This is a genomic window from Streptomyces syringium (assembly GCF_017876625.1).
GTDB lineage: Bacteria > Actinomycetota > Actinomycetes > Streptomycetales > Streptomycetaceae > Streptomyces > Streptomyces syringius.
This window is the reverse complement of record NZ_JAGIOH010000001.1, coordinates 1,026,389-1,083,061: the sequence shown is the minus strand read 5'-3', so window position 1 is coordinate 1,083,061 and position 56,673 is coordinate 1,026,389. Positions and strand designations below refer to the sequence as shown.

Sequence of the window (56,673 nt, the reverse complement as noted above, 5' to 3'; positions counted from 1 at the left end):
CACCTGCCCGTGCGCGTACTCTCCGGTGGCGAACGCCTGCGCGCCACGCTCGCCTGTGTCCTGTGTGCCGAACCGGCCCCGCAGCTCCTGCTGTTGGACGAGCCGACGAACAACCTCGATCTGGTCGGCGCGGGCCAGCTGGAGAGCGCCCTCGCGTGCTATCGCGGCGCGATCGTGGTGGTCAGCCACGACGAGCGCTTCCTGACCCGGATCGGCATCGACCGGTGGCTGCGGGTCGCCGACGGCGAGCTGACGGAGACGGGGGCACCGCACGCCTAGCCGCACGTGCCGCCCATGCCGACGCCGAGGCGCCGCACCCGGCGGGCCCGGAACGGCGCGACGCGGCGAGAAGTGCTGGCCGCCGTCGCCCGGCATGCGGTGGAGCTGCTGAGCGGCCCGGACGTCCCCCTGCTCATCAGACCTCGGGAAGGGAGGAGTGGGGCGTCCAGGGAGAGGGTGCGGTGATGGACCAGCGTTCGTGGTCGCGCCAGGCCCCGTCGATATAGAGATAGGCGGGCGACAGGCCTTCGTAACGAAAGCCCAGGCGCTGGATCAAGGCCAAGGACGCCTTGTTCGCCGGCTGGATGTTCGCCTCCAGCCGGTGGAGCCGCAGGTCGTCGAAGGCGTGCCGCAGGGTGACGGTGAGCCCTTCGGCCATGTATCCCCGCCCGGCAGAGGGGGCGAAAGCCGCATAGCCGAGGGACGCGCCCTGGTAGCGGCCCCGGATGATCGAGTTGATGTTGACCATGCCGGCAGCCGCACCGGTCTCCTGAACGCGGATCACGAAGCCCTGGCTGGTCCCGTCGTCAAAGCGGCGCATCCACTCCTGGAACTCCGCCGCGGTCGCGGGCAGTTGCATCCACGGTGCATGGAGCTCGGCACTGGCCCTCACGAGCGAGCAGAACTCTTCCTGGTCGGCGAGGGTGAGCGGGCACAGCTCGACCCGTGATGGCATGTTGGGCATGGGCCAATGGTAGAGCGCTCCCCTTCGGTGGTGCCGTCCGGAGTGCTGTGGAAAATGCGTCCATGCAGATCAGACCCGCAAGCCTGGACGAACTGCCCCTTCCGGCTCGTGGACGACAGCAGGGTCACCCCCGGCCTACCGGCGATCCGCGAACGCGAAGCGGCTCATGGCCTGGACCGGTGGCCGCGGGTCTGCATGCGCCGGGCGGCGGTGTGACCATGCCACGTGTTGGCATGTCGCCAAGCCCTGGGGAGGTCGGCATTCCGGTTGCAAAGATCGAGCCTTCGGTGCTTATGGGTGCAGAGCCGCAAAGACCAGGATTTTATATTTATTCTTCGCGCTGCCTTTGGCGGGGGTAGTACTCGATTGAGGGTTCAGCTATTGTTTCATCGACCAATGAATCGGAGTTGAACCAGGGGGGAACGTGCAGGCCTCAACGCGTAACCGAATTGCAGCCACCTTCTCGGCTGCCGCCATGCTGGTCGGCTGTGCTGTGACTCTGGGAGCGGGCAGCGCAGTTGCCGCACCGAGTGCGGAATTCAGTGCGCACCCTATGCAGTCGGACGGGTCCCGGTCCATCTATGTCAAGCGGAACGGCAAGGTTGTCGGTGCGGGAAAGTGGATAGCCAATGGCGACATCCTGAGGGCTGAGGATCAGGAGTCCGATGGTTACTACATTACGGCCGTGCTGAGCACCGGTCGAGACGTGAACACCAAGGGGAAGCCGGCGCCTTCGAAGGCCGATGATGCCGGAAACCTGCCCGAGGACAAGACCTACACGATGTTTGTTTGCATCGGTAATGACAGTACCGGCCTGCATTGCTCGGGAAATTACTCCGTAAGGTCGTGAGTGCAGGGTTCGTACCCTTCGGCCGTGGTTGCCCCGGCCTTGTACGAGACTCCGGAAAGCCGCCGCCGGCCTGAGCGGGCCGGGCGGCGAAGCCATTGCGGTCCGCTGCCGCGGACGCGTGTACCTGTCCCGACTGGACGAACAAGTCCTCGGGTAAGGGAACCGCCAAGGGCGCCACAGCCAAGCTCCGGAGCGGCCCCGGCGAAGACTGCTTCATTCGCTACGAGATCGGTAACGGGAATCTGTCCGACGGCGGTTCCGTCCACCCGGACAACAAGTGCTGACCTGAGAATGCCTCCGTGCCATCGGGCCGTTCGGTCCGGCCCGGCCGTGGGGCGGGAGGTCGAAGCCGACCTCCGCTCCGCCGCCGTCCGCCGTGGTCGCGAAGACGGTTCCGGCGTCGGCGGCGATGATGTCGTGCACGATGGCCAGACCGAGACCGGAGCCGGGCGTCGCCTGGGTCCGGGGGCCACGGTAGAAGCGGTCGAAGACGGCGTGCCGCTCGCCGGGCGCGATGCCCGGGCCCTGGTCCCGTACGGTCAGCCTGCCGCCGCCGATGTGCACGGCGACCGGGGTGCCCTCGGGGCTGAACTTCACCGCGTTGCTCAGCAGGTTGTCGATACACCTCTGGAGGGCGCGCGGCCGGGCGTGCACCGGCACCGGCGGGTTCGTGTCGTCCTCGATGACGAGGACGACGCGCCCGGTCCGCAGGCGGAAGCGCTGCGCGCTGTCCTCCGCGGCGACGGCCAGATCGACGGCCTCGGGCTCCTCTTCCGTATGGCGGTCGGTGGCCAGCTCGACGAGCTCGCGGACCAGATCGTCGAGGGCGGCGGTCTCGGTGACCAGGGTGGTGAGGATCTGCTCCTCGTCCTCGGGGGCGAGCCTGCCGCGCGCCCGCTGGAGCAGCTCGGCGCTCCCGCGCACCGAGGTGAGCGGCGTGCGCAGTTCGTGGCTGGCGTCCTGGACCAGTTGCTGCTGCTGGGCGCGGGAGCGGCGCAGCGCGGCGAGCATGTGCGCGAAGCTGTGGGTCAGCTGGCCGATCTCGTCGGAACCGGCGGGCGGCAGCGGCGTGGTGAGGTCCTGCGTGGTGGTGATGCGCCGGGTGGCGCCGGCCAGCCGGCGGACCGGCCGCAGGATCCGGCCCAGAACGAGCCAGCCGAGGAGTGCCGCGAAGCCGATGGCGGCCGCCGTGGCCCAGGAGATCCGCCACAGGGACTGGTGGTCGACGCGCGCGGCGCCCTCGTAGCTCTGGCCGACCATGACCGCCCCGCCGCCGGGCAACGGCCTGGTCAGGGTGCCGTACTCGGTACCGGAGACGACGATGTCCGCGCGGCTCTCGCCCTTGCCCGTACGGGCCACGCGCAGCGCGCCCGGTGAGACCGGCAGGGCGTCACGGCCGGGCGCCAGCGGCCTGACCGTCCCCTGGGCGGACACGACCTGCTCGGTCATGTCCGGCCGGGCGGGCGGGGTCAGACCGGCGGCGAGGAGGGTGACGACGATGTTCGTACGGTCGTCGAGGCCCCGCTCCAGCTCGTCGGCGACCAGGTCGCTCACGCCCCGGTACGACAGGAAGGCGGCGAGGGAGATGGCGAGCGCCGCGGCCACGGCGACCACGGCGGTGATCTTCGTTCGGAGCATCACACGGGCCGGATCGTGTAGCCGACGTTGCGGACGGTGTGGATCAGCCGGGGCTCGCCGCCCTGCTCGGTCTTCTGGCGCAGATAGCCGATGTAGACGTCGAGGGAACGGGACGTGGTGTCGAAGTCGTAGCCCCAGATGCGCTCGTACATCTGCGACCGGGTGAGGACCACGCCCACGTGGCACAGCAACAGTTCCAGCACGTCGAACTCGGTCTTCGTCAGGTCCAGCCGCCGCTCCCCGCGGAACGCCTGCCGGGACGCGGGGTCCAGGGCGAGGTCCGCGACCGTCAACGCCCCGCTGTCCTCCACCGGCTCGGTGCGCCGCAGCAGTGCGCGGATGCGGGCGAAGAGCTCCTCCGTCGCGAACGGCTTGGCCAGATAGTCGTCGGCACCCGCGTCGAGTCCCGCGACCCGGTCGCCGACCTCGTGCCGGGCGGTCAGCACCAGGACGGGCAGCCGGTCGCCGCGCCTGCGCAGCATCCGGCACAGACCGAGGCCGTCGAGGCCCGGCATGACCACGTCCACCACCGCCAGATCGGGCCGCTCCTGTTCCAGGAGGCCGAGGGCCTCCAGGCCGTCGGAGGCCGGCAGCACCCGGTAGCCCTCGAAGCGCAGCAGCTGGTCCAGGGTGCTGCGCACTCCCGGATCGTCCTCGACGACGAGCACCGTCCGCCGGTGCCCCACTTCTTCAGTCATGTGATCATCTTCGTCGGTGGCGAAAACGGGGTGAAACCGGGGCGGAATCAAGTGCCGTCAGTCACGGACCGGAGAGACGGTGATCGGCGGGAGGGCGCGCAGGCAGGAGGTGTCGCCCGGCGAGCCGGTGCGGAGGAAGTGCGAGGAGACGCCGGTGACGCAGCGGCTCAGCTCCAGCTCGGGCACGTGTCCCATGTTGCGGGCCGAGAGGAACCGGCTGTCGCGGAACTGCTCGGCGGCCTTCTTCCCGCTCGCGTCGGGCGTGTTGGCGTCGAGGTCGCCGGAGAGCACGAGCACCGGGACGTCCGGCAGTTCGGGCCGCGTGGGCTGCGGGTCAGGGGTGTTCTCGCGCGGCCAGCCGATGCACACGTCCCCGGCGTCCGTGGTGCCCTCGGTGAAGCCCTTGGCGCTGAACGCCCCGTGCTCACCGGGGCGTACGGCGGCCAGCGCGGCGTTGTACTGGCGCCACCGCACGGCCGGCGACGCGTCCTTCGACCAGGCCTTGCGGTAGTCGTTGCAGGTGACCGCGATGTACGGCGCCTGGTCCACCGTGCTGCCCGTCCTCCCCTCCTCCTGGACCAGCTTCCGCAGCGGCGCGGCGTCGCCCTCGACGAAGCGGTTGAGGGCATGGGGCAGCCGGCCGAGCGGCGAGGGCTTGTCGGGCTCGAATCCGACCTGGCTGCTGGCTGCCTCGAACATCAGGTTGGCGAGCTTGTCCTCGGTGAACTGCTTCTTGTAGACGCCGTGATCAGTGGTGATCGGCACGGTGAGGGGCCGGTCCCGCAGGCGCGCGGCCGTGGTGGCCAGATCCTTCACGGCCTGCTTGCCGTCACACGCGACGGGGATGCTGCGCTCGCACACCCGGCGCAGGTTCAACGAGACCGCCTGGGCGCTGGGCCGCGCCAGCGGATCGAGCCGGAGCGGGTAGGCGCCGGACAGGACGATGGACCGCACGCGCTCGGGGTGGCGGGAGGCGTACACAGGCATCAGGTACGTCCCGTAGGACAGCCCGTACAGGCTGAGCTTCCGCACGCCGAGACGGCTGCGGATCGCGTCGATGTCGTCGGCGGTGGCCGCCGAGGTGTAACCGGCGGCCTTGGGGCCGAGGTTCTCGGCGCACCGTTCGACGGCGGCCCGCTGCTGGGCCCGTGTGCCGAAGCGGTATGCGGCGTCGGTGACCCCGCAGGGGACCGGCTGCGACTCGCCGGTGCCGCGCGGGTCGACGAGCAGCAGGTCGTGGTCCTTCAGCAGGCTCTCCAGACCCCAGGCGAACGCCTCGGCCTTGTCGATCGAGGTCTCTCCCGGCCCGCCCGGGTTGACGGCGACGGTGCCCTTGGCGGGACCGGGCGCGGTGTGGCGTACGACCGCGTAGCTCACCTCGACCGCGCCGAGGTCCGGCTTCCCCGCGACGAGCGGGCGGTCCAGCCGGCCGCAGTCGACCCGGTGCCCGCCCACGGTCGGACACCAGGCGGGTGCCACCGTGGCCGTGGGACCGCTCACGGGCGCGGAGGCGGTGGCGGTCGCCGTCGGCAGCACCGGGGCCAGCGCCGCCGCCATGCTCACAGCCAGACCCGCGCGCCGCGCCGTGCTCTTGTACGTCATTTGCCTTCTCCTCTGCCATGCGTTCCTCAGGTGCGGGCACCACGTTGCCGGGCGGACTTCGCAGACACGGCAGAGCGACGGCAAAAGCCGGTAAGAAACGGAGCGGTGCGGGAGGCGCCGCCGGCCGGTAGTGGGACGTCAACTGCCGTACGGAATAACGGTGTGCCAGGCTGGCGGTGGAGAACTTGCGGGTGCGTCCACGCATCCGGGACCTGAGAGCGTTGGACCGGGCGGGAGCGATGACGGTGGCGATGCGGGCGGTTCCGCTGGCGGGCGGACCAGTGGAGATACGGGGCGCGCTGGACCTGGAGACGACACAGACGGGGGTCATGCCGCGCCGGTTGCCGGCGTGGACCAAGGAGCAGTACCAGGACCCGTCGGTCCACGGGGTGACCCTGATGCCTTCGGGGGTGCGGCTGGTGTTCCGCACGGACGCGCGTGAGGTGGAGTTCGACGTACTCACCTCCACGGGACAGCTCGACACCGATCCCCGGCCCCGCCCGACCGGGATGCTGGAACTGCTGGTGGACGGTTCCCCGGCCGGGCGTCGCCAAGCGCCGGTGGGCAACGTGGTGCGGATGGCGGGCCCCGGGGCCGTGCAGCGAGTGATCCCGGGCGAGCCGGGGACCGTACGGTTCGCAGGGCTGCCGGCCGGCATGAAGAAGGTCGAGCTGTGGCTGCCGCAGCAGACCCCCACGGAACTGGTGGCGCTGCGGGCTGACGGCGAGGTGCTGGCGCCGTTGCCGGACGGGCGGCGCCGATGGGTGCACCACGGCAGTTCCATCAGCCACTGCCTCGAGGCCGACGGGCCGACCGGCACGTGGCCGGTGGTGGCGGCCGCGCTCGGGGGAGTGGAGGTGATCAACCTCAGTCAGGCGGGTAACGCGGTGCTGGACCCGTATGTCGCCCGGACGATCCGCGACATGCCCGCTGACCTGATCAGCCTCAAGGCGGGCATCAACATCGTGGGCCTGGCCGCCTTCCGGCTGCGGACGTTCGGCCCTGCGGTGCACGGGTTCCTGGATACGATCCGGGACGGGCACCCGGACACCCCGCTGCTGCTGATGTCCCCGGTGAGCTGTCCGGCCCTCGAGGAGGCTCCCGGCCCGACCGCGGTGGGCCCGGACGGGAAGCTCACAGCCCTGGGCGACCCGGCCGATGTGGCCGGTGGGGCGCTGTCGTTGACGGTGGTCCGTGCCGAGCTGACCCGGATCGTGGCGGCCCGGCAGGCCTACGATCCCCACCTCCACTACCTCGATGGACGCGAACTGCTGGGCCCGGACGAGGCGGATGACCTGCCCGACGGCCTTCACCCCACCGCTGCCGCATACCGCCGGATGGGCAAGCGTTTCGCAGCCCGCGCCTTCGCGGACGACGGGCCCTTCTTCGCCGAATGACCAGGGCAGAGGGGCGTTCCTGGAGCGGTCGGTCCGGGCAAGAAGGAGTCGGCCGACCGCTGGCGTGCATTAGCAGTGGTCGACGGGTTCGGCCGCGGTGAGTCCGTACGACGCCCTGGCGTCCAGCAGCAGTGGCACCAGGGACCGCAGGGACTGGCGCAGCGGGACCAGCACGCCGCCCGCGCGTGACGGAGTGGTTTTGACGCCGTGCAGGGCGAGTTCGTCCCGCGTGTCCGCGTACTGCTCGGCGGTGAGCCGGTAGGCGCAGGGCGGGTCGGGCAGGGTCCGGCCGGGGGGTGCGGGGTCGTTGTCGGCGCCGCCGAGGTGGACCGGGCCCCGGTCGGCGAGGCCTTTGACGCGCGCCGCGGCCGTGGCCGCTGTGATGTGCCGGCGTCGTTCGTCCGCGAAGGCGAACATCCCGTCGAGCGCGACGTGATGGGAACGTACCCGACGCCGGTTGTTCAGGGCCGGGTCCGCTTTCTCGGCGTCCGTCCTCGCATCGACGCGGCTCTCGATGAGCAGACCGATCGCGTGCTTGATGCCGGAGGTGTTGCGCAGGATGCGCTCCTGTCCGTCGCCGGCAACCTGTTTGACGGGGTCGCCGGTGGCGGGGTCGGTCCAGATGCCGTAGGTGCCGGTGCTGTGCCCGGCCTCGTAGGCGGTGGGACGCACGTAGTCCGCCGAGAGGGCCTGCGCCTCCCGGTGCACGCGGGGGTCGGTGTTGAGGTTGCGGGGCCAGAGGTCGAACAGGTCCTTGTCGTAGTACGGCGGGGTGGCGCCGTACTCGTGCAGGTCGTAGACGACGTCGGGCCGGTGGTCCCGGATGACGGCGGCCAGGGCGCGGCTCTCGGCGGACTTGAGGGCGATGTGGTCGCGGTTGATGTCGACGCCGTCCGCGTTGGTACGCGTGTGTGCGGCGCGGCCGTCGGGGTTGACCGTGGGGACGACCAGGACGGTGGTACGTGCGAGGAAGCGCAGCGTGGCCTTGTCCCTGGCGTGGGCGAGGTCGCGGATGCGGATGAGGCAGGCTTCCCGGCCGGCGGGTTCGTCGCCGTGCTGGCTGCAGGCGAGAAGGAGGGTTTCGGCGGTGCGGTGGGCGGGGCCGATCCTGACCAGTCGGAGCGGTCGGCCCTGACCGGTGGTGCCGATGCGGCGGACGGCGACGTGTTCGCTCGACCGGTCGAGGGCGGCCAGGAGGCGCTGTTCCTCGGCCTGGGTGGTCCAGCGGGTTCCGTTGCTGAGCTCGAAGCCGGTGCGGTGCGGGGTGCGGGCGGCCTGGGCCGGTGTCGGGACCGTTGTCAGGGCGAGTGCGGCGGTGATGAGGCCGACGGCGAGGGCGCGGACGCGGGCCGTCATCGGCGGGCGCCTTGGGGGCAAGGGTGGCCGCCCGGCCGAAGGGGGCGGCATACGGCCGCTGTGACGAGCGATCTGTACGTCATACGGGTGCTGCGCGCGTATCCCCATGGGGCGGAAGGTACCCCGGCCTACTCCTGCGCAACAGAGCGCCGAACGTGCGGTCCCCATTGCGCTCTTCGTCCGCTCGCGGCAGGGGACGGGGCGGGGTCCCGCACGTGGCTGTGAGCGGCAAGGGCCCGGCGGAGGCCTGTGGTTACGGGGCGTCAGCTGTTGCGCTACGACACGGCAGGGCACAAGGATCAGCCCGGTACATTTCCGCTCTCTCGGGAGTCTTCATGAAAAGACGTATGTTCCTCACCGGCGCCCTGCTGGGTGCCGCCGGGCTCGCCGCTGTGCCGGTCGGCGCTTCGGCTGCCCCGGTGACGGTGAGTTCCCTGGACGGCCTCCAGAAGGCGATCGACCGCGCGATGCCCGGTGATCGCATAGTCGTGGCCGACGGCACGTACACCGTCCCGTCAGGGGGTGCCCTGCGTATCTCGGGGAAGCACGGCACCGGCGACGCGCCGATCAGCATCGTCGCGGAATCCCGCGGAGGTGTGGTGCTGCGGGGCGAGCGCGGTTTCGTCTTCAGCAATGCGAGCCATGTCACGGTCAGCGGTTTCGCCTTCCGGCAGAGCAGCACGCTGGAGATTCCGGGGAACTCGTCGAATATCCGGCTGACGCGCAATGATTTCCGGTTCGCCGAGGTGAGCGGCCTCGACTGGGTCGTCGTGCGGGGCAACGACGTCAAGATCGACCGGAACCATTTCCACGACAGGACCACCGAGGGCATTTTCGTCGTTCTCGACGGCCCCGACGAGAAGACCGTGGCTCAGAACCTGCACCTCTTCAAGAACCACTTCTCCGGTCACAGCTTCAGCGGCGACAACGGCGGAGAGGCGGTCCGGCTCGGCGACAGCGCCCGGGCCCTGCTCAGCGCCGGCGCGATCGTGGAGTACAACCTGTTCGAGAAGTGCGACGGAGACCCCGAGGCCGTCTCGGTGAAGACGTCGGACAACACCGTCCAGTACAACACCGTTCGCAACAGCCGTGGCGGCATCGTGCTCAGGCACGGCAACAGCTCCACCGTGCAGGGCAACTACCTGCTCGGCGGCACGGAAGGCGTGCGGGTCTACGGCAACGACCATCTGGTCGTCAACAATTACCTCGGCGGCCTGTCGGGGCGGGCCCTGGTGATCGGCAGCGGCACCGTCCGCGACCACCACCCCGGCGAGTCGAAGGCCGAGAGGCGGGGCAACGACGCCTGCGACCGTGCGGTGATCGTGCACAACACGCTGGTCGGCAACAAGGGGACGCTCTCGGGCGAGGGCCGTGACCACGCGCCCCAGGATGTGGTCATCGCCGACAACCTCCTGGTCGGCAGCGTCGGCAGCCTGGTCGCGATGGGGAAGAGCACCCGTTTCACCTGGCAGGGCAACATCCTGTGGGGCGCGGCGGCCAACGGCACCATCCCCACCGGCGGATACCGCCGGGTCGACCCGCTGCTCCGGCAGGAACCCGACGGGGTGTTCCGGCTGTCGGCGGGCAGCCCCGCGATCGGAGCGGCGACGCTGAAGAGCACGTCCGTCGCCGAGGACATCGACGGTCACCCGCGCGGCAGCGCCCGTGACGTCGGCGCGGACCAGTACGCGACGTCGGCCCCGGTCCGCCGCCCCCTCGTGGCTGCGGACGTGGGCATGAACGCCTCGTAGCGGGTGGCCGGGCGGCGGGGCGCCGGCCGGCCCTTGCCGCGGGTGACGGTGGTCACAGTGCTTGAGTAGGCCCCCGGGCCATGGGCGTGGGCACGCAATCCCGGCTCATGGCCCGGAGGCCTCGGCTTCCGCACGGCCCGACCGGCCCTCGTGCCGCCCGTGACCGGCGAGGCCCGTGCTACTCGATGGCATGATCGGACTCTGACAAGCGTCCTCATCGCCCATACTTCACCGGAAAGCCACGCCAACCGGTACGAAGAGTTATCTCTCCGGCCAACACCTAACAAATCGGTCAAACAATTGATACCTATAGTAACGCGGGTGTTTTCGCGAATAGACTGCAGAACCAAGCTCGCCGCGTGGCGTCAACCACGGGCGATCCTCTGGGCCACGGTCGGTGTGGTGGCCCTCGGTTTCCTCATCGCGCTGGAGATCGCCGCGCGTCGCTACGGTGGTGTGCCGGGGCCGATGGTCACCCAGGTGCGCGAGGTGATATTCGCCCCCAAGCCGGGGCCGCTGTATGCCGGTATGGCGTTGATGATGGTGGCGCTCACCTGGCGGCAGCGGTTCATCGCGGCCGGTGCCGCGATCGGCATCGACGTCGTCTTCGTGCTGGTGCGGTGGGCGGTCGACGCCAAGACGCCCGACGGTCACTTCTTCGGCAACGGCGCGTTGTGGGTGATGCTGGGCTGTGCCGTCATCGCCGTCACGCGCCGCACCGGCCGGGACCGCGTCCTGCTGCTGAAGGCCGTCGGCCTGGGCCTGCTCCTGGTGGCCGGCCGCAAGACCGGCGACACCTGGCTGCTCATCACGGCGAAGACCCGCCCGGAGGTGCTCGACCCCTACCTGGCGACCGCCGATCACGCGCTGGGCAACCCGTCGTGGCTGGCAGGCCGGATCCTCGAGGCCACCGGCCCGATCGGCACCCATCTCCTCGACCTGGTCTACGCGCAACTCGCGGTGGCCGCGGTCGTCGTCGCGCTGTACCAGCTGCGCAACGTGGCGGCCGAGCGCCGCTTCCCGAGCCATCATCTGGTGCGCACCTTCCTGGTGATCGGCCTCCTCGGCCCGGCCATCTACATGGTCTTCCCGGTGGTCGGACCGATCTTCGCCTACGGCCCGGGCACCTCCGGCACCGGCGGCGTGCAATGGGCAGTGGCCGACCTGTGGCCGCACACGCCGCCGCCGATCACTGCCCCGCACCCGGTGCCCTACGACGGGACCACCCCGCGGAACTGCATGCCGAGCCTGCACACCGCGTGGGCTGTCGCGATCTTCATTCACTCCCGTAAGGGCCCACGCGTGCTGCGCTACGCGGGCACGTTCTGGCTGATCGCCACGCTCGGCGCGACGCTGGGATTCGGCTACCACTACGGCGTGGATCTCGTGGCCGGCGTGGTCTTCGCGCTCACGATCGAAGCAGCGCTGCGCTCGCAGGAACGTGGCTGGGACCGGTCGGGAATCCAGCTGGTCGCCTACGGCGTCACGGTCTTCGGTGCACTTCTGGTGTGCTACCGCTATCTGCCGATGGAGATGGCCACGCATCCGTGGGTGTTCGGACCGCTTCTCGTTCTGGCGTTGGCCTCAGTGATCTACGGCTACGTACGCACCACCAGGCTGTGGGTGCCGAAGGCCGCACCGGTGCGGCAGCCCGAGCCGCAACTCGAACTGGTGTGAGGCAGGTCGCGCACCAAGCGCGCGGACGCGGAGAGGTCGAATGCGATATCCAAAAATGAATGCGCGTCCGTTTCTCTCTGCACTGGCGTGCGAGCCTTTCTTTCTCGCGAGAAGCAGGAAATCACCCTGGTATCACCCGTAGTCGCCGATGATGTTGCTCGGATTTATGGAGAGTCCAATTCCCGACAAGGGTTGCGGTCCTTGTCGGGGGTGTGGCTAGTATGTTCATACGTTCAACGCCCTGGCTCGCGTATCCAATAGCGCGAGTTTCGCCGATTCGGGGCTCGAGTACGTGGTCCCCCAAATCGGTCAGGGTGACGGATTCACCGACTCTGAGGAGACGTCATGAAGAAGGCGTACGAAGCCCCGACGCTCGTCCAGCTCGGCACCTTCCGCAAGAAGACGGGACTCCTGCGGTCCAGCGGTAACGACCGTCTGATCCTCAGCAAGAACTGAGGCGCCGGTAGGCAGATTCGACGCCATGCCACCGTCCTCTGAGACGGGGGGAGTGGGCCCCGGTGACGCGCACTTCGTGGTCCTGCCGGACTGCGCGGACGCGCTCGCCGCGGCCCGCTCCTTCCCCCGAACCGGCTCCCGAACCCTCGATCACGCCTCGGGGCGCCCCTGGCTGATCGGCCGGTGGAGCGACCAGGAGATCGTCACGGCCCGTGCGGGCCGGGCCGCGATCGCGGTCGTGGGCTGCTGCCCGGTCCGGCCCGCCGAGCTGGAGCGACACGCGGCCCGCATGCGCGACCTCACCGAACTCGACACGCTGGCCCGGCGCTTGCCCGGCAGCTTCCACCTCGTGGCCACGCTCGACGGCCGGTTGCGCGTGCAGGGGACGGCGTCCGGTCTGCGCCTGGTCTTCCACGCCGTGGTCGGCGGCGTCCGGACGGCCGCGACCCGGGCCGATGTCCTCGCCGCCGCGATCGGCTCCGGGCTGGACGAGGAACAGCTCGCCGCCCGGCTGATGTGGCCCGTCCCCTACCCGCTGTCCGAGACCTCCCTGTGGCGCGACGTCACCGCCGTCCCCCCGGAGGAAGCGCTGGTCATCGCCCCTGACGGGCGGACGGTCAGGCGGTCGCGCTGGTGGACGCCGCCCGAACCGACACGGTCCCTGGCCGAGGGGGCCCCTCGGGCGCGGCAGGCGCTGTCGGAGGCCGTCCGGGCCCGTACGGACGATGGCGGAGTGGTCAGCTGCGACCTCTCCGGCGGTCTCGACTCGACCTCGGTCTGCTTCCTGGCGGCCGCCTCACCCGCCCGCGTGGTGGCCAGCACCTGGCCGGGCCGCGATCCCGCGGACACCGACCTGTACTGGGCCCGGAAGGCCGCCGGCTTCCTCCCGGACGTCGAGCACGTCGTCTGGGACCCCGACGAAGCCCCGCTGGTCTACACCGACTTGCTCGGCATCGACGACCTCATGGACGAACCGTCCATCGGGGTGATGGACCGGGCACGGGCCCTGCACCATCTTCCCGGGCTCGCCCGGCGCGGCAGCCGGCTGCATCTGACGGGCATCGGCGGTGACCACGTGGCCTGGTGCTCCGAGGCGTACTACCACCGCCTCATACGCACCCGTCCGCTGTTCGCCCTGCGGCAGCTGCGCGGTTTCAGAACCCTGTTCCAATGGCCGCTCCTCGACACCGCACGGGTCCTGACCGACTCCCGCCCGTACGGCCGGTGGCTCGCTTCCTCCGCCAACCGGTTGCGCGACCCGCTGCCGCCCGGAGCCAGTGGAGCCCTGGGCTGGGGAACGCCGCCGCGCCTGTTCGACTGGGTCACCCCCGAGGCGGCACACACGGTGACGCGTGTCCTGCGCGCGGCCGCCCGGGAGGCCGAGCCACTGCACCCCGACCGCGGCATGCACGGTGACCTGGAACAGATCCGGCTCTGCACGCGGATCGTCCGCCAGTGGGACAGGATGGCCGCCCGGGCGGGGGTGCCGATGGCCTCACCGTTCTTCGACGACCGGGTGATCGAGGAATGCCTGGCGGTCGATCCCGCCGAGCGCGTCACTCCCTGGACGTACAAGCCCCTGCTGGCCACCGCCATGCGCGGCGTCGTCCCGGACGTGTGCCTGGAGCGTTCCAACAAGGCACATGCCTCGATGGACGCCTCCAATGGGCTGCGCGAGCACCGGGGCGATCTGATGGCTCTGTGGGAGGACTCGCACCTGGCCCGCAGGGGGCTGGTGGACGCCGCCGCTCTGCGGGCGCTGGCTCAGAGGCCTTCGACGCCGGGGCTCCAGGACGCCATCCTCTATTCCACGATCGCCTGCGAAGTATGGCTGCGGAATCTTCCGCAGCAGAAAGCCCTCGGTTTCTGACGGGACGGAACCTCTCCCCGGTGCCCCGTGGAAACCGTGCCTCGTGGAAACCGTGCCTCGCGGAAAGGGAAACGCTTCATGGCAGTGCGCTTCGCCAAGGATGTCTCCACTGCGAAGACCGATTACGGCACGGTCCTGCTCGATCAGCGCAGCGGCCAGTACTGGGAACTCAACCCCACCGGCACCCTGGTGGTACAGACCCTGATGGACGGGGGTGGCGAGACGGACGCGGTCGACGCGGTCGTCGTGGAATTCGCGGTCGACCGGCCCCGGGCCGCCCAGGACGTCTCCGCCCTGATCGAGCAGTTGCGGCAGGCGGGGCTGGTCGTCCTGTGACCACTCCGAGCGCTTTGCACCGGCCGACCGGTGTTCCTCTCGGACGGCGGCTGGCGGCCCGGCTCGTTCTGCTGGCGGCCTTCGCCCTCTCCCTCCTGCCACCGCGCCGGATCCGGACCGTGCTGTGCCTCGTGCGCCGCGGGGCCGTACCGGCCTCCGCCGCGCGGGCGAGGTCCGCGCGGGAGGCGGTCTGCGCGGTCAGCCTGTTCTGCGCCGGCCCGCGCGGCTGCCTCCCGCGCTCCTTGGCCACCGCCCTGCTCTGCCGCCTGCGGGGCACCTGGCCGACCTGGTGCACCGGAGTGCGCGTGGTGCCCCCCTTCACCGCGCACGCCTGGGTCGAGATCGACGGCCACTTGGTCGACGAGGGCGTACCGGACGACTACTTCAGCCGCCTCATCACCGTGCCGCCCCAGGAACGGGCGGCCCCGTGACGAACCCCGGGAGCGAAGGTGGACAGGAAGACACGGCACGAGGGCGACCGTTCCGCACGGGGCGCCGTCGTCACCATGTTCCGGCTCACCGCCGGCCACCGCTCCTCCATGGCCGTCGCCACCGTGCTCACCCTCGTGGGATCCGTCCTGGGGCTCGCCCAGCCGCTGCTCGCCAAGAAGATCGTGGACGCGACGGGAAGCGGCCGTATCGCCTGGCCGCTGCTGTTCCTGGCCTGCCTCTTCCTCGCCGAGGCGGTGACAGGCGCGGTGGGCCGCTTCGTCCTGGAACGCATGGGGGAGCGGATCGTCCGCGGACTCCGGCGCGGTCTGGTGAGTCATCTGCTGCGCCTGGAGATGCGGGAGTACGACAAGCACCGCACCGGTGACCTCATCTCCCGGGTCACCACCGACACCACCCTGCTGCGCGAGGTCGTCTCCCAGGCGCTGGTCGACCTGGTGACGGGCGCCCTCGTCGCCGTGGGAGCCGTCGCCCTGATGATCTGGATCGACCCCCTGTTGCTGCTCCTGGTGACGCTGACCGTCGTCACGGCAGCAGCGGTCGTCACCTCCCTGCTGGCCGGTATACGCGCCGCCGCCGAGCGCATGCAGCACGCCGTGGGGGAGATCGCCGCCGACCTCGAACGGGCCCTCGGCGCCCTGCCCATGGTGCGGGTCCACCGCGCCGAGGAGCGGGAAGCGGCGCGCATCGGACGATGTGTCGACACGGCCTACGAAGCGGGGGTCCGGACCGCGCGACTGGCATCGGTGATGAGTCCGGCCGTCGAACTCGCCGTGCACGGCTCCTTCCTGCTCGTTCTGGTCATCGGGGGCATGCGGGTCAACGGCCACGCCAACTCCCTCGGCGACCTGGTGGCCTTCCTGCTCTACGCCACCTACCTGGTGGTGCCCCTCTCGTCGGTCTTCCGCGCCATCGGCCTGATCCAACGGGGGATGGGCGCCTTCCAGCGCATCGAGGAAGCACTGGCGCTCCGGACGGAACCCACCGGGCCCGCGCGAGCGGAATCCGCGGACCCCGTGCAGGAGAAGCCGGCGCCGGCACTCGCGCCCCCGGACGGTCACGCCGAGGGCGCGTCCGCACGCCGGGCCACGCACCCGCGGACTCCGTCGAGGAAGGCACCGCCGCGCGACGGCGGCGAGGAACCCGCCCTCGCCCTGGAAGACGTGTGGTTCGGCTACGACCCGGGCCGCCCGGTCCTGCGAGGCGTCTCCCTGAGCGTGCCGCACCGGCAGCAGGTCGCCCTGGTCGGCTGCTCGGGCGCCGGCAAAAGCACGATCTTCGCCCTGGCCGCACGCTTCTACGAAACGGACTCCGGAACACTGCTCTTCGACGGCCGGCCGGCAGCCGAACTGAGCCGCGCGCAATGCCGGGCCCGCATCGCCGTCGTCGACCAGAACACCCACGTCGTCCACGGCTCGCTCCAGGACAACCTCACCTACGCCGCCCCTACGGCGAGCCCGGCCGATGTGCGGCGCGTCATCGAACTCACCAACCTCCACCAAGTGGTCGACCGCCTCCCCGGCGGGCTGTCCGGCATGCTGGGCGAGAGGGGAAACACACTCTCGGCCGGGGAGCGGCAGCGCGTCGCCCTGGCCCGGGCGCTCCTCACCCGGCCCTCGCTGCTCCTGCTGGACGAACCCACCTCACACCTCGACGCCATCAACGAGGCCGCGCTGAGCCGCGTGCTGAAGGACATCACCCAGGAATGCGCGCTCCTGGTGATCGCGCACCGTCTGTCCACTGTCCAGCACGCCGACCGGATCGTCGTCCTCGACGCCGGCCACGTCATCGCCGGCGGCCGGCACGAGGAACTCCTCGCCCGGAGTGCCACCTACCGCGAGCTGGCCGCCGGGCAAGCCCTGCGCACCACCGCCACGGGCTCGGCCGGTCAGCTGCCCGCCCGCTGAGAGGCGCGCCGCGCCGCACGCGCGGATCGAAGCGGATCGCAGCAGGCGTGGCCGGGCACGGCTCGGGTACGCGCCGTGACACGACCGCGAAAGGCAGGTGACGACGATGAGCACGCAGGACGAGACTTCCGAGGCGGTACGGGCGAAGGCTGCCCGCACGACGGGGCAGCTGTCCGGGACTGCCCATACGCTGGGAGAGAGGCTCCAGAACGGTATGCCGGAGCCGGTCCGCGAGAAGGCGTACCAGGTGGCGGAAACCGTACGCGGGAAGCGCGGTCTGCTCACGGTCGCCGGGCTGGGCGCGCTCGCCCTCACGTTGGTAGCCGCCCGCCGCAGGAGGTGCTGATGAAAGCGTCAAAGGTTGCCTACAAGCCGGTCGGCATGCTGCTCGGTGCCGTCAGCGGGGCAGTGGCCGGCGCGGTCTTCAAACAGGTGTGGACGGTCGTCGGGCACGACGCAGACGCCCCTGACGCCACGGACCAGGACCGCGGCTGGCAGGAGATCCTGATCGCCGCCGCCCTTCAGGGCGCGATCTTCGCAGTGGTCAAAGCGGCTGTCGACCGTAGTGGCGCCACCGCTGTGCACCGCCTGACCGGAACCTGGCCGGGCTGACGGCCTCGGCAGGGCGCCGAGCAGCTCACGACGGGCTGAGCGCGTCGGGAAGCCCCGACATCTGTCCGAGGATCCCTGGGTAGGGATGGCGAGCGGGCCCGGCCCACGGCTCGCTCACCCCGAAAGGAGGCTCGGATGACGCAGCGCCCGGGAGGGGATCCGCTCCCGATGCGGCCGGCGGTACAGGAGACGTACGGGCCGGTCGACCTCGGCGCGACACCCCTGTTCGGCGGCGGGTTCATCAACTTCGGCCACTGGGACGGCATTGACCTGGACCGCGTCCCGACCGAGCACGACCGGATCCGCAGCCAGCAGGCCCTCTACCACCGGGTGCTGGCCACGTTGGCGCCCACCGAGGGACTGCGCGCCGTGGAGGTCGGCTGCGGGCTGGGCACGGGGTGCGCCATGGCGCTCCAGGAGTACGGCTTCGCGCAGGTGACCGGGATGGACATCCACCCGCAGCAGCTCGACCGGGCCCGCAGCGCCCATGCGGATCTGCCGGCCGACCAGGCCGGCCGGCTGCGCTTCGTCCAGGGCGCGGCGGAAGGCATGCCGTTCGGCGACGCCGAGTTCGACTGCCTGTACAGCGTCGAAGCCGCTCAGCACTTCCGCGATCCGGAGGCGTTCGCGAAGGAGACCGCTCGGGTCCTGAAGCCCGGCGGCCGCGCCACCGTCGCCAGCTTCTTCGTTCCCGACGCGGATCCGGCCCGGCCCGAGCAGCTGGCCGCCCTGCTCGAAACGTTCGCCACCGGCCTGGACGTCGCCCACAGCATCCCGCAATGGACCGGTGGCCTCGAAGGGGCCGGTCTGACCGACGTCCGTGTCACGTCGATCGGCGCAGCGGTGTGGCATGGCTGGGACCGCTGGTTGTCGACCATGTGGCAGCCGGGCACCTGGCCCCGCAACTTCCTGCGGGCCTACCGTGACGGCATGCTCGACTACTTCCTGATCACCGCGGCCCGGCCCGCGCCGGTGCGGCAGCCGGCATGACGGGAAGATTCCGGGCCGGGCCCCGCCGTTACGCGGCGACCGCCTCGACGATCGACGTGGGGGACGGGGTGGCGACGATCCGGGTGCGGCGCAGGCCGGCTCGGGACAGCAGGGTGTCCAGTTCGTCGATGGTGCGTTCCGCGCTGTCGAACAGCGTCATCATCGCCAGGTCCAGGGCCTTGCCGGGGTGCGGGTCGTTGCCCGGCGGGATGAGGGGGTCGATGACGAGCAGCCGGCTTCCGGGGCCCATGGCGGAGCGGCAGGAGCGCAGGATCCGCAGGCCGTCGGCGTCGTCCCAGTCGTGCAGGATCTGCTTGAGGACGTACAGGTCGCCTCCGGTGGGGACGGCGGCGAAGAAGTCACCGGCCTCGACACGCCAACGGCCCGCCACGGACGGGACGTCCAGGATGTGGTCACCGGCGGTGGCCCCACGGTCGAAGAGCACCCCGTGGAGGCCGGTGTGGCGTTCGAGGATCTCCCGCAGCAGCCCGCCCCGGCCGCCGCCGACATCGACGACGGTGCCGGTGCCGGGGAAGTCGAAGGCCTCCGCCACGAGCACGTCGGCGGGAGCGGAGAAGGCGGCCATCCCGGCGTCGAACACCTCGCGGGCCGCGTCGTCGGACTCCAGGTAGGCGAAGTACGGGGCGCCGTAGAAGCGGGGGAAGGACGGCTCGCCGGTCCGTACCGTCTCCGTGAGCCCGCCCGAGGTCCGCCGGTACATGTCGTCCGTGATCATGACGATGCCGGGGTGCTGGGAGCCGGGCACGCCGGTGCGCAGCTGCGCCGCCGCGGGAGTGAGGTGGAAGGCGCCCCCGTGGTCCTCGCGGAAGACGCCGCGGGAGGCCAGGAACCGCAGGACGCGGCCCAGGTGGGTGCCGCTGGTCCCGGTGCGGCGGGCCAGTTCCTCCGGGTGGAGCGGCCCGTCGGCGAGGTGGTCGGCGATGCGGTGGTCGACGGCGGTGCGCAGGGCCGCCGACGCCAGGTGGCCCAGGGCCAGGTCGACCAGCAGCGCGGCGTCGGCCGCGGTGGTGGTGGCTGTGGTGTCTTCGCGGGGCACGGTTCTCAGCCCTCCAGTCGCAGGTCTGCCAGGTAGGTGGGCCAGGCCGTGGAGTCGTCCCGGTGGACGGAGTGCACGGTCCACGGGGTTTTGCGCGTGACCTCCTCCAGCCGGTCGGGCGGGCAGAACAGGAAGTCGAACCACTCGGTGGCGGCGGTGCGGTGGCGTACCCGCATGCGGACGAACTCCTCGCCGCGGTGGGCACGGGCGGTGTGTACCCCCTGCGGCGCCCGGGGGTCGGCCCCGGCTTCCTCCGCGAAGGCCATGTTGGTGCCCAGCAGCCGGGCGCCGGGGCGGGCGTGCCGGGCCAGGCCCTCCAGGGTGCCGCGGCTGCGCTCCGGGTCGCCGAGCAGTCCCAGGTTGGCGCCGAGCATCAGGAAGGTGTCGAACGTGCCCAGGTCGTCGGGGAGTTCGGTCACGGAGGCCACGTGTGCCTCGACGCCACGCAGCCGTGCCACCTCCACTCCGCCGCGTGAGGTGTCGATGCCGACGACGTCCTTGCCGGACTGGACCAGCACGGAGCCGTGGCGTCCCGGTCCGCAACCGATGTCCAGGATGCGGCCCGTGGCGCGCTCGCAGGCCATCCGGTCGACCGGCAGCCAGGTGTCGGGGCCGTGGAAGTAGTGCACGGCGTCCTCGGCGTAGATGTAGCCGTCCTCCATCTCGTAGATGAGGTGGGCGACGCCGGGCTGGGCGCCGCTTTCGTGGGCGCAGCGGTAGGCGTCGCCGAACGGGTCGTCGGTCGCGGTCATGGTGTTCCTCCGTGGTCGGCTCGCGCCGCGGGGTGACGCGGTGTCGCCGGGCGGTCCAGGTATCCGGTGGACAGGAAGTGGTGCAGGTAGAGGTCGAACAGCCGCGCGTCGACCGGGGGGCACTCCAGCCCGCTGCCGGCCAGGGCGGCCTCGGCGTTCTCCCGGCCGATGACGGGGAAGGTGCCCTCCAGGTACATCTCCTTGACGCTGATGCCGGACCCGTTGGCGCGGTCCACGCACAGGGAGACGAAGGGGGCGGTGGCGGCGGTGGGGTGCCGGGAGACGTGCCGGACGAGCTCGCCCACCCACTGGTCGTAGGGCAGGGTGCGGACGGGGAAACCGGCCGCCCGCATCCGGTCGAGCATGTCCGCCAGCCGGGCCGGACGCGGGTTGGTGAGGTGGAGGACGCGTCCCGTCGCCCGTTGGCGGGTGGCGATGTGCACCACGGCGTCCGCGACATGGTCCACCGGCACGAAGTCCAGGGGGAGTTCGATGCCGGGGGCGACACCGGTCTCGGCGATCGTCTTGAACAGGGAGCAGATCGCCGTCTCGGTGTTGCAGACGCCGCTGTGCCGGTCGCCGGTGACCTCGTACGGGCGGTGGATGGTCATCGGCAGGCCCTGGGCGGCGGCGTCCTGCAGGACGCCTTCGGCCACCCACTTGCTCTCGCCGTATCCCATCGTGATCCGGTCGGCGTGGGCGAGGGGCAGGTCCTCGGGGACGTGCCGTACCCCCGCCGTGCCGAAACCGGCCACGACGGCGATGGTGGAGAGGAAGTGCACCGGGACCCTGCGGGGAGCGGCCAGCGCGATGACCTCGCGGGTGCCCTGGACGTTCGCTGACCGCAGCGCCTCGTAGGGGTAGAGGAAGTTGACCTGGGCACCGTTGTGCACGATCAGGTCGAGGGTGCGGGACAGCTCCTCGGCGTGCGCGGGGGCCAGGCCCAGGGAAGGTTCGGTCAGGTCGCCGGGGAAGCAGGTCACCCGCTGTTCCAGTCCCTCGGTGGACAGGCCGTAGCGCTCCAGCGCGCCCCGGACCCGGCGGTGGGCGTGTGCGGCGTCCCGGGCCCGCACCGGGCAGTGGATGCGGGCCTGTGTGCGGTGCAGCATCCGGTGGAGGAGGAAGGCGCCCACGAAGCCGCTGGCCCCGGTGAGCAGGATGTGCGCGGGTCGCTGCCACCGGGGCGCGGGGCCCTGTGCCGGCGGAAGGGTGAAGCCGAGGCGGGCCTCACGGGCGAAGTCGACGGTGCCGCCCGATGCGGTGGCCCGGCCGGTGCCGCCGGTGTCGCGGATCTCCTGTACCGCCTGGGCGAAGTCGCCCAGCGTCGGGCGGTCGAGCAGACCGCGGACCAGCGAGCTGCCGTGTTCGGCGGCGATGCCGAACACAGCGAGGGTGCGGGTGACCACGTGGGCGGCCAGCAGGGAGTCGCCGCCCAGGCCGAAGAAGCTGTCGTCCGCCGCAGGCCGTGTGCGCAACGCCAGTTCCCAGATCCCGGCCACGGCCTCCAGCGGACCGCCCGCCGCGGCGGGCGCGGGGGACTCGTGCGGCCGGACGAGCCCGCGGCGGTCCACCTTGCCGGTGACGGCGACCGGCAGCCGGTCGTACTCCAGCAGCCGCGCGGGCACGGCCGGGGCGGGGAGCCACGCCGCCAGGTCCCGCCGTACCGAGTCCACCGGCACGGGGGCTCCGGCGACCGCACCGGTGACATGGGCGATCAGATGCCCGTCGCCCTCCGGGTGCCGGACCAGCTCGACCGCGGCCTCGGCGATGGCGGGGTGGGCCCGGAGCCGGGCCTCGACCTCCTCCAGCTCCACCCGGTGGCCGCGCAGCTTGATCTGACGGTCCGTCCGTCCGAGGCACTCCAGGAGCCCGTCCGCGTTCCGTACCGCCCGGTCACCGGTGCGGTAGAACCGGCCGGGCGGGGGAGTGTCCGTGGCGGGAAAGTCCGTAGTGGGGAAGTCCGTCGTGGGGAAGGGGGCCTCGACGAAGCGCTCGGCGGTGCGGTCGGGGTCGTCCACATATCCCAGGGCCAGACCGTCGCCGCCCACCCACAGCTCACCCTCCTCACCGGGTGCCGCGAGGGTGCCGTCCTGTCGTACGACGTGGGCGGAGGCGTACGCGACGGCGCGGCCGACGGGCACGGTGACGGCGTCCGCGGGCAGGTCCTCGATGACGTGCGCGGTGGAGACCACGCTGTTCTCCGTGGGCCCGTACAGATTGGCCAGCACCGTTTCCGGGCAGACCGCCCGCACCTTGCGCACCAGGTCGGCGTCGAGGGCCTCACCACCGGCGGAGGCGTAGCGCAGCGTCCGCAGCGTCTCGGGCCGGGTGCGGGCAATGAGGTGGAACACACTGGTGGTGAGGTAGGCGACCGTCACCTGCTGCTCCAGCACGACCTGCTCCAGGGCCGTGGGGCTCAGCAGCACCTCGCGGTCGACCAGCACCAGTTCCGCACCGCCCAGCAGCGCCGACCAGATCTCGATGGTGGAGGCGTCCGAGGACAGACCGTAGGCGTGCAGGACCCGGTCGTCCGGGCCGGGCCGGCCCAGCGCCGGCTCGGTCAGGGCGAGCCGGGCCACTCCCCGGTGCGGTATCGCGACGGGCTTGGGACGGCCCGTGGTTCCGGAAGTGAACATCACATAGGCCGCGTCCCCGGCCGTGGGCCGTCCGCCCTGAGGGACGGACACCTCGGGGGACGTTCCCGGAGCGGACTGCGGAACGCCTCCCGCCGTGAGGCCGTCGACCGTGGTGGAGGGCATGGTGGAGGGCGCGGTGGACGGGCCGCCGTCCAGTTCGAGCCGGGCCCGAAGTTGGCGTAACCGGCAGGTGCTGCCCGGCAGCACGACCGCCACACGTACGCCGGCGTCCTCGGCCATGGCCTGGAGCCGGGCCGGGGGGTGGGTGTCGTCCAGCGGTACGTAGGCGGCGCCTGCCTTGAGGGCGCCCAGGAACGCCACCAGCGCCTCCGGCGAACGGGTCCCGGCCACGCCCACCGCGTCTCCTCCGCGCACTCCGGCGGTGCGCAGCCGGTCCGCCAACGCGGTGGACCGGACGCTCAGTTCACGGTAGGTGAGGCCGCGGTCGCCCGCCCGCGCCGCAAGGGCGTCCGGCCGTCGCGCGGCCTGTTCCTCGAACAGTTCGTGCAGGCAGCGATCCCGCCACCTTGCCCCGCCCGTCTCGTCAGCCCGGACCATGTTCCCCGCCCTTCCGTCTCTCGTCGTACCGGTCGGCGCCACTGGGCGGCCCGGTCACGAGAACTGCGCGGCGAACGCGGCGAAGTCCGCGGTACGCCAGCGCTCGGGACGCATGCGGATGGTGATGTCGTCGTCCAACTGGCCCCGGTTGGAGTCCAGATAGGCGGGGGCCGTCTCGGCGTCCAGGTAGCGGTGGGCCAGCGCGGACCGCTCGTCGGGGTCCACGCGGTCCTCCACGGCGGTCACCGGCCCCTCGACGCTCACATAGCGGTAGGGCGCGATCTCGTGCTGGACGCAGAGACTGAACCGTCCCGCCTGCTGGATCCTGCGCGCCTTCAGTGAGGTGCGCCCGGTGAGCACCACGACCTCACCACCGGGTTCGTACGCGTACCAGACGGGCACCAGCAGCGGGGCGCCGCCTTCGAGCGCCTCGATTCCCAGCACTCCGACGCGCGCCTCGGCCAGGAAGGCCTCACGCTCCTCGACACTCATGGCCAGTGACATGGCGTCCCTCTCCTGGTGGTTGACCATTGCGAGAGACATGCTCATCGGTCGCGAACCGGACATTCCCTAGTCTTCGTCCGCGCGCCCCGCCCCGGCGTACGCGTCGTATGCCGGGGCGGGAGAACAGCGGCGCGGCGGGGTGCGGCGGTCAGGCCCGATCGTGGGCGCGGGCCTCGGCGGTGGTCTTCAGATCGCGCAGCCACGCTTCGAGGCCCTGCCGGAGGATCTCGGTCGCCGCCGGGACGTTCGCGTCGACCTGAGGGCCGGTGTGGGTCTCCTCGGTGCTCACGCGGACGCCATGGCCGACCCTGGTGAAGCTCCAGACGTGCACGCCGTCGATGCGCAGCCCTTCGCCGACCGCGGGGCCGGTCCAGCGGATGCAGGATCCGGACTTGACCTGCCGGACGGTCGAGGTGATGTCCAGGCTGGTGGCGGGTGTGTGGGGGTTGGGGGGAACCGGCGTCGTCCAGCGGAACGCGGAGCCCGGACGGAACGGGCCGTGGTCGAGGCGTTCCGCGGTCGTGACGGCGGTCTGCCAGGACGGCCAGCGCTCGACGTCGGTCTGCGCCTTCCAGATGGTGCGCAGCGGCGCGTGGATCACGGTCTGCGTCCTGTAGCGCACGCGAGCGTCGGGATCCACGCCCTTCCCGCGGCAGGTGAGGGACTCGCCGGGGTGGTGGGCGGTGGCACCCGCGGGTACGACGGCGGTGCCGAGGACCGTGAGCGAGACCGGTATGGCTGACAGAGCGGCGCGGAGGCCGGTGCGGCGGATGCCGGGCATGGTGGATCTCCTTGTCGACCGGTGGGCGGGCGTTGTCCGGTGGGTGGCGTCACGTCACGGGCCGGTGGGCGGGCCGGGAGTCGACGGGGGCGGCCGTCACCCCCGCGTCAGCTCCGCCCGCAGGACGGCCGCCGCGCTGATCTCACGGTCCTTCGTGGCGGTCAGCAGCGTGAGGGGTCCGTGCCGGGCCACCTCGCGCAGGTGCCGTAGGGCCTGCGCGCGGGTCTCCTCCCGCAGTTCCAGGCGGTAGCGGCGGCCGAACTCCTCGAACCGGGCGGGATCGTGCCCGTACCACTTCCGCAAGTCGGTGGACGGCGCGACGTCCTTGCACCACTCGTCGAGGGCGGCCGCGTCCTTGCGCAGGCCACGCGGCCAGATCCGGTCGACCAGCACGCGGCTGCCGTCCGTCGCCTCGACCGGGTCGTAGACCCTGCGCACCTCTACGCGCCGTGACGTCCCCATGCCTCCCATCATCGGTCCGCCGCGCCGGGGAAGCGCCCGCAACCCGCCGGGTGGCGCGCCGTGCTCAGAGGGTCGTGGTGCCTGTCACAGACGCTCCGGCGGCCTTGGCGGCCTCGCGGACGGCGCCTGCGACCGCGCCTGCGACCTTGTCGTTGAAGACGCTGGGGATGATGTAGTTCGCGTTGAGTTCGTCCTCGGTGACGACGTTGGCGAGGGCGGTGGCGGCGGCGAGCATCATGTCGGTGTTGACGGTGCGGGACTGGGCGTCGAGCAGGCCGCGGAAGACGCCGGGGAAGACCAGGACGTTGTTGATCTGGTTGGGGAAGTCGGAGCGGCCGGTGGCGACGACGGCGGCGGTCTGGCGGGCGATGCCGGGCTCGACCTCGGGGTCGGGGTTGGCGAGCGCGAAGACGATGGCGCCCTCGGCCATGGCGGCCACATCCTCCCCGTTCAGCACGTTGGGGGCGGAGACGCCGATGAAGACGTCCGCGCCGCGCACGGCTTCCTTGAGGGTGCCGGTGACGCCTTCGGGGTTGGTGTTGTCGGCGATCCAGCGCAGCGCGGAGCCGGGGCTCGCGGCGACGAGGTCCTGGCGGGCGGCGTGGACGACGCCGTGGATGTCGGCGACGACGGCGTGCTTGACGCCGGCCGCGATCAGGAGTTTCAGGATCGCGGTGCCGGCCGCGCCGGCGCCGGACATGACGACGCGTACGTCGCTGATGTTCTTGCCGACGACGCGCAGGGCGTTGGTGAGGGAGGCGAGGACGACGATGGCGGTGCCGTGCTGGTCGTCGTGGAAGACGGGGATGTCGAGGGCTTCGCGCAGGCGGGCTTCGATCTCGAAGCAGCGGGGGGCGGAGATGTCCTCGAGGTTGATGCCGGCGAAGCCGGGGGCGATGGCCTTGACGATGGCGACGATCTCGTCGGAGTCCTGGGTGTCGAGGCAGATGGGCCAGGCGTCGATGCCGGCGAAGCGCTTGAAGAGGGCGGCTTTGCCTTCCATGACGGGCAGGGCGGCCTTGGGGCCGATGTTGCCCAGGCCGAGGACGGCGGAGCCGTCGGTGACCACGGCGACGGAGTTGCGCTTGATGGTCAGGCGGCGGGCGTCCTCGGGGTTCTCCGCGATGGCCATGCAGACGCGGGCGACGCCGGGGGTGTAGATCATCGAGAGGTCGTCGCGGTTGCGAATGGGGTGCTTGGACGCCATCTCGATCTTGCCGCCGAGGTGCATCAGGAACGTGCGGTCGGAGACCTTGCCCAGCGAGACGCCCTCGATGCCGCGGAGCTTGCCCACGATCTCGTCGGCGTGTGCGGTGGAGGTCGCGGCGACGGTGACGTCGATCCGCAGCTTCTCGTGCCCGGAAGCGGTGACGTCGAGGCCGGTCACCGACCCGCCCGAGGACTCCACGGCCGTGGTGAGCTGGCTGACCGCGGTCCCGCTCGCGGGAACCTCCAGTCGGACCGTCATCGAGTACGAGACGCTGGGCGCCGTTGCCATGGCGGACGTCCATCCTTTCGGTGGCCGCGCGAGGCAGTCCCGCGCGAAGGGGTGTGGGGTGGGGATTCAGAAGGTGGTGGCCGCGTTCGCCCGGGCGTGCGGGCGGGCGAGGTTGTCCGGGTGGAGGATCCGCTCGAGTTGCTCCGGCGTGAGCAGGCCCTTGGCCAGGACGAGGTCGTGCACCGAGGCGCCGGTGGTCAGTGCCTCCTGGGCGACGGCGGTGGCCTGTTCGTAGCCGATGTGCGGGTTGAGCGCGGTGGCCAGCCCGATGGACCGGCCGACGAGGTGGGACAGGTGCTCACGGTTGGCGGTGATGCCGCCGACGCACCGCTCGGCGAGGGTCAGGCAGCCGGCCCGCAGATGGGTGAGGCTCTTCAGCAGGCTGTGTGCGATGACCGGTTCGAAGGCGTTGAGCTGGAGCTGTCCGGCCTCGGCCGCGAAGGTGACGGTCACATCGTTGCCGATGACCTCGAAGGCGATCTGGTTGACGACCTCGGGGATCACCGGGTTCACCTTGCCGGGCATGATGCTCGAACCCGCCTGCACGGCAGGCAGGTTGATCTCGGCGAGTCCCGCCCGGGGGCCGCACGAGAGCAGGCGCAGATCGTTGCAGGTCTTGGAGAGCTTGACGGCGATCCGCTTGAGCACACCGGAGAGCTGGACGAACGCGCCCATGTCCTGGGTGGCCTCGACGAGGTCACCGGCGACGGTGAGCGGCAGGCCGGTGTTCCTGCTCAGATGGGCGCACGCCTTCTCGGCGTACCCCGGGTGGGCGTTGAGGCCGGTGCCGATGGCGGTACCGCCGAGGTTGATCTCGCGCAGCAGCGCGCGGGCCTCGTCCAGGCGCGCCCGGTCCTCGGCCAGCATGACGGCGTACGTGGCGAACTCCTGGCCGAGCGTCATCGGCACCGCGTCCTGGAGCTGGGTGCGGCCCATCTTCAGGACGCCGGCGAATTCCTCGGCCTTGGCGGCGAACGCCCGGCGCAGTACCTCCATGGCTTCCAGCAGGTGACCGGCGGCGAGCTGCAGGGCGATGCCGACGGCGGTGGGGTAGACGTCGTTGGTGCTCTGTCCGGCGTTGACGTCCTCCAGCGGGTGGAGGTGCCGGTACTCCCCCTTGCCGTGGCCGAGGAGTTCCAGTGCCCGGTTGGCGACGACCTCGTTGGCGTTCATGTTGGTGGAGGTGCCGGCACCGCCCTGGATGACGTCGACGACGAACTGGTCGTGCAGCCGCCCGGAGCGGATCTCCTCGCAGGCCCGCACGATGGCGTCCGCCTTGCGGTCGTCCAGCAGCCCCAGGTCGCGGTTGGCCTGGGCCGCGGCCTGCTTGACGGAGGCCAGGGCGAAGACGAGGTCGGGGTACGCGGCGATCGGGGTGCCGGTGACGGGGAAGTTCTCCACGGCCCGCAGCGTGTGGACGCCGTAGTACGCGGCCGCCGGGACGTCCTTGTCGCCCAGCAGGTCGTGCTCGGTGCGGACCCGCGGCTGATCGTGGGGTGCGGCGGGGACGGAGGAGAGGCCGGGAACGACTACCGACATGGGGGTTCCGATCAGGTGCGGGAGGGCTGGAGCGGGGGAGCGGGAAGGAACGGGGAAGAACGGGGAAGAACGGGGAAGAACGGGGAGGGGTGTCAGGCCCGGGCGCCTGTCGCTGCCGGCACGGCGCCGCCGAGCGCGTGGCGCAGCGCGTCGGCGCGTTCGGCCGGGTCGGTGGCGGAGAGGATCGCGGCGAGCACGGCGATCCGTGCCTGGCCGGCGCGCAGGGTGCCGGTGAGTACCGCTCCGGAGGCCGCGAGGTCCACGGCGCCGCCGTGGGTGTAGATCTCCGCGACCGGCCCGGCGGGCACGCGTGTGGTCACGGCGACGAGCACACCGCGGGCGACCGCCTCGCGGACCGCGCTGCTGATCTCGGGGGTGGCGTTGCCCGCTCCCGTCGCCACCAGGACGATGCCCTGGGCGCCCGCCTTCACGGCGGTCTCGAAGAACAGCGGATCGGCGTCGCAGTGGTGCATGACGATGTCGACGCGGGGCAGCGGCGTGGCGGCCGGGGGCAGGGGCAGCGGCGCCGGGCGACCGGGCCGCCGGAGGACGCGCACGCCGTCGGCCCCCATCTCCGCGACCGGGCTGCCGGAGGGGTCGGCGAACGCGTCGGCGGCCAGGGTCCGCACCTTCACCGTCCCGCGCGCGGCGTGCACCTGCCCGTCGAAGACCACCACGACACCGAGGTCACGCACCGAGGCCGCCGTCAGCAGCGCGTCGTGGAGGTTGCGCGGCCCGTCGCCGTCCGCCGCTCCGAAGGGGCGCTGGGCGCCGGTGAGCACCACCGGCCGGGGGTCGTCGTGATGGAGGTCGAGCAGGAAGGCGGACTCCTCCAGCGTGTCCGTGCCGTGCGTGACGACGATGCCGTCCACGGCGGGATCGGCCAGCACCTCGCGCACGGTGCGCAGCAGGGTCAGCTGTTGTGCGGTGGTGAGCCGGGCGCTGTTCACGCTCATCAGGTCGACGACCCGCACGGACAGGCCCGCGGGTACGACGGCCGTGGCCAGGACGTCCCCGCCCCGGGCTTCGGCGGCGAACCCGGACCCCTGCCAACGGCTGGCGATCGTCCCGCCCGTGCTGATGACGACGATCTGCTTCACGTCTGCTCGCTCCTCTGCCAGATGATCACTCCCGCGACGTGCGCACACCAGTTCGTGCGGGGCGGGGCGGGGCGGGAGCAACCATAGGACGATTCGCGCGCAATCGGGTCGCTGATTCGGGCGCTGAAGCCCCATGAGTGTGGTGGATAATTGCGCCGTGGATCAGATTGACAGGAATATCTTGCGTGAGCTCCAGGACGACGGTCGGCTGACCATCCAGGAACTGGCCCAACGGGTCGGCCTCACGTCCTCACCGTGCATGCGCCGCGTTCGCCAGCTCGAACAGGACGGCGTCATCCAGGGCTACCGGGCGGTCATCGATCCCGAAGCCGTCGAAAGGGGCTTCGAGGTCCTCGTCTCCGTCGAGGTCAAACGCGACCGGGGCGCGGTCGAGGCGTTCGAGGCGGCGCTCCAGGACATCCCCGACGTCATCGAGGCGTACCGCCTCTTCGGTAGCCCGGGCTGTCTGCTGCGCATCGCGGTCGCCGACATCACCGCTTACGAGCAGTTGTGGATCGAGCGCCTCACCACGCTGACCGGCATCACCGAAGTCAATTCGCAGATCATTATGAAACGGATCAAGACGCCGCAGGGCCTTCCGGTCGACCGCTGAAACCCACAACCCTCCCCGCTAGCATCCGCACATGGATGCGAACACCGGTTTCGACCCGTGGTCCCCCCGGTTCACCGCCGACCCCTACCCGGTGTACGAGCGGCTGCGGACCGCCGGACGAGTCCACTGGTTCGAGCCGAGCCGTCAGTGGCTGGTACCGCACCACGAGGACGTCCGGGCGCTGTTGCGCGACCGGCGGCTGGGCCGGACGTATCTCCACCGGTTCTCCCACGAGGACTTCGGGCGCCCCGGTCCCCCGGCGGCCCACGAGCCGTTCCACGTGCTCAACGGCAACGGCCTGCTGGACCTCGAACCGCCCGACCACACGCGCATCCGGCGCCTGGTGTCGAAGGCGTTCACCCCGCGCACGGTCGAGAATCTGGTGCCGGTCGTGGCACGGCTGGCGCGTGGGCTGGTGGACGGGCTGCTCGCTGAGGGCGGCGGGGATCTCATCGGCGCGCTCGCCGAGCCGCTGCCGGTGGCCGTCATCGCGGAGATGCTGGGCATCCCCGAGGCCGACCGGGGTCTGCTGCGGCCCTGGTCGGCGGCGATCTGCGGCATGTACGAGCTCAACCCGGACGAGGAGACTGCGCGCCGTGCCGTCCGCGCCTCCCTCGACTTCTCCGCCTACCTCCGTGAGCTGATCGCCGCTCGTCGCGCCCGCCCCGGCGACGACCTGATCACCGCGCTCGTCCACGCGCACGACGAAGGGGACCGGCTCACCGAACAGGAAATGGTCTCGACCTGCGTCCTGTTGCTCAACGCGGGCCACGAGGCCACCGTCAACGCCACGGGCAACGGCTGGTGGGCGCTCTTCCGCCACCCGGACCAGCTCGCCGCCCTGCGCACGGACCCCGGCCTCCTGCCGGGCGCGGTCGAGGAGCTCATGCGCTACGACACCCCGCTGCAGCTCTTCGAACGGTGGGTGCTGGACGACATCGAGATCGCCGGCACGGTCATCCCACGTGGCAGCGAGGTGGCCCTCCTCTTCGGCTCCGCCAACCGCGACCCCGCCCGGTTCCCCGACCCGGACCGTCTGGACGTCACCCGCGCGGACAACCCCCACCTCAGCCTGGGCGCCGGCATCCACTACTGTCTGGGCGCACCGCTCGCCCGCCTGGAACTCATCACCTCCTTCGGTGAACTGCTGCGGCGGTCGCCCCGGCTCCGGCTCACCGCGGAACCGGAGTGGAAGCCGGGTTTCGTGATCCGGGGGCTGCGGGAGCTTCTCGTCGCCTGCTGACGTCACCTCACCAGGCCGCGGCTGCACATGACATGACGATTCCCCCGTCCGGCCGGTGCCGGGCGCGACACGTTGCCCGCCGACCAGGGGAACGCGGAAGCGGTCCCGGACCATGGCCGTGTGGACGGGAACCGGGCTTTCGGCGGGGCTGAGCCGGTGGACGCGCTCGACGCGGCGCCGACGGCCCGGACAGCGGTGGCGTGGCTGCCGCCGCAGGAGCTCTGGCCGGCGATCCAGGACATCCGCTGGGAGCACGATCCGCAGGTACGCCGGTGGCCGCCGCATGTGAACCTGCTGTTCGGCTTCGTACCGGAGGAGGAGTTCGAGCGGGCTGTGCCGCTGCTGTCCGCCGGGGCGGCGGAGAGTGCGGCGTTCACGGCGCGTCTGGCGGGCGTGCGGTACTTCCGGCACCGGCACGACGCCACCATGTGGCTCGATCCGGCTGCGGCGGGCCCGGCGCCGTGGGACCGGCTCCACCGGGTGCTGGGGTCGCGCTTCCCGCTCTGCCGCGGGCGCGGCGGCCCCTTCACCCCGCATCTGTCCCTCGGCCGCACGCGGCAACCGCAGCGCCTGGCCGCCGAGTGCGGCGCCCGGCTCGGCTCGGTGTCGGCCGTGGTCGAGGAGGTGGTCCTGCTCTCCCGGCGGGGCGGGGAGCCCATGCGGTCCCGAGCCGTGATCACGCTGGGCACGGGTGAGGTCCACCGCTTGCCGGAGTGGTAGGGCGTGTCCCGTCGATCGGACGACGTCACAGCGCCCCACCTGGTAAACAGGGCGTCACACCTGTGGTGCCGGCTGTCGTGGAGTGTCCTGTTCGGAATGTGCGGACGGCCGGTGACCAGACTCGGAGCCCTCGGGTTTGTCGTGATCCGATGGCTCAGGCCGATGCGTCGGAGAGCACCCATGAAGATCCACCTGACCAGCGTCTTCGTCGAAGACCAGAGCAGGGCCCTGCGCTTCTACACCGACGTGCTGGGCTTCGTGAAGAAGCACGACGTCGCGGTGGGCGAGGACCGGTGGCTGACCGTGGTCTCGCCGGAAGACCCCGACGGGACCGAATTGCTGCTCGAGCCCTCCGGCCATCCCGCGGCGCGGCCGTACATGACGGCGCTGGTAAAGGACGGCATCCCGGCTATCTCCTTCTCCGTGGACGACGTGCGTGCGGAGTTCGACCGGCTGCGGGAGCACGGGGTGCGCTTCACCCAGGAGCCGGTGGAGGCGGGCACGGTCACCACCGCGGTCCTGGACGACACCTGCGGCAATCTGGTCCAGATCATGCAGGGCGGGTAAGGGCCCCGGGCACCATTGGCTTCCCGCCAAGTTGCCGGGGGGTCGTTCGGCGGCTCCCCTTCCCCGCCCGGGGTCGGTAGCCTGCGGCGTGGCCGGAGCCCGTTCGACGGGCCCCGGAGCGCACGGCATGTACGGCTCGTGACCCATGCACTCGCGTCGAACGACGGATACGACGGAGGGGACACATGAAGTCGCACTATCGCCTGCCGGGAATCCTGGCGGCCGCCGCAGCAACGCTCGTCACGTCGGGGATCGCCGACGCGTCCGCCGCGGCCCCGGACAGCAGGCCCGGCCCGAGCGGTGCCACCGCCTACGGCTGGGTACGCAACGCGAACAGCGCCCACTGCCTGGCCGTTCCCGGTGGCAGTACCGAGAACGGCATCGGGCTGATCCAGTGGGGCTGTGGCAACTGGCGGGATCACTACTGGCAGTTCGAGTACGCCTTCAACAGCGGAGGCCGTAGCTACTACCGCCTGCGAAACCTCAACAGCCAGCAGTGCCTCGCCGTACCGGGCGGCAGCACGAACGCGGGCACCCAGGTCATCCAGTGGCCCTGCGGCACCTGGAAGGACCACTACTGGGGCGTCGAGTACACCAACCGGGGCACGCGCCTGGTGAACTGGAACAGCGGCCAGTGCCTGGCCATCCCCGGGGCCAGCCGCGTTCAGGGGGAGAAGGCCATCCAATGGCCCTGCGGCACCTGGGCGGACCACTACTGGAACATCTGAGTTCCCGTACCCGCCTCTCCACAGGTGCACCGACGACGACGTGCCCGGCGAATCCACTTCGCCGGGCACGTCCCGTTGCGGTGCACGAGGGGTGTTGTGTCGTGCCTACGGCCTTCAGGCCGTCGCAGGTGCCGGTGTGGTCTCGGCGGACTCGTCACCCTCGGCGGAATCCGCGGACGCAGGGTGGGGGATGCGGTGCAGGCCCTTGCGGTCGTAGAAGCGGGTGACGCCGAAGCCGAAGAGGACGGAGACGACCAGGGCGATGCCCATGGAGATCCAGGCGCGGGTGAGGCCGGCGTCGGCCTGGGCGTCGTAGTAGAGGATGGCGCGCAGGCCCCCGGTGATCTGCCGCAGCGGCTCGAACGCCGCGAGCGCGCGGAAGAAGTCCGGCAGTGCCTGCAGCGGGACGGTCGCGCCGGACGAGGGGACGGCCATGGCGACGAAGATGATGGCCGAGAGCAGCATGCCGGGCGTACCGAAGACGGAGAGCAGTGCCAGCGCGCTCACGCCGACGACCGCGATGGTGCCCACGGAGTAGAGCCAGAGCAGACCGAGATGGGAGGCGTCCATGTCGAGGATGCCGACCGTGGCGGCCTGGACGAGCGAACCCATGACGACCGAGAGGCCGAGCATGAGGACGGTGCCGATGGCCAGCGTGCGCACCCGGCTCGTGTGCTGGACGGGCATGCGCTGACGGAAGGGCCCGAAGTCGGTGTGCACATAGCCGAGGGCGGTGTCGACCTGCGAGCTGATCGCGTTGGCACCGAGCATGCCGCAGACGACCAGGACCAGCGCGTAGTAGAAGGCGCTCAGACCCATGGCGCTGTGCGAGCCGACCGGGTGGCCGTCGGCGACCTCCACGGTCGCGGGGTCGGCGAGCATCAGCTGGGCGGCCGGAGCGAGCTTGGCCCCCTGGCTCTTCGCGCGGTCGAGGAGGTCCTTGCCGATCTGGGCGGAGGCGGCGTGGGCGGCCTTCTGGGCCGCCTGGCTCGCCATGGAGGAACCGATGCTGCCGGCCGACTGGTTGGTCAGCACCGTCAGGGCCGGCCGGACGGCCTGCTTCTGCTTCGGGTTGGTCAGCCCCGTCACCGAGGCGGTGAAGTCCTTCGGCACGACGAGCGCGCCGAAGACCTTGCCCTGGCCCAGCCGCTTGTCGGCTTCCTGCCGGCTGAGGACCTGCCATTCGGTGCTTCGGTTGTCCCCGGCCTTCTTCTCGATGCCGGAGACGATCTGGTCGCCGAGGTTGGTGTGCTTGCCGCCCGCGTCGGCGCCGCGGTCGCTGTTGACCAGGGCGACCGGCAGGTCGCGCAGATTGCCCTTGGGGTCCACGTTGCCACCCACATAGAGCAGGGCGAACAAGGTGGAGACCACCGCGAGGATGAGGCCCGAGCCGATCCACAGCCGCGGGCTGCGGAGCGCGGAGGAGGGCTGAGGGGAAGGCATGACTTCTCCGAGACGATTACATAGAGTAGCTAGATACTTCAGGTATCCAGCTACTGGATAGTGGCAGTATCTTCCTTGGGTGTCCAGTCGTTCACCGGCGGATGCCCGGCCGCACCACCAGCGAGGACGCCGCATGAAGATCTCGGAGCTCAGCCGCAGGACCGGCGTGCCGGTCGCCAGCATCAAGTACTTCCGGCGGGAAGGCCTGCTGCCCGCCGGCAGGGCGACGGCTGCGACGCTGGCCGAGTACGGGGAGGAGCACGTCCAGCGCCTGCGGCTGATCAAGGCGCTCACCACCCTCGGCGGCCTGTCCATCGCCGCCACCCGCGACGTCCTGGCCACGGTCGACCAGGCCGAGAACACCGACAAGACCCTCCAGGCGATCAGCTACGCCCTGCCCGTCCCCGTCACGGCGGCCTCGGCCGGAGACGCCGACCGGGACGCGGCGGCCGAGTCGGCTGCCGCGGCGGACGTCATGGGCCTGATCGCGGCCATGGACTGGCAGGTCCCCGGCACCTCCCCCCACGTCCGGGGGCTGATGACCGCGCTCCGGGAGCTCAGGCGGCTCGACGCGGACTACCGGCCGGAAAGGCTCGTCGCCTACGCGGAACTGGCCCATTCCATCGCCCGCCTGGATCTCGAACGCGCGGCAGCCTTCGACGACTCGCCGGCCCTGGCCGAACAGGCGGTCATCGTCCTCGCCCTCTCCGGCCCCATGCTCGAACTGCTGCGACGGCTGGCCCAGGAGGACCAGGTCCGCCGCCGGGCCGCGGGCGGCCACCCCGACGCCGAGTGATCACCAGCCTGCTCAGGGCAGCGGCTTCCGCGTGGTGACGTAGCTGAACGGCGCGGAGACCCCGGCGCTGTGGTGACCGGCCGCCGCGAGGGCCAGACCCAGCCGCTCACGGGGTTTGAGATACAGGTCCGCGGTGGCGTGGAGGGCACCGAGGGCGAATTCGTCCCCGCATCCCACGGCCGCGTATCCGTCGGCGGGCTCGGCTATCTGGTAGTCCCCGTAGACGGCGAACAGACGGCTGTGCACACCGACGAGAAACGTCCCGGCCTGCTCCTGCTCGGAGTCCTTGCGTGCCCAGCCGCCGTCCTTGAGGCACTTGCGCAGCTTGTCGACGAAGACAGTGGCCATGAACCGGTCCAAGTCGCCCCGGGGCTTGGGTGCCTTGAACGCGTGGTGCAGCAGCTGTCCCATGCGGAAGCTGGTGGTGAAACCCATGACGTAGGGCCCGTTGCGGAAGAGCTTCGGATCCCGGCGGACGGTGAGCCGCAGGCCGGCGACACCGGCCGAGTCCCCGCCCAGATGCACCCGCCCGTTGTGCACGAGCCCGACGATCACGGTCATGCTCTCTCCCTCCGCTGTACCGACCTCTCGATACTGCGCCCGGGGAAGCGGGCGGAAACGCGGCGGGAACAGGGATCAGGACGCCGGTTCGAGGCCCCAGGCGACGGCTCGTCCCGCCGCGGCGGCACGGTTGGGGACGTCGAGCTTGGTGAGGATGTGCTCGATGTGCGTGGCGACCGTGCGCGGGCCGATGAAGAGCCGGTCGGCGATCTCACGGTTGGTCCGCCCCTGGGTGAGCTCCGCCAGTACTTCCAGCTCGCGCGGGGAGAGCGCCGAGGGGCGGGCGACGGTACGGCACACCGCGACCGTCCCGGCGTCCTGGCGGGTCAGGTGCAGTTCGAGGGTCCACTGCCGGTACGGCACCAGCACGGTGGCCGGCGCCCCCCGCCGGGCGGCCGTCCGCCGCACCAGGGCCGCCAGCGGGGAGCCGGCGTCGGTCAGACCGGGCAGGGGCTCGCCGCTCAGCACGACCGGGGCGGTGTCCGCGTCCCGCGGCACGAGTACGGCGCAGGAACCGGCCACGGCGTCGCCGGGCCCGCCGGGACCTCCGGAGGAGCGGGGCCCGAGCAGCGGGTCGGTAACGGCCGCCAGACACTCGCCCAGCAAGGTCATCACAGCCCGGACGGCCGGCCGGTCGCACCGCTTCCGGGTGGTGCTGACATTGAGCATGCCCACGTATCTGCCATCCGCGGCGAACAGGCACTGGGCCACGCCGTCCTCGACACCCAGCGGATCGAGGACGGCCTGGAGGCCCGTCGAGGTCCGTCGCACCGGGCCGGGCACATCGCGCCACCAGCGCGTGGTGTCCGCCGAGTACCGGATCAGCGAGAAGCCGGGGTCGTCGTGCAGGCTGTTTTCGATGTACCGGGTGGCACCGGCCGGGTAGCTGCCGGCCAGGGTGAGGTGACGGCGGCGCAGCGGATCCCACCGGGACAGCGACGCGTGGTCGTGGTCGATCACTGCGGACAGTGCGGTGAGGACGGTGTCCGCGCCCCCGGTGCCGCACACGGCGCGGCGCGCGGCCTCCCGTACGTGGAGGGCGGCGCTCAGCACGTCCGTCGTGCTCTGCTTCGCTGTCATCCGTTCAGCATGATCACCCGGTGAGGGGTGGTCAAACCGGGGTCACACCGGGGGCCGAGCGGGGGCGAGCGGGGCCGGGCGGGGGCGAGCGGGACCCAGGACCACGGTCCTGGACGCGTCGCGGCCAAGGCCCCAGGGCCCCGGCGCGGATCATCCGTTGCCCGGACGCTGTCCGGCTCCTCGGCGTGATGGTCTGGAGACCGGCCGGGATCCCCCGGTAGCGGATCCCGCATACGCGAGCCGGACGCCTTCGGTCTTCCGACGCGTCCAGCACGCCGATCCAGGAGAGTTCACTGATGTCCGACCGTTCTCAGCAGTCCCGGCGTCCGCGCACCACATCCCTGTCCAGGCCCCGGCGGGCGGTCACGGCGGTGGCGGTGATGGCGGCCGCCCTGGCGGTGGCCGGCACGCTGCCCTCGTCCGCGGCGCAGTCCCAGGGCCCGCGCGATGCCGTACGCACGGGCATGGAGCGCCTGGTGACCGACGACAAGTTCCCCGCCGCCCTGGTGGCCACCGTCGACCGCGACGGACGCACCCGTGACTACACCGCCGGGGTCGCGGACGTGAGGACCAAGGCGAAGGTGCCGGTCGACGGGCAGGTGCGGGCGGGCAGCAACACCAAGACGTTCACCGCCACGGTCATTCTGCAACTGGTCGGCGAGGGCAAGGTCCGGCTCGACGCCCCCGTCGAGAGGTACCTGCCCGGCCTGATACGCGGCGAAGGCATCGACGGCCATGACATCAAGGTTCGTCAGCTGCTTCAGCACACCAGCGGACTGCCCAACTACACCGACTACATCCTGGAGTCGGTCTTCGGCAAGGACCGTCACCGGTACTACCAGCCCCGCGAACTGCTCGACATCGCCCTGGCGCACAAGGCGCGCTTCGCCCCCGGCACCAAGTGGGAGTACAGCAACACCAACTACCACGTGGCCGGGATGATCATCGAGAAGGTCACCGGCCGTCCGCTCGCCGAACAGATCACCCAGCGGGTCATCGACCGCATCGGCCTGCGCCACACCTACTTCCCCGCAGTGGGCGACGAGAACATCCGCGAAGCCCACCCCAAGGGATATCACTCGGCCGAGCCCGGCGCACCGCTGAAGGACATCACGAAGACGGACCCGTCCTGGATGTGGTCCGCCGGACAGCTGATCTCCACCCCCGGTGACCTCAACCGCTTCTTCTCCGCCCTGCTCGGCGGCAAGCTGCTGGCGCCCGCGCAGCTCGCCCAGATGCGTACCACCGTCAAGATCCCCGGCGGTCCCGGAGCCGGCCAGGGCTACGGACTGGGGCTGATCCGCACGCCCCTGAGCTGCGGTGGGGTGGCGTGGGGGCACGGCGGTGACACCCCCGGCTACCACTCGTACCCCGGCGTCACCGAGGACGGCCGCGCCGCCACGATCGTCGTCACCGCCAACATGGCGCCCACCGCGAAGGGCTTCACCGGTGTCGAGGCTCTCCTCGACACCGCCCTGTGCGGGAAGTAGCCGCGCCGCGACGACCGATCACTTTCCCGGCACCGCGTTTCCGGGCCGGTTCAAGCGCTCGGCCAGAAAACCCAGGATCTCGTCCCTGGCCCTCCGGGTGGGATGTCCCTCCTCGTCGACGAGGTGGGCGGTGACGACGCTGTGCGGGGTTGCGACCACCTCGCGGAAGAACGGAGGTGGTGCGGTGTTGGCGGAACCGACCGGAAGGACGCGGCCGTCGAAGGCGTCGCCGAGGAGAGCCCGGTAGGCGGCGAAGCGCCGGCCGGTGCACCAACGGTCGTTGTCGAAGCGGTAGGCGAGGACCTTCAGACCGTCGCGTGTGACGCGGTCCCGGACCGTGCGCGCGCCCTCGTCGCTGATCCCGAGTCCGGCGGGATCGTCCAGCGGCAGGGACGGGTGGTTGACCACGGGCGCGATGACGGCCGGTTCCATCGCCATCGTGAGCGCGAAGTTGCCGGTGAAGCACAGCCCGATCGCGCCGACTCCCGGACCGCCGCATTCGGCGTGGACCCGGCGCGCGAGCCCGCGCAGCCATGTGGTGACGGGACTGGTACCGCCGCCGGCGAACGCACGGAACTCGGCGCTGACGCAGGCGCGACGGGGCCGCTCTCTTCGCCCGGCACACCGGGCAACGCCCCAGGGACTACCGCGCGGCCTTCCGGCGCGATGCCGGCTGATGGCGTTCTCGCCTGACGATCAGCCGAGGACGAAGGGGAGTTCCGCGGCCGACTCGCCCAGTTCGGCCTTCTCCGCTCCGGACGGGGCACGCCGTCCGGTGCCGATCAGCAACGCGTCCTTGTCGGAGAACGACGGAGGGAACGCCGTACCGGCGATCCGCTCCAGCATTTCGCGTGACCGGGCGAGCCCCTCGGCGGGCGGTTCCGCCGCGTCCGGGAGGTGCGCGATCAGGTCGAGGTGGTGCAGCGTCCACTCCAGGACGTACGCGGAGAGGTAGTCGCCCGCGGTGAGCACCTGGCCGCGGGTGCCGACCCGGGCCGCGGGGTCCGCGAGCCCGGCGGCGCGGCCGGCGGCGGAACCGACGTCGTCGAGATGGAACTTCAGCAGCCCCGGCTCTTCGTACGCGGCGGCCAGGCGGACGATCAGCGCGTCGAGCGGATCGTCGCCGGTCGGCGCCTCGACGATGTCCCAGTACGTCACCGCGTCCCGGGTCGGTTCCGAATCGGCGGGGGTGGCCAGGGTGATCAGGACGTCCTGGGCGTCGATGACCAGATGACACACCAAGTCCCGTACGAGCCAGCCGGTGCAGCCGGACGGCCGCGCGAAGTCCTCGTCCGGGAGTTCGGCCACGGCTGTGCGCAACGCCGCCCAAGAGCGTGAGAAGAGGTCCACGGCCGCAAGGTAGCAGCGTCCGGCCCTCGCCCGCAGGCGCGGGTCATGTCGGCCCTTGGGCTCCGCGTAGCCTTCGAGAACCTTACGAATATCCAAGACTGTTGACGTTTATCGTTCACAAAATTTATGGTCTCGGGACTCTCGCAGGAGATCAAGACGACGGAGACCAATGACGCCCTCTCCCGACGCGCGGTCGCGCCCCGCCCGCCTGTCCGCACTGCTGATCGCCGGGGTGCTCGTCGCCTCGGTGCCGCCCGCGGCCGCCGTACAGGCGCCACCACCCCCCACCGCCGAGCGTCCCCCCACCACCGCCTCCCCGACCGGCAGTTGCCGGACGGGCGACGGCTGGACACTCGAGAACACCCGTATCAACACCGACGACACCCACCACGCGTATGTGGGCAACGGCTACCTGGGACAGCGCGTACCGCCCAACGGCGCCGGCTACACCGGCAGTGACGCCAAGACCGGCTGGCCGCTGTTCACCCCGAGCTACGACGGCTCGTTCGTCTCCGGGCTCTACGCGCACAACCAGCAGACCGCCGGAGACCGGCAGGCCGTAGCGGCCCTGCCGACGTGGTCCGCGCTCACCGTCGGCACGGGCGGAGAACACGGGGATACGTTCAACTCTTTGACGAAAGCGGGCCGAATATCCCAGTATCGCCAGACACTCTTCCTGCACTGCGGCATCGTCCGGACCTCCCTGACCTGGACCGCCGTCGACGGCCGGAAGACCGACCTGGTCTATGAGGTGCTGGCCGACCGCAACGACCCCCACGTGGGTGCCGTGCGGCTGAGCATGACGCCGCGCTGGAGCGGTGAAGCAACCGTCACCGACCGGCTCGACGGGCGCGGCGCCCGGCGCGTCCGGCAGACCGGCGGTGGTGATCGCACCGGTGGGGCCGGCCGGGACGGCCGCACCATGGATGTGGCCTTCCGTACCGACGGCACGGACACCGACGGCGCTGTCGCCTCCACTCTGCGGGCAGGGCACGGCGTACGGACGGCCGGAACCCGACGCGCCGATGACGCCCGCGACATGAGCGCGCGGCAGTCCCTCACCTTCCCCGTCCGCAAGGGGCACGCGTACGAAATCACCAAGTACGTGGGCGTCGACACCGCGCTGACCTCGCAGTCGCCCCGCCGGGACGCCACCGCCGCCTCACAGCGCGCCGCCCGGCGCGGCTGGGACAGGCTGCTGCGCGCCCACGCCGCTACCTGGGCCCGGCTGTGGCGCGCCGACATCGAGGTGCCGGGACAGCGCGAACTGCAGGCATGGGCGCGCTCCGCGCGGTACGGACTGCTGTCCAGCACCCGTGAGGGCGCCGCCAACAGCGTCAGCCCGGCCGGGCTGACCAGCGACAACTACGCGGGTCTCGTGTTCTGGGACGCCGAGACCTGGATGTACCCGGCCCTGCTGGCCACCGCACCCGAACTCGCCAGGACAGTCGTCGATTACCGCTACCGGACCCTCCCCGGCGCCCGGGAGAACGCCCGCAAGCTCGGCTACCAGGGGCTCTTCTACCCGTGGAACAGCGGCAGCAAGGGCGACCTGGCCCGGGAGTGCCACAGTGTGGACCCGCCTCACTGCCGCACCCAGATCCACCTCCAGTCCGACATCTCCCTCGCCACGTGGCAGTACTACCTCGCCACCGGCGACACCGACTGGCTCCGCGAGCGCGGCTGGCCGGTACTGAAGGGCATAGCCGAGTTCTGGGCCGGGCGCGTCCACCGCAACGCGGACGGCAGCTACTCCATCAAGGACACCGCTGGCCCCGACGAGTACAGCAACGGCGTCGACGACGCGGTCTTCACCAACGCCGGCGCCGTCACCGCGCTGCGCCATGCCACCCGCGCCGCGCGACTGCTCGGCGAGCGCGCCCCGGGGGAGTGGACGGCGGTCGCCGACCGGATCAGGATCCCGTACGACGCGCGACGCAAGGTCTTCCAGCAGTACGACGGCTACCGGGGCAGCAAAATAAAGCAGGCCGACACGGTACTGCTGATGTACCCCCTGGAGTGGCGGATGCCGGAGGGCGCCGCGGCCCGCACCCTCGACTACTACGCCCAGCGGACCGACCCCGACGGGCCCGCCATGACGGACTCGGTCCACGCCATCGCCGCCGCCGGGACGGGTGAGCCAGGCTGCTCGACGTACACCTATCTGCAACGCTCCATCAGGCCGTTCGTCCGCGGCCCGTTCGCCCAGTTCTCGGAGGCCCGCGGCGACAAGGCGGGTGCCGAGGACCCGCTGGCCGGCTCGCCCGCGCACGACTTCCTCACCGGCAAGGGCGGCTTCCTGCAGATCTTCACCAACGGCCTGACCGGCATGCGGATGCGCGAGGACCGGCTCCACCTCGACCCGATGCTGCCCCCGCAACTCAGCGGCGACGGCGTCACCCTGCGCGGTCTGCGCTGGCAGGGCCGCACCTACGACATCGAGCTGGGCTCCCGTCACACCACTGTCCGGCTCACCGACGGCCGGCCCATGACCCTCGACACCCCGCAGGGCGCAAAGGTGGTCACCAAGGCCGCTCCGGCCGTTCTCCAGACCCGCCGCCCCGACCTCGCTCCCACCGGCAACCTGGCCCGCTGTACCACCGTCACCGCCTCGTCCGAGGAACCCGGCCTGTACGCGGACGCCGCTGTCGACGGCAACCCGGCCACGGCCTGGGTTCCGGACGGACGGAGCGGCAGCCTCACCAATGACCTCGGCAAGCCCGTGCGCGTCACCGAGGTCCGCCCCACCTGGAGCGGTCCGGCACCGGCCTCGTTCGATGTGCGGCTGTCCCTCGACGGACGGCACTGGCGCGATGCCCCTGCCGGCGCGGACGCGGGCACGCCCGTCTCCGCTCGGTACGTACGAGTGGTGGTGCGCGGTGATGCCGCCGCCAAGTCCCGCACAGGCATCGCCGAACTCACGGTCTCGTAGCGACCGGAAGCGGAACGCCGGCGAGTACCGACCGGCTCGACTCGGGGTCTTTCCTCCGTGTCTCCCGGCTGCTCCGGACGGATCCGGTGGGTCGCGGCCGGGAGCCGGCCGGCCCGGTCGGCCGCGGCCACCTCACCCGGCCAGGGCACGGCGCAGGGCCGCGGCGAGCCCGGTCATCTGCCGCTGCGACACGTCGGCGGACAGGATGGCCTGCGAGCCGTGGAACGTGCCGGGCCACTGGTGCAGCTCGACCGACACGCCCGCTTGCAGCAGGCGCAGCGCGTAGGCGATGTCTTCGTCGCGGTTCGGGCAGAGCTCCGCGGTGGCGATGTAGGCCGGTGGCAGGCCGGACAGGTCGGTGGCCCGGGACGGGGCGGCGTACGGCGTGGCGGGCGCGGAGCCCAGGTAGTGCCGCCACGATGCGGCGACGTTGTCGCGAGTCGCCCAGGGCGTGTCGGTGAAGTTCCGACGTGACCAGGTCTCCTCCCGGTCGTCGAGGGAGGCCTCGTTGAGCAGTTGGAAGCGGATCGGCGGCCCGTGCTGGTCCCGGGCCCGCAACGCCACCGCGGCCGCAAGGTTCCCGCCGGCACTGTGGCCGCCGACCGCGATCCGCTCCGGGTCGACGCCGAGCTCGGCCGCGTGTTCGGCCGTCCAGGCCAGCACGGCGTAGGCGTCGTCCAGGGCGGCCGGGAACCGGTGCTCGGGAGCCAGACGGTATTCCACCGACACGACCACGGCCCCGGAGAGGGCCGCGACCCGACTGGCCCACGGGTGCTCGGTGTCGAGGTCACCCATGATCCGTCCGCCGCCGTGCAGCCAGACGACGGCACCTTGTGCCCCGTGCGGGCGGTAGACCCGCACCGGCACCTCCGGATCGGCGGGCACCGTGCGGTCCTCGATCTCCATGCCCGTGGTGTCGGGCGCGGGCCTCGTGGCGGCCAGCTCGGCGTACATCGTGCGTGCGGCGACCGGGTCGCTCATGTCTTCTCGGGGGAGCAGCGGGAGAAATGCCTCGAGTTCGGGATCCATGCCGGTCATCCTGACGGTCGTCGCCCGTCCGGATCAGCCGACGTTCGTCGGGCATCCCGCCCCGATCACGCACCGGTCGGCGCCTCCCTCCTGCCGGGGAGGGCCCTATCCTCCTGGCATGGAGGCACTGGCCGTACGGCTGTCGCAATTGGACTCGGAAGCGGAAGGCGTGGTCCGTGTCGTCATGTTCTACGACACGTTGATGCGCCGACGGGTGGATCTCCCGGCGCTCGCCCGGGCATCGGCGGGCCTGGCCGCGTGCGTGGCCGGGATCCGGCTCCACAGCACGGGGCGGGCGATCCGGATCGCGCCCGACGGCAGGGAAACGTCCGCGCCGCAGCCACCCGCGTCCACCACGATGCCGATCACCCTCGACGAGGAGGAGATCGGCACGGTGTGGCTCGAACGCCCCGGCGCGCCCGGCCCCCTCGACGAGCTGCTGCTGGACCGGCTCGCCCTCGCCGCCGGGGCGGTCGTCGAGCGGTACGGCCCGGCCCGCACCACGATGGCCGACCCCGCCCTCCTCGAGCTGGTGATCAGCTCCGACAGCGACGAGGCGGCCAGAGCCCGGGCGCTACGGCTCCTGGGCTTCGCCGCCGACCTGCCGGTCCATGTCGTCGCCGTACGGTCGCGGCTGCCGCTCGACCGGCTCGGCGGCCTGGTCTGCCCGGGCCGCCCGGTGAAGGCGGCACCGCTCGCCGATGTGGGCGTCATCCTCGCCACCACCGTCGACCCGGCACGGTTGCCGGCAGGCGTACACGCGGGCATCGGCGCCGCCGCAAGCCCCGACCGGTCGTGGCGGGAAGCACGCACCGCCCTCCGCTTCACCACCCCACGCCGGCCGGTCGTCCACTACGCCGGCCTGGGGGCGCTGGCACTGCTCGCGGAGGTCCCCCGGGACGTCGCGCGGGACAACGCCGACGTGGCCGCGATCGCCCGGATGGCCGCCAACCCGGAAGACCTGGAGACTCTGGACGCCTATTGCGCCACCGGCTCCCTGCGCCGGGCCGCCGACGTGCTCCATCTGCACCACAGCAGCGTCGCCCGTCGGCTGGAACAGATCGGAAGGACGCTGGGCGTCGAACTCACCGCGCCCGCCGGGCTGATACGTGCCGAGCTGGCCCTCACCGCGTGGCGGCTGCTCAACGACTGAGGAAGGGCGTCCGGTCCCCGGTCCGCCGGCCGCCGCGGCCGCGGCGGCCGGCCGTCCTCACCGCGCCAGGGCCGCGTCGACCGCTGCCTCGGCGTGCAGGCGTGCGGTGGGGAAGACCGGGACGGGGCTGTCCTCGGGGCCGATGAGGAGCTCGATCTCGGTGCACCCCAGGATGATGCCCTCGGCGCCCTCGGCGACGAGGTCCTCGACGACCCGGCGGTAGGCCGCACGCGACGCGTCGCGGACGACGCCCAGGCAGAGTTCCTCGTAGATCACCCGGTGCACGAGCGCGCGTCCCTCGGTGTCCGGGACGCGGACGTCGAGGCCGCCCGCCGCGAGACGGCCCCGGTAGAAGTCCTGCTCCATGGTGAACGCGGTCCCCAGCAAGCCCACCCGGCGCAGCCCCGCGGCGCGGACCGCGGCCGCGGTGGTGTCCGCGAGGTGCAGCAGCGGGACCGAGACCGCCGCCTCGACGGAGTCCGCGACCTTGTGCATGGTGTTGGTGCAGATGAGCAGTAGATCGGCGCCGGCCGCCTCCAACGACCGGGCGGCGGCGGCCAGTAGCTCGCCGGCCTCCGCCCATCGGCCCTGGACCTGCAACTGCTCGATCTCCGCGAAGTCCACGGAGTGGAGCACGCAGCGGGCCGAGTGCAGACCGCCGAGCCGCTCCCGCGTCCGCTCGTTCAGGATCCGGTAGTACTCCGCCGTCGACTCCCAGCTCATCCCACCGATCAGCCCGATCGTCCGCATGCCCGTGCTCACGCCCATGTCCCCGCTCCTCGTGCGTCATGACCTGCGCACACCATAAGGCAGAGGGTGGGTAGTTCACATCTCCATAAGGATTGCTTTGAGCTCTTCATGTGACCAGTGAGCGCAGGATGGGCTCGGCATGGGTCCACAGCAGCATGCCGCCCGCCTCGGCGACGACATGGCGGCGCGCGGTGGGGAGGGCGTCGGCGAGGGCGGTGCTCAGGCCGGGGGAGTGGAACACGCTGGTGTCCTGTTCGCCGTACCAGAGGTCGACCGGGGTCGTGATGGCCGTCGTGTCGAACGGCCAGCGCCCCATGGTCAGTACGGTGTCCCGCGCGTAGCCGGCCGGGCCCCGGGCGAAGCCCTCGGTGATGGCCCGGCGGTACGCGGCCGCGAAGACGGGCTGCCGGAAGACCGCGCGGTCGGGTTCGGCGCAGCCGGTCGTCACCAGGGCCCACATCGCGTCCGCGTCGGCCGAGGCCGCGAAGGCGGCCTCGGCGGCCGACGGATCGGCCGCCACGGCCTCCACCATGCTCCGCACCCCGGGTGCGAGGGCGTCGGCCAGCTCCGGCGCGGCCGGTTCGCCGCTGCCCGAGACGATCGACGCCCCCGTCACCACGCCGCGCGCCGCGCAGGCGAGCGCGAAGGGCGCCCCTTGCGAATACCCCACCACGCGCAGCCCGTCGAGGCCGCGCGCCGCCGCGAGGCTGCGCACGTCGTCGGGCCAGTCGTGCAGGGTCCGCCCGGGGGCGGGGTCGGAGGCGCCGAGACCCGGGCGGTCCACCGAGACCAGGCGGACGCCCAGCGCGTCCACCGCGTCCGCGCCGAAGCCCAGCCACCGGCTCGTGGCCCCGCCCGGGCACAGCAGCACCGGGAGCCCGTCGGCCGGGCCCCACTCCGCCCAGGCCAGCATGCGGCCGTCCGGCAGACGGGTGCGGCCGAGCCGTTCGGGAGGCGCGATGCCCACGGGCCCCGAGGTCATGCGAGAGCCACGAGGTCGGCGTAGTCCGCGCCCCAGAGGTCCTCCACGCCGTCCGGGAGCAGGATGATGCGTTCGGGCTGGAGGGCCTCGACGGCCCCTTCGTCGTGGGTGACGAGGATGACCGCGCCCTTGTAGGTGCGCAGGGCGCCGAGGATCTCCTCGCGGCTGGCGGGGTCGAGGTTGTTGGTGGGCTCGTCGAGCAGCAGGACGTTGGCGGAGGAGACGACCAGGGTGGCCAGGGCCAGCCGGGTCTTCTCGCCGCCGGAGAGGACGCCTGCCGGCTTGTCGGCATCGTCGCCGGAGAAGAGGAACGAGCCGAGCACCTTGCGGATCTCGACCAGATCCATGCCGGGGGCCGCCGAGCGCATGTTCTCCAGGACGGTGCGGTCACCGTCGAGGGTCTCGTGCTCCTGGGCGTAGTAGCCGCGCTTGAGGCCGTGGCCCTCGATGACCTGCCCGGTGTCCGGCTTGTCGACACCGGCGAGCAGGCGCAGCAGGGTGGTCTTGCCGGCGCCGTTGAGGCCGAGGATGACGACGCGGGAGCCCTTGTCGATGGCCAGGTCGACGTCGGTGAAGATCTCCAGCGAGCCGTAGGACTTGGAGAGGCCCTCCGCCATCAGCGGGGTCTTGCCGCAGGGCGCGGGCTCGGGGAAGCGCAGCTTGGCGACCTTGTCGGAGCGGCGCTCGGGCTCCAGGTCGCTCAGCAGCTTCTCGGCGCGGCGGGCCATGTTCTGGGCGGCGACCGCCTTGGTGCCGGCGCGCAGCTTGTTCGCCTGGTAACTGAGCGCGGCCGCCTTCTTCTCGGCGTTGGCCCGCTCGCGCTTGCGGCGGCGCTCATCGGCGGCACGCTGGGCCTGGTACTGCTTCCAGCCCATGTTGTAGACATCGACGGCAGCGCGGTTGGCGTCGAGGTGGAACACCTTGTTGACCACGGTCTCGACCAGGTCGATGTCGTGCGAGATGACGACGAAGCCGCCCTGGTAGGACTTGAGGAAGTCGCGCAACCACAGGATGGAGTCCGCGTCCAGGTGGTTCGTCGGCTCGTCCAGCAGGAGGATGTCCGCGCCGGAGAAGAGGATGCGGGCCAGCTCCACACGGCGGCGCTGGCCGCCGGAGAGGGTGTGCAGCGGCTGCTCCATGATCCGGTCGGGCAGGCCCAGGCTGGCGGCGATGGTGGCCGCCTCGGCCTCGGCCGCGTAGCCGCCCCGGGCGAGGAACTCGGTGTCCAGCCGCTCGTACTTCTTCATCGCCTTCTCGCGCGTCGCGCCCCGGCCGGTGGCGATGCGTTCCTGGCACTCGCGGATCGAGCGGAGCACGGTGTCCAGGCCGCGGGCGGACAGCACGCGGTCGAGCGCCAGCATGTCCAGGTCGCCGGTGCGCGGGTCCTGCGGCAGGTAGCCGACGTCGCCGGAGCGGGTGACGGTGCCGTCCGCGGGCATGCCTTCACCGGAGAGGACCTTGGTGAGGGTGGTCTTGCCGGCGCCGTTGCGACCGACCAGGCCGATGCGGTCGCCCTTGGCGATGCGGAAGGACGCCGACTCGATGAGGACGCGGGCGCCTGCGCGCAGTTCGAGACCGGTGGCGGTGATCATGAGAAGTGGGGCTCCAAGGCCGTAGTTCGGGGGTGGTGCGGTGTTCGCGGGCCGGCATGGCGGGGCCGGCGGGGGCCGGTGTGCTCGCGAGGACCGCCCGCAGCGCGCGGGCGGGCCCCTCCCGCCACCGGCTCCCGAGGGCCCGTCAGGCCGCGGACGTCACTTGACCGCGGTGATGATGGGCAGGACGCCGTGGTCGTTGTAGCGGACCGCGTGCACGGTGAAGCCGGCGGCTTCGAGCTGGCCGCGCACCTCGTCCTCGCTGGAGAAGTTCAGATAGGTCACCTGGACGATGTCGCCCATGATGGACAGCTCCCGGCGCAGGTCCGCCTCGGGGATGTCGTACTTCTCCCAGGCCGCGGCGTGCTCGGGCGCCACCCACGGCGGCGGGGGCGGCGGGGTGAGGAAGCTGAGCAGCAGCCGGCCGCCGGGGCGCAGTGCCTGGTGGAAGCTGCGGTACAGATCGGTCAGCCGCTGCGGGTCCGACTCGTACATGTTCAGACCGTTGCTGACGATCAGATCGAACTCGCCGTCCACACCGAGCTTCCAGGCGTCGCGCACCTCGAAGGCGGTGTGCTCGGACAGCCCGTGCTCCGCCGCGTTCTGCCGGGCGTAGCCGATGGACTCCTCGTCGATGTCGATGCCGACGAGCCTGAACTTCTCGACGCCGCGGTAGTCCTGCTGCAGCAGGTCGTCCATCACCCCGCAGGGCACGGACGCCAGGGTCGCCCCTTCGGTGACGGAGCCGGCGATCTCCTCCTTGAAGCGGTGGAAGCGCTCGCGGGCCTGGCACAACAGGGAGTTGTTGAGCAGCCAGTGCTCCATCGGCGTGGTGGGGCCGGCCGGGGTGTTGCGGAAGATGTACGAGGTCCAGTAGCCGTTGAGGCCCCGGTTGTGCAGCAGGAAACGGCCGAGCTCGAACTGCTGGAGCTGGTCGAGGATGTCCAGGGTCTCGTCGAGCGGCAGCACGAGCTGGTCCGCCCGGCGGAGCCGCTGCTCGATCTCCGCCGCGATCTCCTTGGTCCTGGCGTCGTCGGCGATCCGGGTGCCGGTGTGGTGCGAAATCGTGGATGTCATCGGTATTTCCTCAAGTGTTCCTTGGCCGGGTGGGACAGGGACGGGGCGGGAGTCAGACGGTCCAGCCGATCCGGGCGAAGCTGTCGCGGACGGCGGGGTGGCCGAGCATTCCCGCGTTGCCCAGAGCCCGCAGGACGTTCTTGACGATCGGCACGTCCGGGGTGATCTCGAAGCCCGCGTAGAGGGCCTCGACGGACTTCCGCGCCTGCTGGCGGTCACCGACGACGGAGTCGAGCAGCTCGATGTTGAAGAGCTTCTCCGACTCCACGGAGAGATAGAGCGTGGTGAACTCGGCCAGGTGCGTGCCGATCGCCTCGCGGTAGTCCTCGGGGATCTCCGCCCACAGATACGTCATCAGGTCGTAGAAGAACGCGTAGTGCCGGGACTCGTCGTTCATGTGGTCGTTGACGTAGTACTTGATCGACGGGTGGACGCCGGGGCTGTTGAAGAATTCGACGAGTTCCCGCACGAGCGTGGTCTCGAAGCAGCAGTTGGCGAGGATTTCGAAGATGTCGTGGTACTTGGGGTCGAGCTTCTTCTTGATCTCGACGACCGCGCGCTGCGAGTCCGATATCGGGTGGTCGATCGTCTTCAGGTGCGGGTAGTGGTTCCGCAGCTGGAGGATCATGTCCTGGGCGATGTAGACGTGGTAGTACTCGTCGATGATCACCGAGTGGGTGTTGAGCTTCGTCTCGGCGGAGAACTCGACCGGAAGATCCGCGTAGAGGATCTTCGAGCAGGCCGAGACGATTTCCTTGATCTCCAGGTTCACGATGTCGTGCAGATACTTGTAGAAGGACTGCACAAGGATCTCGTCCTTGCCCGCCCGGTCCAGCGAGGCGACCTCGTCGGCCAGCAGCAGCGGCTGCTTGTCCTCGGGGAAGAAGAAGCCCTCCTGCGTGAAATCGATGGTCTTGCGCGGGCGGGTGCGGACGGAAGCACGCGATTCCCACCTGGCGACGTACTCCGAGGTCAGGCTGGGCAGCTTCCGGTCGGCTTCGGTGTTCTCCTGGCCGATGACGCTCATGACGGTCTCTTTCCGGGCGCGGGGCATGCCGGAGCAGCCCCGCGCCCTCGGTGCGTGGGCGTCCGTGCGGCGGCGACCGGGCGTCGCCGCCGTGCTGACGGAAGGGGAAAGGAACGAAAGGGTTGGGGAAGGTGCGGCGGACGGTTCAGCCGGTTTCGGCGACCGCTTCGGCCGCCACCCCGTCCGGGGCCGGCTTGGGCTTGAGGAAGGCCAGGGACGCGGCGACGGCCACGGCGGCGGCCATCACCCCGGCGGTCACGATGGAGTCGCCGGTGAACAGGCTGCTGGCGATGCCCGTGAGCAGCGTGACGAGCAGCGCCCGTCCGCTCATGGTGAGCGAGGAAGCCGCGCCCTGGAGCTCGGGGAAGACGGCCATGGAGCGCCCGAAGACGACCGGGTAGACCGTGGCGAAGCCGATGCAGAAGACGGCGATCGGGCCGGTGGTCGCCCAGGCGCCCTCACCGAACGCCAGGAACAGGGCGATGCCGGCGACCGTGACGGCGATACTGCAGACCACGGTGCGCTCGGGACCGCCCAGCAGGGTGACGACCTTCGAGGCGAGGAGGCTCGCCACGGCGAAGGAGGCCACGACGATCAGCAGATGACCGGCGAACTCCACGGTGGACAGGCCGAAGGTGTCCGTGTAGAGGAAGGAGCTGGCCGCGATGAAGACCATGTACGCGGCGAACAGCAGGCTGGGGACGAGCGACGCCGCGATGAATTCCTTGCTCGACAGGAGCTTGCGGTAGTCGCCGGCGACCTTCTTGACGCTGACCTTCTCCAGCTCGCCCTTCGTCTCGGGCAGGAAGAACATCATCAGCAGCAGCGACGCCAGGGTGATGGCGAATACCGTCGCGTAGTTGCCGCGCCAGCCGATCGCCCGGTTGATCAGACCGCCCAGCGCCGGTGCCGCCGTCATGAAGGCGGACATCGCGGCATTGGTGAGCCCGAACATCTTGAACAGTTGGTTGCCCCGGTAGACATCGCCGATGATGACGAAGACCAGGACCACCGACGTGCTCGCCCCCACGCCCTGGACGAGCCGGGACGCGAGCAGGAACTCGATGCTCGGTGCCACCGCGCAGCCCAGTGCGCCGATGAGCATGATCGTGTTGCCGATCAGCATGACCTTGCGCCGGCCGAACCGGTCCGACAAGGGGCCGTAGGCCAGGGCGCCCAGGCAGTAGCCGAAGAAGTTGTACGTGATCGTCAGCTGTACCGAGGACCCGGAGGTGTCGAGGGCCTCGGCGATGTCCGGGAAGCTCGGCACGGACATGTCGAGTTCCATGATCGTGCCGATGAGGGTGATGACGAGCAGGGCAGGCAGAAATCTGTGTTTGTTCATGGCCTCATGTGGGACGGACCTGAAGGGAAAGGGACTGCGGACACGCCGAGCCGAGTCCTGCCGCGGTCGGCAGGACTCAGCGATGCGCCGGCACCGGTCTTCGGACCAAGGGCCACCAGATGGCGTGGGCGTTCAGAGGCCTGCGGCTCGCCCTCACACCACCTGCGGCAGATAACGCCGGTTGCACCGTGTCCCCTTCTGGGAGTCGAGGCTGTCGCCCCAACGTAAGCACGCGGCCACTTGGTCCCACAAGTCATTTTTGACCTGCGAAGTCACCGATGCGGGCCAGGAGTTCCCCGGCGAACAGCTTCGGCTCCTCCAGATGCGGCATGTGCGACGCGTCCGGGATGATCACGGCCTCCGCGCCGGGGATGGCCCGCGCGTACGCCTGGCAGGCCCGCGGCGGCACGAAGTCGTGCTCCCCGACGACGAGCAGGGTGCCGGGCCCCAGCCCGGCCAGCTGCCCGGCAGGCGCGTACGTCCGCAGATCGCCCGTCAGCTGGAACTCCGTGCGGCCCCACATGGCGTCCCGCACGTGCGCCGCGGTGCCGAGGGTGGCGTCCATCAGCACGTCCGGCCAGTCGGTGCGGCACATGTGCCGCTCGGCGAAGACGATCGCCGCCTCCGCGAAGGCGGGTGTGTCGTACCGCTCCGTCCGCAGGCCGTCGCTGAGTGCCTGGGCCGTTTCCGCCGGGAGCCTGAAGAGCAGCTGCCGCATGTCGTCCTCGTACTTGCGGATGTTCAGCACCGGCGAGAGGAGGACCAGCCGGTCGGGGCGGCGCGGACCGCCGCGCAGGACGAAGTCACAGGCGATCATCGTGCCGAAGGAGTGGGCGAGCAGATGGAAACGCTCCAGGCCCAGGGCGCCCAGCAGTGCGTCGAGTTCGTCGACGAAGCGCTCCAGGCGCCACAGGCCGGGGTCCGTGGGGCCCGCGGAGCGGCCGCAGCCCAGCTGGTCGTACACGACGACGGGATGGTCCGGCAGCAGGTCCGCCAGCGGACGCAGATAGTCGTGCGGGGTGCCGGGGCCGCCGTGGACGGTCACCACCGGGGTGCCGGGGGCATCGGCGTTGAGTATCTCGTACCAGATCCTGCCGCCGGGGACGTCGCACATCGCGCCGGCCGTCTTCTCACTCACTGTGTTCTCCCTGGGTCTTCGCGAAGTGGGCGCCGATCGTCGCCACATGGGGCATGCCGTTCATGCTCAGGTGGTTGCCGGTCACCGGCACCTGCGTCCAGCCGCCGCGCGCCAGCTCCCGCCAGCGCGGGGCCTGTCCCGCCGGGAACTGCGGGATCTCCTCCTGGTGCGAGAAGAACACGAGGTCGCCGGAGTACGGGCGCGGGACGTACCCGTGCATGGCCTGGCTGTGCCGCTGCCAGGCGTGGATGTAGCGGGGCAGGAAGTCGGCGGAGAGCATGTCCTCGAACTCCGTGCCGCGTGCCTTCTCCGCGATGTAGCCGATCTTCCCCTCGACCGTGTCCAGGGCTTCGAGCTCCGCCATGGGGAAGTCCAGCCGTGCCAGGCCGTAGCGGAGCAGATAGTCGATGATGTCCTGGCCGGTCATGTCGGCGGGCAGATTGCCGCGGGCCGGGCTGTCGATGAGGGCCACCTCCGGCCGGTACCCGTCGCGGGCGTCGAGCTGCTGGGCCATCTCGTACGCGACGATGCCGCCGAAGGAGGAACCCCCGAGCCGGTACGGGGCCTTGAGGCCGAAGTCCTCCAGCTGCTCCAGGTAGTGGGCCGCCATGGCTTCGACCGTGGTGAACTCCGCGCTGCCGTCGAGCATCGGGGAGCGGAGCGCGTACACCGCCTGGTCGTCCGGCAGGCAGGCCGAGAGCTCCCGGTAGAAGTACACGTCACCGCCGATCGGGTGCACCAGGACCAGCGGCGGGCGCGACTGCGGATCGCCCTTCTTGACGACGACCACCGTCCCGTCGGCGGCCTCCGGCGTGTACCGGCCGTCGAGGTGCTCGGCCAGCCGGGACGCGAGGGCCCGCGGCGTGGGCCGCTCCAGCGTCATGAACTCCACCCGGACGCCGACCCGTTCCCGGATCCGCGCCACGAGCTGCACCGCTGCCAGCGAGTCCCCGCCCTGCGCGAAGAAGTCGTCGTCGGGCCGGACGTCGTCGACGCCCAGGACCGCGCGCCAGGCCTCCGCGACGACGGTGCTCACCTCGTCCTGTTCACCGTGTGCCACCGGCTCCGGCAGCCGCGCCGGCGCCTGGGCCCGGGCCGGGGCCGCCGTTCCCGGGCGGTCGATCCAGTGCTCCTGCCGGTCGAAGGCGTAACCGGGCAGCCGCACCCGGTCCCGGGCCGTCAGACCGTGGAACGCCGACGCGTCGACGGCGACGCCGGCGGCCCATGCCGTTCCCAGCGCCGTCAGCGCCACCTCCGGCTCCTCGCCGCCCTGCCCGGCCCGGGGCATGGCCGCCACCACCAGGTGCTCGGCGCGGTCCGGGTGCCGGCGTGCCGGGCGGCTCAGGATCCGGCCGGGCCCCACTTCGAGGAGCACGCCGCCCCGGCCGGTCTCCGACCCGTACAGCGTGGTCAGCCCGCGGTGGAACTGCACCGTCCCGCGCAGCTGCGCCGTCCAGTACTCGGGCGTGCGGACCCGGTCGGGGTCGGCCCAGTCACCGGTCAGGTTGGAGAGGTACGGGATCGTGGGCCTGTGCAGCTCGATCCGGCCCAGCACCGCGGTGAACTCCTCCAGCACCGGGTCGAGCAGCCGCGAGTGGAACGCGTGCGCCACGGCGACCCTCCTGCCCGTCACACCGTCGGCCGACAGCCGCGCTGCCAGCGCGTCGACAGCCCCGGGCGGACCGGAGACCACACAGCTGCCGGCGTCGTCGACCACGGCCAGGTCCAGGCCGTGCCGCTGTGCGCGCGGCAGTACCTGCCCGGCGGGCAGCGGCACGGCGAGCATCGCCCCCGGCGCGGTGCCCGCCAGCAGCCGGCCCCGCTCCAGGACCAGCGTCATCGCGTCCTCCAGCGAGAACACGCCCGCCAGACAGGCGGCCACGTACTCGCCCAGGCTGTGCCCGATCATCGCGGCCGGGCGGACGCCGAGGTCCATTAACCACCGCGCCAGCGCGTACTCGACGATGAACAGGGCGATCTGCGTGTACCGGGTGTCGCCCACCCGGGCGGTCCGGCCCAGCAGATCGGCTTCGTCGGCCCCCTCGGGAAGGTGCGGCCGCAGGATCCGCAGACAGCGGTCGACGTGGGCCCGGAAGGCGGGCTCCGCGTCGTACAGCGCCTGCCCCATCCCCTGGTACTGCGCGCCCTGCCCGGGGAACAGGAACACCGCGGGGCGGTCCGCGCGCCATGCGACCGGCTCCCGCTCCTCGGCCGCCAGACGGTCGACGAGCTCCTGCCGGCCGCTGCCGACGACCACCCGGTTGTACGGGAAGCGGTGCCGGGCGGTGTGCCGGGTGTACGCCACGCGCTCCAGCGGGACGCCGGGGTGCTCGGCCAGGTAACCGGCCAGGGCCCGCGCCTGCTGCCCGAGCGCTTCCACGGTGGGCGCGGACACCGTCAGCAACTGCCGCGCCCGCACGGGCTCGTCTCCGGGGGCCGGCGGCGCGGACGCCGGTGCCTCCTCCAGGACGACGTGGGCGTTGGTGCCGCCGATCCCGAAGGAGCTGACGCCGGCACGCAGCACCGGGTGCTCGCTCGTCCACGGTGTACACGCGGTGTTGACGTAGAACGGGCCCTTGTCCAGCTCGAGCCGTGGGTTGGGGGAGGTGTGGTGGAGGGTGGGGACCAGGGTGCGGTGCTCCAGGCAGAGCACGGCCTTGATCAGCCCGGCGATACCGGACGCGACGTCGAGATGGCCGATATTGGTCTTCACCGAGCCCAGCGCGACGCGCCGGGTCGTGCCGTCGTCCGGACCGAACGCCTCCCGCAGGGCGGCCACCTCGATGGGATCGCCGAGCGCGGTGCCCGTGCCGTGCGCCTCCACATAGCCGACCGTCGACGGGTCGATGCCGGCCCTCTCATGGGCGCGGCGGATCACCGCTGCCTGCCGCGCCTGGCTGGGCGCGGTGTAACCGATCTTGTTCTGGCCGTCGTTGTTGATGGCCGTCGCCTTGATGACGGCACGGATGGGGTCCTGGTCGGCGAGCGCCCGGTCGAGCGGTTTGAGCACCACGATGCCGACGCCCTGCCCCTCGAGGGTGCCCTGCGCCGCCTCGTCGAAGGCCCGGCAGGTGCCGTCGGGGGAGAAGACCATGCCCTCCTGGTGGAGGTAGCCCTCCTTGCCCAGCTTGCCGATCGACACACCGCCGGCCAGGGCGATGTCGCAGTCTCCCGCGAGCAGCGCCACGCACGCCTGGTGGACCGCGACCAGCGAGGTGGAGCAGGCGGTCTGCACGGTCACCGCGGGCCCGGTCAGGTCGAGCTTGTAGGCGACCTTGGTCGACAGGAAGTTCGCCTGGTTGTTGATCATCGCCTGGTAGCGGGTGGCCAGGTCGGCATCGCCGAGGCGGGGCAGGACGTGACCGGTGGCGTAGTCGTTCTGCCCCGCGCCCGCGTACAGCCCGATGTCGCCGCCGAAGGCGTACGGGTCGCAGTGCGCGTCCTCCAGCGCGTGCCAGGCGCACTCCAGGAACACCCGGTGCTGGGGGTCCATCGTCTCGGCCTCCCGGCGGGAGTAGCCGAAGAACGCCGCGTCGAAGCCCTTGATATCCCGTAGGCCGCTCTGGGCCCGTACGTATCCGGGCCGGTCGAGCTCCGCCTCGGGCACGCCGGCCGC

50 protein-coding genes and 1 pseudogene (2 of these 51 only partly in view) are annotated in these 56,673 nt (G+C 71.2%); 23 read left to right on the top strand and 28 right to left on the bottom strand.

The genetic code is table 11. The features are described from left to right. Positions 1-279, top strand: partial view of a ribosomal protection-like ABC-F family protein gene (abc-f, locus tag JO379_RS04745; protein WP_209514038.1) — the 3' portion only. The gene continues 1,356 nt to the left of window position 1, outside the view; 279 of the gene's 1,635 nt are visible here — the last part of the coding sequence; its start codon lies off the left edge, out of view; the stop codon is at positions 277-279. A gap of 136 nt (positions 280-415) precedes the next feature. On the opposite strand, the gene JO379_RS04740 is transcribed toward abc-f, so the two are convergent. After that, positions 416-964 (bottom strand): GNAT family N-acetyltransferase, encoded by a 549-nt coding sequence (locus JO379_RS04740; protein WP_209514037.1) that lies wholly within the window; start codon positions 962-964, stop codon positions 416-418. Positions 965-1,078: 114 nt separating this feature from the next. Between JO379_RS04740 and JO379_RS33105 the strand changes: the two are divergent. Beyond that, positions 1,079-1,180, top strand: a pseudogene (locus JO379_RS33105) (GNAT family N-acetyltransferase); the annotation flags it as partial. 208 nt (positions 1,181-1,388) lie between these two features. Then, positions 1,389-1,814 (top strand): hypothetical protein, encoded by a 426-nt coding sequence (locus JO379_RS04735; RefSeq protein WP_130876462.1) that lies wholly within the window; start codon positions 1,389-1,391, stop codon positions 1,812-1,814. A gap of 213 nt (positions 1,815-2,027) precedes the next feature. Here the strand turns inward: JO379_RS04735 and JO379_RS04730 are convergent, their stop codons facing one another. The 3 genes from JO379_RS04730 to JO379_RS04720 are packed head-to-tail and all read right to left on the bottom strand — an operon-like array spanning position 2,028 to position 5,752. After that, complete coding sequence (locus JO379_RS04730) at positions 2,028-3,452, bottom strand: HAMP domain-containing sensor histidine kinase (protein WP_209514036.1); 1,425 nt, start codon at positions 3,450-3,452, stop codon at positions 2,028-2,030. After that, positions 3,452-4,150 (bottom strand): response regulator transcription factor, encoded by a 699-nt coding sequence (locus JO379_RS04725; protein ID WP_130876460.1) that lies wholly within the window; start codon positions 4,148-4,150, stop codon positions 3,452-3,454. The genes JO379_RS04730 and JO379_RS04725 overlap by 1 nt, the downstream gene beginning before the upstream one ends. A 57-nt stretch (positions 4,151-4,207) precedes the next feature. Next, entirely contained in the window at positions 4,208-5,752 is a 1,545-nt protein-coding gene (locus tag JO379_RS04720; protein ID WP_209514035.1) for an alpha/beta fold hydrolase, read from the bottom strand. Positions 5,753-6,003: 251 nt separating this feature from the next. Here JO379_RS04720 and JO379_RS04715 point away from each other — a divergent pair, with 251 nt between their 5' ends. Further along, positions 6,004-7,149, top strand: coding sequence for a GDSL-type esterase/lipase family protein (locus JO379_RS04715; protein WP_209518519.1), 1,146 nt, complete (start codon positions 6,004-6,006; stop codon positions 7,147-7,149). 69 nt (positions 7,150-7,218) lie between these two features. Here the strand turns inward: JO379_RS04715 and JO379_RS04710 are convergent, their stop codons facing one another. Next, positions 7,219-8,505, bottom strand: a complete 1,287-nt coding sequence (locus JO379_RS04710) for a M14 family metallopeptidase (RefSeq protein WP_209514034.1) — start codon at positions 8,503-8,505, stop codon at positions 7,219-7,221. Positions 8,506-8,840: 335 nt separating this feature from the next. On the opposite strand from JO379_RS04710, the gene JO379_RS04705 reads away from it, so the two are divergent. The 10 genes from JO379_RS04705 to JO379_RS04660 all read left to right on the top strand — a co-directional run bounded on the left by JO379_RS04705 (position 8,841) and on the right by JO379_RS04660 (position 18,554). Continuing rightward, on the top strand, positions 8,841-10,256 hold the full coding sequence (locus tag JO379_RS04705) for a polysaccharide lyase 6 family protein (RefSeq protein WP_130876457.1): 1,416 nt from the start codon (positions 8,841-8,843) through the stop codon (positions 10,254-10,256). 321 nt (positions 10,257-10,577) lie between these two features. Continuing rightward, positions 10,578-11,933, top strand: a complete 1,356-nt coding sequence (locus JO379_RS04700; protein ID WP_209514033.1) for a phosphatase PAP2 family protein — start codon at positions 10,578-10,580, stop codon at positions 11,931-11,933. A gap of 345 nt (positions 11,934-12,278) precedes the next feature. Next, positions 12,279-12,389: a keywimysin-related RiPP gene (locus JO379_RS04695; RefSeq protein ID WP_130876455.1), complete on the top strand. Its 111-nt coding sequence runs from the start codon at positions 12,279-12,281 to the stop codon at positions 12,387-12,389. Positions 12,390-12,414: 25 nt separating this feature from the next. Continuing rightward, positions 12,415-14,259: a lasso peptide isopeptide bond-forming cyclase gene (locus JO379_RS04690; protein WP_209514032.1), complete on the top strand. Its 1,845-nt coding sequence runs from the start codon at positions 12,415-12,417 to the stop codon at positions 14,257-14,259. Positions 14,260-14,337: 78 nt separating this feature from the next. After that, on the top strand, positions 14,338-14,595 hold the full coding sequence (locus JO379_RS04685) for a lasso peptide biosynthesis PqqD family chaperone (protein WP_130876453.1): 258 nt from the start codon (positions 14,338-14,340) through the stop codon (positions 14,593-14,595). Beyond that, complete coding sequence (locus JO379_RS04680) at positions 14,592-15,026, top strand: lasso peptide biosynthesis B2 protein (RefSeq protein WP_130876452.1); 435 nt, start codon at positions 14,592-14,594, stop codon at positions 15,024-15,026. The genes JO379_RS04685 and JO379_RS04680 overlap by 4 nt, the downstream gene beginning before the upstream one ends. 75 nt (positions 15,027-15,101) lie before the next feature. Next, entirely contained in the window at positions 15,102-16,952 is a 1,851-nt protein-coding gene (locus tag JO379_RS04675; RefSeq protein WP_209518516.1) for an ABC transporter ATP-binding protein, read from the top strand. Between the two features lie 106 nt (positions 16,953-17,058). After that, entirely contained in the window at positions 17,059-17,298 is a 240-nt protein-coding gene (locus tag JO379_RS04670) for a hypothetical protein (protein WP_130876451.1), read from the top strand. After that, the gene (locus JO379_RS04665) at positions 17,298-17,564 is read left to right on the top strand and encodes a DUF4235 domain-containing protein (protein WP_130876450.1); all 267 of its coding nucleotides are present in this window, start codon (positions 17,298-17,300) and stop codon (positions 17,562-17,564) included. The genes JO379_RS04670 and JO379_RS04665 overlap by 1 nt, the downstream gene beginning before the upstream one ends. A gap of 135 nt (positions 17,565-17,699) precedes the next feature. Next, positions 17,700-18,554 (top strand): class I SAM-dependent methyltransferase, encoded by an 855-nt coding sequence (locus JO379_RS04660; protein ID WP_242625914.1) that lies wholly within the window; start codon positions 17,700-17,702, stop codon positions 18,552-18,554. Between the two features lie 28 nt (positions 18,555-18,582). On the opposite strand, the gene JO379_RS04655 is transcribed toward JO379_RS04660, so the two are convergent. The 9 genes from JO379_RS04655 to JO379_RS04615 all read right to left on the bottom strand — a co-directional run bounded on the left by JO379_RS04655 (position 18,583) and on the right by JO379_RS04615 (position 29,441). After that, positions 18,583-19,611, bottom strand: coding sequence for a methyltransferase (locus JO379_RS04655; RefSeq protein WP_209514031.1), 1,029 nt, complete (start codon positions 19,609-19,611; stop codon positions 18,583-18,585). 5 nt (positions 19,612-19,616) lie between these two features. Continuing rightward, positions 19,617-20,363 (bottom strand): class I SAM-dependent methyltransferase, encoded by a 747-nt coding sequence (locus tag JO379_RS04650; protein WP_209514030.1) that lies wholly within the window; start codon positions 20,361-20,363, stop codon positions 19,617-19,619. Further along, complete coding sequence (locus tag JO379_RS04645) at positions 20,360-23,557, bottom strand: amino acid adenylation domain-containing protein (RefSeq protein ID WP_209514029.1); 3,198 nt, start codon at positions 23,555-23,557, stop codon at positions 20,360-20,362. The genes JO379_RS04650 and JO379_RS04645 overlap by 4 nt, the downstream gene beginning before the upstream one ends. 54 nt (positions 23,558-23,611) lie before the next feature. Beyond that, positions 23,612-24,061 carry a pyridoxamine 5'-phosphate oxidase family protein gene (locus JO379_RS04640; protein WP_209514028.1) on the bottom strand — a complete coding sequence of 150 codons (450 nt, stop codon included), beginning with the start codon at positions 24,059-24,061 and terminating at the stop codon, positions 23,612-23,614. Between the two features lie 148 nt (positions 24,062-24,209). Continuing rightward, a complete protein-coding gene (locus JO379_RS04635) occupies positions 24,210-24,842 on the bottom strand; it encodes an SRPBCC family protein (RefSeq protein WP_209514026.1) in 633 nt (210 codons plus the stop codon). A gap of 96 nt (positions 24,843-24,938) precedes the next feature. Then, positions 24,939-25,304: a DUF488 domain-containing protein gene (locus JO379_RS04630; protein WP_130876445.1), complete on the bottom strand. Its 366-nt coding sequence runs from the start codon at positions 25,302-25,304 to the stop codon at positions 24,939-24,941. A 64-nt stretch (positions 25,305-25,368) separates the two neighbouring features. Continuing rightward, positions 25,369-26,802 carry an NAD-dependent malic enzyme gene (locus tag JO379_RS04625; RefSeq protein WP_209514024.1) on the bottom strand — a complete coding sequence of 478 codons (1,434 nt, stop codon included), beginning with the start codon at positions 26,800-26,802 and terminating at the stop codon, positions 25,369-25,371. Positions 26,803-26,868: 66 nt separating this feature from the next. Beyond that, positions 26,869-28,341 (bottom strand): aspartate ammonia-lyase, encoded by a 1,473-nt coding sequence (aspA, locus tag JO379_RS04620; protein WP_209514022.1) that lies wholly within the window; start codon positions 28,339-28,341, stop codon positions 26,869-26,871. A 92-nt stretch (positions 28,342-28,433) separates the two neighbouring features. Beyond that, on the bottom strand, positions 28,434-29,441 hold the full coding sequence (locus JO379_RS04615; protein WP_209514020.1) for an asparaginase: 1,008 nt from the start codon (positions 29,439-29,441) through the stop codon (positions 28,434-28,436). A gap of 157 nt (positions 29,442-29,598) precedes the next feature. Here JO379_RS04615 and JO379_RS04610 point away from each other — a divergent pair, with 157 nt between their 5' ends. From JO379_RS04610 to JO379_RS04590, 5 genes are all read left to right on the top strand, one after another. Beyond that, positions 29,599-30,054, top strand: a complete 456-nt coding sequence (locus JO379_RS04610) for an Lrp/AsnC family transcriptional regulator (RefSeq protein WP_130880707.1) — start codon at positions 29,599-29,601, stop codon at positions 30,052-30,054. A 31-nt stretch (positions 30,055-30,085) separates the two neighbouring features. Next, positions 30,086-31,297 (top strand): cytochrome P450, encoded by a 1,212-nt coding sequence (locus JO379_RS04605; RefSeq protein ID WP_130880708.1) that lies wholly within the window; start codon positions 30,086-30,088, stop codon positions 31,295-31,297. A gap of 120 nt (positions 31,298-31,417) precedes the next feature. Continuing rightward, a complete protein-coding gene (locus JO379_RS04600; RefSeq protein ID WP_130880709.1) occupies positions 31,418-32,017 on the top strand; it encodes a 2'-5' RNA ligase family protein in 600 nt (199 codons plus the stop codon). A 180-nt stretch (positions 32,018-32,197) separates the two neighbouring features. Beyond that, complete coding sequence (locus JO379_RS04595) at positions 32,198-32,584, top strand: VOC family protein (RefSeq protein WP_130880710.1); 387 nt, start codon at positions 32,198-32,200, stop codon at positions 32,582-32,584. A gap of 185 nt (positions 32,585-32,769) precedes the next feature. Beyond that, a complete protein-coding gene (locus tag JO379_RS04590) occupies positions 32,770-33,312 on the top strand; it encodes an RICIN domain-containing protein (RefSeq protein WP_130880711.1) in 543 nt (180 codons plus the stop codon). A gap of 114 nt (positions 33,313-33,426) precedes the next feature. Here JO379_RS04590 and JO379_RS04585 read toward each other — a convergent pair whose 3' ends face one another. Next, complete coding sequence (locus tag JO379_RS04585; protein ID WP_209514018.1) at positions 33,427-34,755, bottom strand: YhgE/Pip domain-containing protein; 1,329 nt, start codon at positions 34,753-34,755, stop codon at positions 33,427-33,429. A 133-nt stretch (positions 34,756-34,888) separates the two neighbouring features. Between JO379_RS04585 and JO379_RS04580 the strand changes: the two genes are divergently transcribed. After that, positions 34,889-35,551, top strand: coding sequence for a MerR family transcriptional regulator (locus tag JO379_RS04580; RefSeq protein WP_209514016.1), 663 nt, complete (start codon positions 34,889-34,891; stop codon positions 35,549-35,551). 12 nt (positions 35,552-35,563) lie between these two features. Here JO379_RS04580 and JO379_RS04575 read toward each other — a convergent pair whose 3' ends face one another. Together JO379_RS04575 and JO379_RS33100 are read right to left on the bottom strand one after the other, a co-directional pair. After that, the gene (locus JO379_RS04575; protein ID WP_130880714.1) at positions 35,564-36,112 is read right to left on the bottom strand and encodes a hypothetical protein; all 549 of its coding nucleotides are present in this window, start codon (positions 36,110-36,112) and stop codon (positions 35,564-35,566) included. A gap of 75 nt (positions 36,113-36,187) precedes the next feature. After that, a complete protein-coding gene (locus JO379_RS33100) occupies positions 36,188-37,192 on the bottom strand; it encodes a helix-turn-helix transcriptional regulator (protein ID WP_245381377.1) in 1,005 nt (334 codons plus the stop codon). Positions 37,193-37,488: 296 nt separating this feature from the next. Between JO379_RS33100 and JO379_RS04565 the strand changes: the two genes are divergently transcribed. Continuing rightward, a complete protein-coding gene (locus tag JO379_RS04565; protein WP_130880715.1) occupies positions 37,489-38,682 on the top strand; it encodes a serine hydrolase domain-containing protein in 1,194 nt (397 codons plus the stop codon). Between the two features lie 18 nt (positions 38,683-38,700). Here the strand turns inward: JO379_RS04565 and JO379_RS04560 are convergent, their stop codons facing one another. Together JO379_RS04560 and JO379_RS04555 are read right to left on the bottom strand one after the other, a co-directional pair. After that, positions 38,701-39,120: a hypothetical protein gene (locus JO379_RS04560; protein WP_245381376.1), complete on the bottom strand. Its 420-nt coding sequence runs from the start codon at positions 39,118-39,120 to the stop codon at positions 38,701-38,703. A gap of 258 nt (positions 39,121-39,378) precedes the next feature. Next, positions 39,379-40,032 carry a maleylpyruvate isomerase N-terminal domain-containing protein gene (locus tag JO379_RS04555; RefSeq protein ID WP_209514013.1) on the bottom strand — a complete coding sequence of 218 codons (654 nt, stop codon included), beginning with the start codon at positions 40,030-40,032 and terminating at the stop codon, positions 39,379-39,381. A 169-nt stretch (positions 40,033-40,201) separates the two neighbouring features. Here JO379_RS04555 and JO379_RS04550 point away from each other — a divergent pair, with 169 nt between their 5' ends. Beyond that, the gene (locus JO379_RS04550) at positions 40,202-42,964 is read left to right on the top strand and encodes a discoidin domain-containing protein (protein ID WP_130880717.1); all 2,763 of its coding nucleotides are present in this window, start codon (positions 40,202-40,204) and stop codon (positions 42,962-42,964) included. Positions 42,965-43,096: 132 nt separating this feature from the next. Here JO379_RS04550 and JO379_RS04545 read toward each other — a convergent pair whose 3' ends face one another. Continuing rightward, positions 43,097-43,993 (bottom strand): alpha/beta hydrolase, encoded by an 897-nt coding sequence (locus JO379_RS04545; protein WP_130880718.1) that lies wholly within the window; start codon positions 43,991-43,993, stop codon positions 43,097-43,099. A gap of 118 nt (positions 43,994-44,111) precedes the next feature. On the opposite strand from JO379_RS04545, the gene JO379_RS04540 reads away from it, so the two are divergent. Next, positions 44,112-45,146, top strand: a complete 1,035-nt coding sequence (locus tag JO379_RS04540; RefSeq protein ID WP_130880719.1) for a helix-turn-helix domain-containing protein — start codon at positions 44,112-44,114, stop codon at positions 45,144-45,146. A gap of 57 nt (positions 45,147-45,203) precedes the next feature. On the opposite strand, the gene JO379_RS04535 is transcribed toward JO379_RS04540, so the two are convergent. The 8 genes from JO379_RS04535 to JO379_RS04500 form a co-directional block, all read right to left on the bottom strand. Further along, positions 45,204-45,896 (bottom strand): aspartate/glutamate racemase family protein, encoded by a 693-nt coding sequence (locus JO379_RS04535; protein ID WP_130880855.1) that lies wholly within the window; start codon positions 45,894-45,896, stop codon positions 45,204-45,206. A 106-nt stretch (positions 45,897-46,002) separates the two neighbouring features. After that, positions 46,003-46,878: an alpha/beta fold hydrolase gene (locus JO379_RS04530; RefSeq protein WP_209514011.1), complete on the bottom strand. Its 876-nt coding sequence runs from the start codon at positions 46,876-46,878 to the stop codon at positions 46,003-46,005. After that, the gene (locus JO379_RS04525) at positions 46,875-48,470 is read right to left on the bottom strand and encodes an ABC-F family ATP-binding cassette domain-containing protein (protein WP_209514009.1); all 1,596 of its coding nucleotides are present in this window, start codon (positions 48,468-48,470) and stop codon (positions 46,875-46,877) included. The genes JO379_RS04530 and JO379_RS04525 overlap by 4 nt, the downstream gene beginning before the upstream one ends. Before the next feature lie 159 nt (positions 48,471-48,629). Continuing rightward, a complete protein-coding gene (locus tag JO379_RS04520) occupies positions 48,630-49,547 on the bottom strand; it encodes a class I SAM-dependent methyltransferase (protein WP_130880722.1) in 918 nt (305 codons plus the stop codon). 52 nt (positions 49,548-49,599) lie between these two features. Continuing rightward, on the bottom strand, positions 49,600-50,574 hold the full coding sequence (locus JO379_RS04515; protein ID WP_130880723.1) for a diiron oxygenase: 975 nt from the start codon (positions 50,572-50,574) through the stop codon (positions 49,600-49,602). A 145-nt stretch (positions 50,575-50,719) separates the two neighbouring features. Further along, positions 50,720-51,919, bottom strand: coding sequence for an MFS transporter (locus JO379_RS04510; protein ID WP_242626348.1), 1,200 nt, complete (start codon positions 51,917-51,919; stop codon positions 50,720-50,722). A gap of 253 nt (positions 51,920-52,172) precedes the next feature. Continuing rightward, positions 52,173-53,057: a proline iminopeptidase-family hydrolase gene (locus tag JO379_RS04505; RefSeq protein ID WP_165451638.1), complete on the bottom strand. Its 885-nt coding sequence runs from the start codon at positions 53,055-53,057 to the stop codon at positions 52,173-52,175. Continuing rightward, positions 53,050-56,673 carry the 3' portion of a non-ribosomal peptide synthetase/type I polyketide synthase gene (locus JO379_RS04500; RefSeq protein WP_209514008.1) on the bottom strand. 12,561 nt of this gene lie beyond the right edge of the window, so only the last 3,624 of its 16,185 coding nucleotides appear in the window; its start codon lies beyond the right edge, outside the window — the gene reads right to left on this strand; its stop codon occupies positions 53,050-53,052. The genes JO379_RS04505 and JO379_RS04500 overlap by 8 nt, the downstream gene beginning before the upstream one ends.

Excerpts from the sequence above, each read along its gene's own strand:
- JO379_RS04540 (WP_130880719.1), top strand. The coding sequence starts at position 44,112 with ATGGAGGCACTGGCCGTACGGCTGTCGCAATTGGACTCGGAAGCGGAA.
- JO379_RS04670 (WP_130876451.1), top strand. The coding sequence starts at position 17,059 with ATGAGCACGCAGGACGAGACTTCCGAGGCGGTACGGGCGAAGGCTGCC.
- JO379_RS04515 (WP_130880723.1), bottom strand. The coding sequence starts at position 50,574 with ATGAGCGTCATCGGCCAGGAGAACACCGAAGCCGACCGGAAGCTGCCC.
- JO379_RS04525 (WP_209514009.1), bottom strand. The coding sequence starts at position 48,470 with ATGATCACCGCCACCGGTCTCGAACTGCGCGCAGGCGCCCGCGTCCTC.
- JO379_RS04705 (WP_130876457.1), top strand. The coding sequence starts at position 8,841 with ATGAAAAGACGTATGTTCCTCACCGGCGCCCTGCTGGGTGCCGCCGGG.
- JO379_RS04675 (WP_209518516.1), top strand. The coding sequence starts at position 15,102 with ATGTTCCGGCTCACCGCCGGCCACCGCTCCTCCATGGCCGTCGCCACC.
- JO379_RS04585 (WP_209514018.1), bottom strand. The coding sequence starts at position 34,755 with ATGCCTTCCCCTCAGCCCTCCTCCGCGCTCCGCAGCCCGCGGCTGTGG.
- JO379_RS04710 (WP_209514034.1), bottom strand. The coding sequence starts at position 8,505 with ATGACGGCCCGCGTCCGCGCCCTCGCCGTCGGCCTCATCACCGCCGCA.
- JO379_RS04730 (WP_209514036.1), bottom strand. The coding sequence starts at position 3,452 with ATGCTCCGAACGAAGATCACCGCCGTGGTCGCCGTGGCCGCGGCGCTC.
- aspA (WP_209514022.1), bottom strand. The coding sequence starts at position 28,341 with ATGTCGGTAGTCGTTCCCGGCCTCTCCTCCGTCCCCGCCGCACCCCAC.
- JO379_RS04575 (WP_130880714.1), bottom strand. The coding sequence starts at position 36,112 with ATGACCGTGATCGTCGGGCTCGTGCACAACGGGCGGGTGCATCTGGGC.
- JO379_RS04530 (WP_209514011.1), bottom strand. The coding sequence starts at position 46,878 with ATGACCTCGGGGCCCGTGGGCATCGCGCCTCCCGAACGGCTCGGCCGC.
- JO379_RS04650 (WP_209514030.1), bottom strand. The coding sequence starts at position 20,363 with ATGACCGCGACCGACGACCCGTTCGGCGACGCCTACCGCTGCGCCCAC.
- JO379_RS04640 (WP_209514028.1), bottom strand. The coding sequence starts at position 24,061 with ATGTCACTGGCCATGAGTGTCGAGGAGCGTGAGGCCTTCCTGGCCGAG.
- JO379_RS04560 (WP_245381376.1), bottom strand. The coding sequence starts at position 39,120 with ATGGCGATGGAACCGGCCGTCATCGCGCCCGTGGTCAACCACCCGTCC.
- JO379_RS04590 (WP_130880711.1), top strand. The coding sequence starts at position 32,770 with ATGAAGTCGCACTATCGCCTGCCGGGAATCCTGGCGGCCGCCGCAGCA.
- JO379_RS04595 (WP_130880710.1), top strand. The coding sequence starts at position 32,198 with ATGAAGATCCACCTGACCAGCGTCTTCGTCGAAGACCAGAGCAGGGCC.
- JO379_RS04715 (WP_209518519.1), top strand. The coding sequence starts at position 6,004 with ATGCGGGCGGTTCCGCTGGCGGGCGGACCAGTGGAGATACGGGGCGCG.
- JO379_RS04520 (WP_130880722.1), bottom strand. The coding sequence starts at position 49,547 with ATGACATCCACGATTTCGCACCACACCGGCACCCGGATCGCCGACGAC.
- JO379_RS04550 (WP_130880717.1), top strand. The coding sequence starts at position 40,202 with ATGACGCCCTCTCCCGACGCGCGGTCGCGCCCCGCCCGCCTGTCCGCA.
- JO379_RS04535 (WP_130880855.1), bottom strand. The coding sequence starts at position 45,896 with ATGCGGACGATCGGGCTGATCGGTGGGATGAGCTGGGAGTCGACGGCG.
- JO379_RS33100 (WP_245381377.1), bottom strand. The coding sequence starts at position 37,192 with ATGACAGCGAAGCAGAGCACGACGGACGTGCTGAGCGCCGCCCTCCAC.
- JO379_RS04660 (WP_242625914.1), top strand. The coding sequence starts at position 17,700 with ATGACGCAGCGCCCGGGAGGGGATCCGCTCCCGATGCGGCCGGCGGTA.
- JO379_RS04645 (WP_209514029.1), bottom strand. The coding sequence starts at position 23,557 with ATGGTCCGGGCTGACGAGACGGGCGGGGCAAGGTGGCGGGATCGCTGC.
- JO379_RS04685 (WP_130876453.1), top strand. The coding sequence starts at position 14,338 with ATGGCAGTGCGCTTCGCCAAGGATGTCTCCACTGCGAAGACCGATTAC.
- JO379_RS04665 (WP_130876450.1), top strand. The coding sequence starts at position 17,298 with ATGAAAGCGTCAAAGGTTGCCTACAAGCCGGTCGGCATGCTGCTCGGT.
- JO379_RS04690 (WP_209514032.1), top strand. The coding sequence starts at position 12,415 with ATGCCACCGTCCTCTGAGACGGGGGGAGTGGGCCCCGGTGACGCGCAC.
- JO379_RS04565 (WP_130880715.1), top strand. The coding sequence starts at position 37,489 with ATGTCCGACCGTTCTCAGCAGTCCCGGCGTCCGCGCACCACATCCCTG.
- JO379_RS04580 (WP_209514016.1), top strand. The coding sequence starts at position 34,889 with ATGAAGATCTCGGAGCTCAGCCGCAGGACCGGCGTGCCGGTCGCCAGC.
- JO379_RS04605 (WP_130880708.1), top strand. The coding sequence starts at position 30,086 with ATGGATGCGAACACCGGTTTCGACCCGTGGTCCCCCCGGTTCACCGCC.
- JO379_RS04635 (WP_209514026.1), bottom strand. The coding sequence starts at position 24,842 with ATGCCCGGCATCCGCCGCACCGGCCTCCGCGCCGCTCTGTCAGCCATA.
- JO379_RS04545 (WP_130880718.1), bottom strand. The coding sequence starts at position 43,993 with ATGGATCCCGAACTCGAGGCATTTCTCCCGCTGCTCCCCCGAGAAGAC.
- JO379_RS04695 (WP_130876455.1), top strand. The coding sequence starts at position 12,279 with ATGAAGAAGGCGTACGAAGCCCCGACGCTCGTCCAGCTCGGCACCTTC.
- JO379_RS04740 (WP_209514037.1), bottom strand. The coding sequence starts at position 964 with ATGCCCAACATGCCATCACGGGTCGAGCTGTGCCCGCTCACCCTCGCC.
- JO379_RS04720 (WP_209514035.1), bottom strand. The coding sequence starts at position 5,752 with ATGACGTACAAGAGCACGGCGCGGCGCGCGGGTCTGGCTGTGAGCATG.
- JO379_RS04625 (WP_209514024.1), bottom strand. The coding sequence starts at position 26,802 with ATGGCAACGGCGCCCAGCGTCTCGTACTCGATGACGGTCCGACTGGAG.
- JO379_RS04725 (WP_130876460.1), bottom strand. The coding sequence starts at position 4,150 with ATGACTGAAGAAGTGGGGCACCGGCGGACGGTGCTCGTCGTCGAGGAC.
- JO379_RS04630 (WP_130876445.1), bottom strand. The coding sequence starts at position 25,304 with ATGGGGACGTCACGGCGCGTAGAGGTGCGCAGGGTCTACGACCCGGTC.
- JO379_RS04510 (WP_242626348.1), bottom strand. The coding sequence starts at position 51,919 with ATGAACAAACACAGATTTCTGCCTGCCCTGCTCGTCATCACCCTCATC.